The sequence below is a fragment of the Jeotgalibacillus terrae genome, from assembly GCF_016908195.1.
Lineage (GTDB): Bacteria > Bacillota > Bacilli > Bacillales > Jeotgalibacillaceae > Jeotgalibacillus > Jeotgalibacillus terrae.
Genome location: NZ_JAFBDK010000004.1, coordinates 115,343 through 173,013 on the forward strand (window position 1 = coordinate 115,343; position 57,671 = coordinate 173,013).

At 41.7% G+C, this 57,671-nt stretch carries 60 protein-coding genes (1 of these 60 cut by a window edge); 48 read left to right on the plus strand and 12 right to left on the minus strand.

Features of this window, described 5'->3' with window-relative positions:
- The 5 genes from JOD21_RS04995 to JOD21_RS05015 all read left to right on the plus strand — a co-directional run.
- On the plus strand, nucleotides 1–171 hold the final stretch of the coding sequence (locus JOD21_RS04995; protein WP_204728570.1) for a 2-isopropylmalate synthase. 1,371 nt of this gene lie to the left of the window's left edge; 171 of the gene's 1,542 nt are visible here — the last part of the coding sequence; its start codon lies off the left edge, out of view; the stop codon is at nucleotides 169–171.
- An 18-nt stretch (nucleotides 172–189) separates the two neighbouring features.
- On the plus strand, nucleotides 190–1,290 hold the full coding sequence (gene leuB / locus JOD21_RS05000; protein WP_204728571.1) for a 3-isopropylmalate dehydrogenase: 1,101 nt from the start codon (nucleotides 190–192) through the stop codon (nucleotides 1,288–1,290).
- A gap of 19 nt (nucleotides 1,291–1,309) precedes the next feature.
- A complete protein-coding gene (gene leuC, locus JOD21_RS05005; protein WP_204728572.1) occupies nucleotides 1,310–2,713 on the plus strand; it encodes a 3-isopropylmalate dehydratase large subunit in 1,404 nt (467 codons plus the stop codon).
- 12 nt (nucleotides 2,714–2,725) lie between these two features.
- Complete coding sequence (leuD, locus tag JOD21_RS05010; protein WP_204728573.1) at nucleotides 2,726–3,298, plus strand: 3-isopropylmalate dehydratase small subunit; 573 nt, start codon at nucleotides 2,726–2,728, stop codon at nucleotides 3,296–3,298.
- 69 nt (nucleotides 3,299–3,367) lie between these two features.
- Complete coding sequence (locus JOD21_RS05015; RefSeq protein ID WP_204728685.1) at nucleotides 3,368–4,321, plus strand: threonine ammonia-lyase; 954 nt, start codon at nucleotides 3,368–3,370, stop codon at nucleotides 4,319–4,321.
- 38 nt (nucleotides 4,322–4,359) lie between these two features.
- Here JOD21_RS05015 and JOD21_RS05020 read toward each other — a convergent pair whose 3' ends face one another.
- Complete coding sequence (locus JOD21_RS05020) at nucleotides 4,360–4,563, minus strand: YlaI family protein (RefSeq protein ID WP_204728574.1); 204 nt, start codon at nucleotides 4,561–4,563, stop codon at nucleotides 4,360–4,362.
- A 112-nt stretch (nucleotides 4,564–4,675) separates the two neighbouring features.
- Between JOD21_RS05020 and JOD21_RS05025 the strand changes: the two genes are divergently transcribed.
- The gene (locus JOD21_RS05025) at nucleotides 4,676–5,131 is read left to right on the plus strand and encodes a pyridoxamine 5'-phosphate oxidase family protein (protein ID WP_204728575.1); all 456 of its coding nucleotides are present in this window, start codon (nucleotides 4,676–4,678) and stop codon (nucleotides 5,129–5,131) included.
- A gap of 22 nt (nucleotides 5,132–5,153) precedes the next feature.
- On the opposite strand, the gene JOD21_RS05030 is transcribed toward JOD21_RS05025, so the two are convergent.
- The gene (locus JOD21_RS05030; RefSeq protein ID WP_204728576.1) at nucleotides 5,154–5,654 is read right to left on the minus strand and encodes a peptidyl-prolyl cis-trans isomerase; all 501 of its coding nucleotides are present in this window, start codon (nucleotides 5,652–5,654) and stop codon (nucleotides 5,154–5,156) included.
- A 181-nt stretch (nucleotides 5,655–5,835) separates the two neighbouring features.
- On the opposite strand from JOD21_RS05030, the gene JOD21_RS05035 reads away from it, so the two are divergent.
- The 3 genes from JOD21_RS05035 (at nucleotide 5,836) to pyc (ending at nucleotide 10,949) form a co-directional block, all read left to right on the plus strand.
- Nucleotides 5,836–6,117: a DUF1507 family protein gene (locus tag JOD21_RS05035; protein WP_204728686.1), complete on the plus strand. Its 282-nt coding sequence runs from the start codon at nucleotides 5,836–5,838 to the stop codon at nucleotides 6,115–6,117.
- A gap of 118 nt (nucleotides 6,118–6,235) precedes the next feature.
- Nucleotides 6,236–7,477, plus strand: coding sequence for an FtsW/RodA/SpoVE family cell cycle protein (locus tag JOD21_RS05040; protein ID WP_204728687.1), 1,242 nt, complete (start codon nucleotides 6,236–6,238; stop codon nucleotides 7,475–7,477).
- Nucleotides 7,478–7,505: 28 nt separating this feature from the next.
- Complete coding sequence (pyc, locus tag JOD21_RS05045) at nucleotides 7,506–10,949, plus strand: pyruvate carboxylase (RefSeq protein ID WP_204728577.1); 3,444 nt, start codon at nucleotides 7,506–7,508, stop codon at nucleotides 10,947–10,949.
- A gap of 27 nt (nucleotides 10,950–10,976) precedes the next feature.
- Here the strand turns inward: pyc and JOD21_RS05050 are convergent, their stop codons facing one another.
- Entirely contained in the window at nucleotides 10,977–11,900 is a 924-nt protein-coding gene (locus JOD21_RS05050; protein ID WP_275579568.1) for a COX15/CtaA family protein, read from the minus strand.
- 337 nt (nucleotides 11,901–12,237) lie between these two features.
- Here JOD21_RS05050 and cyoE point away from each other — a divergent pair, with 337 nt between their 5' ends.
- The 7 genes from cyoE to JOD21_RS05085 all read left to right on the plus strand — a co-directional run bounded on the left by cyoE (nucleotide 12,238) and on the right by JOD21_RS05085 (nucleotide 18,772).
- Nucleotides 12,238–13,152, plus strand: coding sequence for a heme o synthase (gene cyoE, locus JOD21_RS05055; protein ID WP_204728579.1), 915 nt, complete (start codon nucleotides 12,238–12,240; stop codon nucleotides 13,150–13,152).
- Between the two features lie 81 nt (nucleotides 13,153–13,233).
- Nucleotides 13,234–14,340, plus strand: coding sequence for a cytochrome c oxidase subunit II (gene coxB / locus JOD21_RS05060; protein WP_204728580.1), 1,107 nt, complete (start codon nucleotides 13,234–13,236; stop codon nucleotides 14,338–14,340).
- A 26-nt stretch (nucleotides 14,341–14,366) separates the two neighbouring features.
- Entirely contained in the window at nucleotides 14,367–16,259 is a 1,893-nt protein-coding gene (ctaD, locus tag JOD21_RS05065) for a cytochrome c oxidase subunit I (RefSeq protein ID WP_204728581.1), read from the plus strand.
- Nucleotides 16,259–16,888, plus strand: coding sequence for a cytochrome (ubi)quinol oxidase subunit III (locus tag JOD21_RS05070; RefSeq protein ID WP_204728582.1), 630 nt, complete (start codon nucleotides 16,259–16,261; stop codon nucleotides 16,886–16,888). Before ctaD ends, JOD21_RS05070 begins: the two co-directional genes overlap by 1 nt.
- Before the next feature lie 4 nt (nucleotides 16,889–16,892).
- Nucleotides 16,893–17,222, plus strand: coding sequence for a cytochrome c oxidase subunit IVB (gene ctaF / locus JOD21_RS05075; protein ID WP_204728583.1), 330 nt, complete (start codon nucleotides 16,893–16,895; stop codon nucleotides 17,220–17,222).
- A 144-nt stretch (nucleotides 17,223–17,366) separates the two neighbouring features.
- Nucleotides 17,367–18,287: a cytochrome c oxidase assembly factor CtaG gene (ctaG, locus tag JOD21_RS05080; RefSeq protein WP_204728584.1), complete on the plus strand. Its 921-nt coding sequence runs from the start codon at nucleotides 17,367–17,369 to the stop codon at nucleotides 18,285–18,287.
- 23 nt (nucleotides 18,288–18,310) lie between these two features.
- Entirely contained in the window at nucleotides 18,311–18,772 is a 462-nt protein-coding gene (locus JOD21_RS05085; RefSeq protein WP_204728585.1) for a DUF420 domain-containing protein, read from the plus strand.
- Nucleotides 18,773–18,900: 128 nt separating this feature from the next.
- Here the strand turns inward: JOD21_RS05085 and ytvI are convergent, their stop codons facing one another.
- Complete coding sequence (ytvI, locus tag JOD21_RS05090; RefSeq protein WP_204728586.1) at nucleotides 18,901–19,959, minus strand: sporulation integral membrane protein YtvI; 1,059 nt, start codon at nucleotides 19,957–19,959, stop codon at nucleotides 18,901–18,903.
- Between the two features lie 108 nt (nucleotides 19,960–20,067).
- Nucleotides 20,068–20,427 carry a YugN family protein gene (locus JOD21_RS05095; protein ID WP_204728587.1) on the minus strand — a complete coding sequence of 120 codons (360 nt, stop codon included), beginning with the start codon at nucleotides 20,425–20,427 and terminating at the stop codon, nucleotides 20,068–20,070.
- Between the two features lie 201 nt (nucleotides 20,428–20,628).
- Here JOD21_RS05095 and JOD21_RS05100 point away from each other — a divergent pair, with 201 nt between their 5' ends.
- The gene (locus JOD21_RS05100) at nucleotides 20,629–21,711 is read left to right on the plus strand and encodes a CAP domain-containing protein (protein ID WP_204728588.1); all 1,083 of its coding nucleotides are present in this window, start codon (nucleotides 20,629–20,631) and stop codon (nucleotides 21,709–21,711) included.
- A 24-nt stretch (nucleotides 21,712–21,735) separates the two neighbouring features.
- Here the strand turns inward: JOD21_RS05100 and JOD21_RS05105 are convergent, their stop codons facing one another.
- On the minus strand, nucleotides 21,736–22,209 hold the full coding sequence (locus JOD21_RS05105; RefSeq protein WP_204728589.1) for a PaaI family thioesterase: 474 nt from the start codon (nucleotides 22,207–22,209) through the stop codon (nucleotides 21,736–21,738).
- 78 nt (nucleotides 22,210–22,287) lie between these two features.
- Between JOD21_RS05105 and ylbD the strand changes: the two genes are divergently transcribed.
- Both ylbD and JOD21_RS05115 read left to right on the plus strand, forming a co-directional pair.
- Nucleotides 22,288–22,608: a spore coat protein YlbD gene (gene ylbD, locus JOD21_RS05110; protein WP_204728590.1), complete on the plus strand. Its 321-nt coding sequence runs from the start codon at nucleotides 22,288–22,290 to the stop codon at nucleotides 22,606–22,608.
- A 48-nt stretch (nucleotides 22,609–22,656) separates the two neighbouring features.
- Entirely contained in the window at nucleotides 22,657–23,103 is a 447-nt protein-coding gene (locus JOD21_RS05115; RefSeq protein ID WP_204728591.1) for a YlbF/YmcA family competence regulator, read from the plus strand.
- A 34-nt stretch (nucleotides 23,104–23,137) separates the two neighbouring features.
- Here the strand turns inward: JOD21_RS05115 and JOD21_RS05120 are convergent, their stop codons facing one another.
- Entirely contained in the window at nucleotides 23,138–24,040 is a 903-nt protein-coding gene (locus JOD21_RS05120) for a glycerophosphodiester phosphodiesterase family protein (protein ID WP_204728592.1), read from the minus strand.
- 74 nt (nucleotides 24,041–24,114) lie between these two features.
- Complete coding sequence (locus JOD21_RS05125) at nucleotides 24,115–24,429, minus strand: hypothetical protein (protein ID WP_204728593.1); 315 nt, start codon at nucleotides 24,427–24,429, stop codon at nucleotides 24,115–24,117.
- A gap of 79 nt (nucleotides 24,430–24,508) precedes the next feature.
- Here JOD21_RS05125 and JOD21_RS05130 point away from each other — a divergent pair, with 79 nt between their 5' ends.
- Nucleotides 24,509–24,784: a YlbG family protein gene (locus JOD21_RS05130; protein ID WP_204728594.1), complete on the plus strand. Its 276-nt coding sequence runs from the start codon at nucleotides 24,509–24,511 to the stop codon at nucleotides 24,782–24,784.
- Nucleotides 24,785–24,831: 47 nt separating this feature from the next.
- Here JOD21_RS05130 and JOD21_RS05135 read toward each other — a convergent pair whose 3' ends face one another.
- Nucleotides 24,832–25,218: a DUF7147 family protein gene (locus tag JOD21_RS05135; RefSeq protein WP_204728595.1), complete on the minus strand. Its 387-nt coding sequence runs from the start codon at nucleotides 25,216–25,218 to the stop codon at nucleotides 24,832–24,834.
- A 100-nt stretch (nucleotides 25,219–25,318) separates the two neighbouring features.
- Here JOD21_RS05135 and JOD21_RS05140 point away from each other — a divergent pair, with 100 nt between their 5' ends.
- The 4 genes from JOD21_RS05140 to coaD all read left to right on the plus strand — a co-directional run bounded on the left by JOD21_RS05140 (nucleotide 25,319) and on the right by coaD (nucleotide 28,266).
- Complete coding sequence (locus JOD21_RS05140) at nucleotides 25,319–25,609, plus strand: hypothetical protein (protein WP_204728596.1); 291 nt, start codon at nucleotides 25,319–25,321, stop codon at nucleotides 25,607–25,609.
- Nucleotides 25,610–25,697: 88 nt separating this feature from the next.
- Nucleotides 25,698–27,071: a hypothetical protein gene (locus tag JOD21_RS05145; RefSeq protein WP_204728597.1), complete on the plus strand. Its 1,374-nt coding sequence runs from the start codon at nucleotides 25,698–25,700 to the stop codon at nucleotides 27,069–27,071.
- Nucleotides 27,072–27,212: 141 nt separating this feature from the next.
- Complete coding sequence (gene rsmD, locus JOD21_RS05150) at nucleotides 27,213–27,791, plus strand: 16S rRNA (guanine(966)-N(2))-methyltransferase RsmD (protein WP_204728598.1); 579 nt, start codon at nucleotides 27,213–27,215, stop codon at nucleotides 27,789–27,791.
- The gene (gene coaD / locus JOD21_RS05155) at nucleotides 27,781–28,266 is read left to right on the plus strand and encodes a pantetheine-phosphate adenylyltransferase (RefSeq protein ID WP_204728599.1); all 486 of its coding nucleotides are present in this window, start codon (nucleotides 27,781–27,783) and stop codon (nucleotides 28,264–28,266) included. Before rsmD ends, coaD begins: the two co-directional genes overlap by 11 nt.
- Before the next feature lie 12 nt (nucleotides 28,267–28,278).
- Here the strand turns inward: coaD and JOD21_RS05160 are convergent, their stop codons facing one another.
- Entirely contained in the window at nucleotides 28,279–29,367 is a 1,089-nt protein-coding gene (locus JOD21_RS05160) for a hypothetical protein (protein WP_204728600.1), read from the minus strand.
- Nucleotides 29,368–29,484: 117 nt separating this feature from the next.
- On the opposite strand from JOD21_RS05160, the gene JOD21_RS05165 reads away from it, so the two are divergent.
- Entirely contained in the window at nucleotides 29,485–30,279 is a 795-nt protein-coding gene (locus JOD21_RS05165) for a patatin-like phospholipase family protein (protein ID WP_204728688.1), read from the plus strand.
- Complete coding sequence (locus JOD21_RS05170; RefSeq protein ID WP_204728601.1) at nucleotides 30,272–31,306, plus strand: SepM family pheromone-processing serine protease; 1,035 nt, start codon at nucleotides 30,272–30,274, stop codon at nucleotides 31,304–31,306. Before JOD21_RS05165 ends, JOD21_RS05170 begins: the two co-directional genes overlap by 8 nt.
- Before the next feature lie 235 nt (nucleotides 31,307–31,541).
- On the opposite strand, the gene JOD21_RS05175 is transcribed toward JOD21_RS05170, so the two are convergent.
- Nucleotides 31,542–32,744 carry a nucleotidyltransferase gene (locus JOD21_RS05175; protein ID WP_204728602.1) on the minus strand — a complete coding sequence of 401 codons (1,203 nt, stop codon included), beginning with the start codon at nucleotides 32,742–32,744 and terminating at the stop codon, nucleotides 31,542–31,544.
- Nucleotides 32,745–32,987: 243 nt separating this feature from the next.
- On the opposite strand from JOD21_RS05175, the gene JOD21_RS05180 reads away from it, so the two are divergent.
- The 4 genes from JOD21_RS05180 to JOD21_RS05195 all read left to right on the plus strand — a co-directional run bounded on the left by JOD21_RS05180 (nucleotide 32,988) and on the right by JOD21_RS05195 (nucleotide 35,570).
- Entirely contained in the window at nucleotides 32,988–33,533 is a 546-nt protein-coding gene (locus tag JOD21_RS05180) for a YceD family protein (RefSeq protein ID WP_204728603.1), read from the plus strand.
- 60 nt (nucleotides 33,534–33,593) lie between these two features.
- The gene (gene rpmF / locus JOD21_RS05185; protein ID WP_039808711.1) at nucleotides 33,594–33,767 is read left to right on the plus strand and encodes a 50S ribosomal protein L32; all 174 of its coding nucleotides are present in this window, start codon (nucleotides 33,594–33,596) and stop codon (nucleotides 33,765–33,767) included.
- A 139-nt stretch (nucleotides 33,768–33,906) separates the two neighbouring features.
- The gene (locus JOD21_RS05190; RefSeq protein ID WP_204728604.1) at nucleotides 33,907–34,659 is read left to right on the plus strand and encodes an enoyl-CoA hydratase/isomerase family protein; all 753 of its coding nucleotides are present in this window, start codon (nucleotides 33,907–33,909) and stop codon (nucleotides 34,657–34,659) included.
- Between the two features lie 326 nt (nucleotides 34,660–34,985).
- Entirely contained in the window at nucleotides 34,986–35,570 is a 585-nt protein-coding gene (locus tag JOD21_RS05195; protein WP_204728605.1) for an RsfA family transcriptional regulator, read from the plus strand.
- A 40-nt stretch (nucleotides 35,571–35,610) separates the two neighbouring features.
- Here JOD21_RS05195 and JOD21_RS05200 read toward each other — a convergent pair whose 3' ends face one another.
- Complete coding sequence (locus JOD21_RS05200) at nucleotides 35,611–36,087, minus strand: N-acetyltransferase (protein WP_041122310.1); 477 nt, start codon at nucleotides 36,085–36,087, stop codon at nucleotides 35,611–35,613.
- A gap of 160 nt (nucleotides 36,088–36,247) precedes the next feature.
- Between JOD21_RS05200 and JOD21_RS05205 the strand changes: the two genes are divergently transcribed.
- The 18 genes from JOD21_RS05205 (at nucleotide 36,248) to ftsZ (ending at nucleotide 57,593) form a co-directional block, all read left to right on the plus strand.
- A complete protein-coding gene (locus JOD21_RS05205) occupies nucleotides 36,248–37,588 on the plus strand; it encodes an acetyl-CoA carboxylase biotin carboxylase subunit (protein ID WP_204728606.1) in 1,341 nt (446 codons plus the stop codon).
- Nucleotides 37,589–37,593: 5 nt separating this feature from the next.
- Complete coding sequence (locus JOD21_RS05210) at nucleotides 37,594–37,806, plus strand: acetyl-CoA carboxylase biotin carboxyl carrier protein subunit (RefSeq protein WP_041122536.1); 213 nt, start codon at nucleotides 37,594–37,596, stop codon at nucleotides 37,804–37,806.
- A gap of 21 nt (nucleotides 37,807–37,827) precedes the next feature.
- On the plus strand, nucleotides 37,828–39,366 hold the full coding sequence (locus tag JOD21_RS05215) for an acyl-CoA carboxylase subunit beta (RefSeq protein WP_204728607.1): 1,539 nt from the start codon (nucleotides 37,828–37,830) through the stop codon (nucleotides 39,364–39,366).
- Nucleotides 39,367–39,528: 162 nt separating this feature from the next.
- On the plus strand, nucleotides 39,529–40,431 hold the full coding sequence (locus tag JOD21_RS05220) for a 2-dehydropantoate 2-reductase (RefSeq protein ID WP_204728608.1): 903 nt from the start codon (nucleotides 39,529–39,531) through the stop codon (nucleotides 40,429–40,431).
- Nucleotides 40,431–40,817, plus strand: coding sequence for a DUF3397 domain-containing protein (locus JOD21_RS05225; RefSeq protein WP_204728609.1), 387 nt, complete (start codon nucleotides 40,431–40,433; stop codon nucleotides 40,815–40,817). The genes JOD21_RS05220 and JOD21_RS05225 overlap by 1 nt, the downstream gene beginning before the upstream one ends.
- A 78-nt stretch (nucleotides 40,818–40,895) precedes the next feature.
- Entirely contained in the window at nucleotides 40,896–42,506 is a 1,611-nt protein-coding gene (gene bshC, locus JOD21_RS05230) for a bacillithiol biosynthesis cysteine-adding enzyme BshC (protein ID WP_204728610.1), read from the plus strand.
- A gap of 186 nt (nucleotides 42,507–42,692) precedes the next feature.
- Nucleotides 42,693–43,124 carry a division/cell wall cluster transcriptional repressor MraZ gene (gene mraZ, locus JOD21_RS05235; protein WP_204728611.1) on the plus strand — a complete coding sequence of 144 codons (432 nt, stop codon included), beginning with the start codon at nucleotides 42,693–42,695 and terminating at the stop codon, nucleotides 43,122–43,124.
- 27 nt (nucleotides 43,125–43,151) lie between these two features.
- The gene (gene rsmH, locus JOD21_RS05240; protein ID WP_204728612.1) at nucleotides 43,152–44,087 is read left to right on the plus strand and encodes a 16S rRNA (cytosine(1402)-N(4))-methyltransferase RsmH; all 936 of its coding nucleotides are present in this window, start codon (nucleotides 43,152–43,154) and stop codon (nucleotides 44,085–44,087) included.
- 21 nt (nucleotides 44,088–44,108) lie between these two features.
- Nucleotides 44,109–44,462, plus strand: coding sequence for a cell division protein FtsL (ftsL, locus tag JOD21_RS05245; protein ID WP_041122317.1), 354 nt, complete (start codon nucleotides 44,109–44,111; stop codon nucleotides 44,460–44,462).
- Nucleotides 44,463–44,542: 80 nt separating this feature from the next.
- The gene (locus tag JOD21_RS05250) at nucleotides 44,543–46,645 is read left to right on the plus strand and encodes a penicillin-binding protein (RefSeq protein ID WP_239581425.1); all 2,103 of its coding nucleotides are present in this window, start codon (nucleotides 44,543–44,545) and stop codon (nucleotides 46,643–46,645) included.
- A gap of 107 nt (nucleotides 46,646–46,752) precedes the next feature.
- Nucleotides 46,753–48,672, plus strand: a complete 1,920-nt coding sequence (locus tag JOD21_RS05255) for a stage V sporulation protein D (protein WP_204728614.1) — start codon at nucleotides 46,753–46,755, stop codon at nucleotides 48,670–48,672.
- 59 nt (nucleotides 48,673–48,731) lie between these two features.
- Nucleotides 48,732–50,210: a UDP-N-acetylmuramoyl-L-alanyl-D-glutamate--2,6-diaminopimelate ligase gene (locus tag JOD21_RS05260; RefSeq protein ID WP_204728615.1), complete on the plus strand. Its 1,479-nt coding sequence runs from the start codon at nucleotides 48,732–48,734 to the stop codon at nucleotides 50,208–50,210.
- A 200-nt stretch (nucleotides 50,211–50,410) separates the two neighbouring features.
- A complete protein-coding gene (gene mraY / locus JOD21_RS05265) occupies nucleotides 50,411–51,385 on the plus strand; it encodes a phospho-N-acetylmuramoyl-pentapeptide-transferase (RefSeq protein ID WP_204728616.1) in 975 nt (324 codons plus the stop codon).
- Nucleotides 51,385–52,737, plus strand: coding sequence for a UDP-N-acetylmuramoyl-L-alanine--D-glutamate ligase (murD, locus tag JOD21_RS05270; protein WP_204728617.1), 1,353 nt, complete (start codon nucleotides 51,385–51,387; stop codon nucleotides 52,735–52,737). The genes mraY and murD overlap by 1 nt, the downstream gene beginning before the upstream one ends.
- 22 nt (nucleotides 52,738–52,759) lie before the next feature.
- A complete protein-coding gene (gene ftsW, locus JOD21_RS05275) occupies nucleotides 52,760–53,833 on the plus strand; it encodes a putative lipid II flippase FtsW (RefSeq protein WP_204728618.1) in 1,074 nt (357 codons plus the stop codon).
- A 123-nt stretch (nucleotides 53,834–53,956) separates the two neighbouring features.
- Complete coding sequence (locus JOD21_RS05280) at nucleotides 53,957–54,808, plus strand: cell division protein FtsQ/DivIB (protein WP_204728619.1); 852 nt, start codon at nucleotides 53,957–53,959, stop codon at nucleotides 54,806–54,808.
- Nucleotides 54,809–55,089: 281 nt separating this feature from the next.
- Nucleotides 55,090–56,382 carry a cell division protein FtsA gene (gene ftsA, locus JOD21_RS05285; protein WP_204728620.1) on the plus strand — a complete coding sequence of 431 codons (1,293 nt, stop codon included), beginning with the start codon at nucleotides 55,090–55,092 and terminating at the stop codon, nucleotides 56,380–56,382.
- A 38-nt stretch (nucleotides 56,383–56,420) separates the two neighbouring features.
- Nucleotides 56,421–57,593, plus strand: coding sequence for a cell division protein FtsZ (gene ftsZ / locus JOD21_RS05290; RefSeq protein ID WP_204728621.1), 1,173 nt, complete (start codon nucleotides 56,421–56,423; stop codon nucleotides 57,591–57,593).
- The last annotated feature ends 78 nt before the right edge of the window (nucleotides 57,594–57,671 follow it).

Sequence of the window (57,671 nt, forward strand, 5' to 3'; positions counted from 1 at the left end):
GGGCGCGACGCACTGGGAGAAGCAGTTGTAAATATGACATATAACGGAAAGTCCACAACTGGCCGTGACGTGGCACAGGATGTGCTGGAAGCTTCAGCTAAAGCTTATCTTAACGCGATTAATCGTCAGCTTGTAAATGAACGTAAAAGATCTTACGCGAAAACTGTATAACACAGGGGAGGAATTATCATGAAAAAAACAGTAGCAGTTCTGCATGGAGACGGAGTTGGACAGGAAGTAACAGAAGCAGCAGTAAAAGTTCTCCAGTCGGTTGGACGGAGATTTGACCATACATTTGAGGTTAAAAAAGGGCTGATCGGCGGAATTGCTATTGATGAGACAGGTGATCCTCTGCCGAAAGAAACAATTGATGTCTGTGAGAAAAGTGATGCTGTCCTGCTTGGGGCAGTTGGCGGTCCTAAATGGGACCAGAATCCTTCAGAACTCCGTCCGGAGAAAGGGCTGCTGGGTATCAGAAAGCACTTTGGACTATTTGCCAACTTGAGACCGGTAAAAGCCGTTAAGGGAATGAGTGAAGCATCCCCGCTGAAAGATCATCTGTCAAAAGATGTGGATATGATGATTGTCAGAGAACTGACAGGCGGTCTTTACTTTGGGGAACCAAAGAGAAAAACACACAACGGTGCTGTTGATTCCCTGACTTATTCAAGAGAGGAAATCGAACGCATTGTTGAACAGGGATTTGAACTTGCGCGTCTGAGAAAAGGAAAAGTAACGTCAGTTGATAAAGCGAATGTACTTGAAACAAGCAAGCTTTGGAGAGAAGTGGTAGAAGAGAAGAAAGCACACTACCCTGATGTTGAAGTTGAACATTTGCTTGTGGATGCAGCTGCGATGAAGCTGATCACCCAGCCTGCATCATTTGACGTTGTTGTTACTGAAAATCTTTTCGGGGATATCCTGAGTGATGAAGCTTCCGTACTTACCGGTTCACTCGGTATGCTGCCATCAGCGAGTATCCGTTCAGACGGATTCGGTTTATATGAACCGGTACACGGTTCAGCACCGGATATTGCAGGAATGAATATTGCAAATCCGTCGGCTGCAATACTGTCAGTTGCGATGATGCTGAAGTACTCATTTGGAATGGAAACTGAAGCGTCTGCAGTTGAAACAGCTGTATACAGCGTCTTTGACGATGGTTATTGTACAACAGATGTGCAGAAGTCAGGACACCGCGTACTGACAACTTCTGCTTTTGCCGATAAAGTGATTGAAGAGCTTGAAAGAGAGCTGGTATCAGACCATATCTTGTCTGCTTATGTATAAGTGAGGAGGGAACAGTCTTATGGCGAAGACGATTATTGAAAAAGTTTGGAACGATCATATCGTATATGAAGAAGAAAATAAACCGGACCTTCTCTATATTGACCTGCACCTGATTCATGAAGTGACATCACCGCAGGCATTTGAAGGCTTAAGATTAAAAGGAAGAAAAGTCAGAAGACCTGATTTAAGCTTCGCCACAATGGATCATAACGTACCGACAAAAAATCGTGAAGTCATTAAAGATCCAGTGTCAAAGCAGCAGATGAATACACTTGCAGATAACTGTAAGGAATTCAATATACCGCTTGCGCATATGCATCACCCGGATCAGGGTATTGTCCATGTGATTGGCCCGGAACTCGGTCTGACTCAGCCTGGTAAAACCATTGTCTGTGGGGACAGCCATACTTCTACTCACGGAGCATTCGGAGCCCTTGCATTTGGCATCGGAACAAGTGAAGTGGAACATGTGCTGTCAACGCAGACACTATGGCAGTCCAAACCGAAAACGATGGAAATCAAAGTAGAAGGTGAACTTGGCTTTGGTGTTACGGCGAAAGACGTTATTCTTGCAATTATTTCAAAGTTCGGTGTAGACGCGGGTACAGGATATGTTGTTGAATATACCGGGGATGCGATCAGAAAGATGTCAATGGAAGAGCGGATGACGGTGTGTAACATGTCTATTGAAGCCGGTGCCCGTGCAGGTCTGATCAGTCCTGATGAAAAAACAGCTGAGTTTTTGAAAAACCGTGCTCATGTACCTGCAGAGCAATATGAGGAGCTGAAAGAAAAATGGCTCAGTTATGCGACAGAAGAAGGCGCAGTCTATGATAAAACGCTGACGATCCACGCAGATGAAATTGAACCATTTGTAACATGGGGCACGAACCCTTCAATGGGGTCCGGTATATCAGCTAATGTGCCAACTGCTAGTGACTACACTCAGAATTCTAAAAAGGAAGAGTTAAAACAGGCTCTTTCTTATATGGATCTTTCAGAAGGCATGCCGATTACCGACATTGAAATCCAGCATGTATTTATCGGATCCTGTACAAATTCAAGGATCGGTGACCTGAGAGCTGCAGCAAAAGTAATTGAAGGAAAGAAAGTACATGAGAATGTCACAGCAATCGTTGTACCTGGTTCATTTACAGTGAAAATGAAAGCTGAGGAAGAAGGACTTGATCAAATCTTTAAAAATGCAGGGTTTGACTGGCGTGAGTCCGGCTGCAGTATGTGCCTTGCTATGAATGATGATATCGTTCCAGCCGGAGAACGCTGCGCCTCGACTTCCAATCGGAATTTTGAAGGAAGACAGGGAGCGGGAGCCAGAACACACTTGGTCAGCCCTGCAATGGCTGCAGCAGCTGCAGTAACAGGCAGGTTCACAGATGTCCGTAAAATGAATGTTTACGCATAAGGAGGGAAATTGATGGAGCCGGTAAAAAAATTAACAAGCAGTATTGCACCACTTGATCGTATTAATGTTGATACGGATCAGATCATACCAAAGCAGTTTCTGAAAAGAATTGAACGCACCGGGTTTGGTCAGTTTCTCTTTTATGGGTGGCGGTTTAACGAAGATGGTACACCGAATCAGGATTTTATTTTAAATCACCCTGCTTATAAAAATGCTGAAATCCTTGCAGCAGGAGAAAACTTCGGCTGCGGCTCTTCAAGAGAGCATGCACCGTGGTCACTGCAGGACTATGGGTTTAAAGTGATCATTGCACCATCTTTTGCTGATATTTTCTATAATAATTGTGTAAAAAATGGTATCCTTGCCATCAGACTTGAAGAAGCTGATCAGTTAATACAGGCAGGGAAAGAAGGTAAATCTGCTGAAGTGGATCTTGAATCACAGACAGTGAACTGTGATGGCCACACATGGCATTTTGATATTGACCCGTACTGGAAGCAGATGCTTCTGAATGGCTGGGATGAAATCTCGATTACATTTCAGTATGAAGATGCTATCAGTAAATACGAAGAATCGCACGTCTAATTACAATGAGAGGATGATCAACTTGGGAATTTCTATAACACGAGCGCATTATTTGACGCAGCAGAAGAACTGAGCAGCTATGTACACAGAACGCCATGTAAACAGTCTGATACACTGAATAAGTTAACAGGACAGCAGGTATTTATGAAGCTTGAAAACCTTCAGAAAACTGGTTCATTTAAAGTCAGAGGTGCGATGAATAAAGTAGCCTCGCTGACTGAGCTGGAGTGCAAAAGAGGAATCATCGCAGCATCAGCTGGCAATCACGCACAGGGAGTAGCGCTTGCCGGACAGAAAAAAGGGGTGGATGTCACAATTTTTATGCCGGTGACAACACCTGATACAAAAGTAAATGCGACACGCGAATACGGTGCTGAAGTCGTACTGACAGGTGAATCTTTTGATGAAGCTTATGCAGCAGCATGCAAAAAGCAGGAGGAAACAGGTGCTGTATTTATTCATCCTTTCGATGATCTTAAAATCATCGAAGGTCAGGCAACTGCAGCGCTTGAAATGCTGCAGCAATGTCCGCATATAGAAAGAGTGTTTGTCCCAGCAGGCGGTGGAGGGTTACTTGCCGGCACAGCGCTTGCTGTTAAGGCGTTAAAGCCCTCTGTAAAAGTGATCGGAGTTCAATCAGCTTCAGCTCCTGCAATTGCAGCATCTTTCTTTGGACAGTCGAGCAGCGAAGTGCCTTTTCTACCTACAATTGCTGAAGGAATTAAAGTGAAATCTCCAGGGAAACTGACAACTTCAATCATCAACAAATATGTGGATGATATGGTGACAGTGACTGAAGGAGAAATTGCCAAAGCAATCCTGTTCATGCTTGAAAGAGAAAAAATGATGGTTGAAGGCGCTGGAGCAGCAGGCATTGCAGCTCTTCTCAGTAATACACTGTCTCCTTATTCAGGCCAGACTGGCGTTATTGTAAGCGGCGGAAATTTTGATGCAGCTAAACTCGGCAAATGTATTGAACTGGCCGGGGAAGTGAAAGAACCGAAGCGCAAGTTGATTATTTAATGTATAAAACCCTAAAGCCGGCCGGCTTTAGGGTTTTATTAAAATTCTTTTTCGATTTTTCTTGAACTTTTGTATTGTTTGAAATTACCTGTAGCAATCCTTTTTTTTGTTTTACTTTCAATCCGGCTGTTACACTCTTCGCAAAGATAGGTATGAATCGGACGGTTGCGGAGCTTTTTAGCCAGTGGACTGAAATCTTCAATTGATTCAATTTTATCGCATAAAAAACATTTTACTCTCATTAGTCAAGCTCCTTTTCAAAAAGGTATATGTCTAATAGTATAACATGTGTGTAAGGTGAACTGTTATGGTTAGAAAATCTGCTGTATAATAAATCAGAAAGGAAGTGATGATATGGCTAACAGAGTTGAAGATCACCTGACGCCAGGGCTATATGAAGAATTTTTACACGAGCGGTTTGTTCAGCTTGCAACTGTAGATGCAGAGTCCGGCGGTACGAATATAGCATCATTGTCATGGGTACATGCTAAAGACGAATCAACAATTATATTTGCCGTGGATCACCGATCAAGAATTATACAGAACATAGAAAAACAGCCGCTTTGTTCACTCTCTATCATTGCGGGGGGAAGTACGTATTCCATCAGTGGTAAAGCAGTGGCTGCCGGACAATCCTCAGCTGATGTGCCGATCGGACTTTCCATTATCCGTCTGGATATTTCAGAAGTCAGGGATGTCATGTTCTACGGGGCTAAAATTATTACAGACCCGGCGTTTGCAAAAACGTATGATGAGCAGGCTGCCAGAAACCTTGATCAGCAGGTCATGGAAGAATTAAAAAAGCACTGACCTGGTCAGTGCTTTTAACGTATCAGGAAATTGTGATTTTACGAACGTTTGTAATCGGATTATCTCTGTTAGAACCATCTTCAAATAAAATGTGAACAGGACCATCTTCGCGGAGCGGTTTTCCATTTTTCGAGAAAGCTAAAATTAATTCTCCGGCTTCTTCCATTGAAAATGAATGGACGCCATCAGCGGTTGAGATCATCACTTTTTCAGCGCCGGATTCAGGTTCTGCATTTTTTATAAAAGGCTTCATTTTAATGCCGAAAGTGCCGTTTAACAGCTGTTCTTTCTGCGTTTTCTTCTTTGCAGGGGAAGCAGCTTTGGGAATTTCAGCTCCTTCTTTAATTTCTCTGGAGAAGTGTTCAGCGACAGCTTTGGAATATTGTTCGATCTCGTCTACTTCCACCCGTTCTTCATCAAAATAAGTCGTAAGGTCAATTTTTCTTTCATCAAAAATCCAGACGCTTGGATCTATAGTCAGCTGGAATTTAACCCGGCCTGAAATAGGTATAATATTATTCATGATTCGTATCCCCCTTAAGATCTGTCCTTTGAGTATACATCTTAATATTAAATGTGTCACATATCGTAAAACACACTAAATCAACAAGACGCTGCTTGCAATTTTGCTGATAAAACGCTACACTTTAGGTTAAGCAGCTATGATGTATCGCATGAAAACTGAATGGATTGGGGGGATCAGTGTGACATCAGAAATGAAGATTGACCATCGTGAAAAAGCCTATGAGCTTTTACGTAAAGATGCCGAAAAAATAGCGCAGCTAATCAAAGTTCAAATGGATAACTTAACGATGCCCCAGTGTCCATTGTATGAAGAGGTATTAGATACGCAAATGTTTGGGTTATCCCGTGAAATAGAATTCGCCGTCAGGCTCGGGCTAGTGGATGAAGCAGATGGAAAGACATTAATTGACTCACTTGAAAGAGAAATGTCAACGCTCCATGATGCTTTTACCAATAAATAACTTTCAATCACTCAAACAAACTTTTCAGATTGTTTGAGTTTTTTTATATCAAAAAAAGAGGATTTTACACATTTCCTGTTGAATAAATATACAGATGGGACTGATAAGAATGTCGACCATTCTGAAAAGAATGTTCAGGTCTTACGATTATTCATTGATGGCTGTATACATACTCTTAGGAGTTTTCGGGGTTGTCATGGTTTACAGTGCAGGAATGGTGTATGCAGTAGAAATCCTTGACCAGAGCCCTGATTTTTTCTATATGAAACAGCTTAGAAATCTGATTATCGGGGTAATAGGATTTACAGTGATGGCATTAATTCCTTATAAGTTATATAAGGAGGGCATGATGCTCAAAATCATATTTGGGCTAATGTTTGTGCTGCTGATTGCCGTACATATATTTGGATCTGAAGTAAACAATGCACAAAGCTGGATCATGCTCCCGGGTTTCCAGTTGCAGCCTGCTGAATTTGCCAAGCTTGGGATGATCGTTTATCTCTCAGCAGTGTATGCAAAAAAACAGTCTTATATTGATGAATTTAACAAAGGGGTTATGCCACCGATTGTTATGCTTATTGCAGCATGTTTTCTGGTTGCTGCCGAACCTGATTTCGGAACTGCTGCCATTATATTTGCTATCGGTATGAGTGTGATCATCGCATCAGGCATGAAAGTGAAAAGTATGCTGAAGCTTGCCGGGCTTGCAGGTGGAGTAATCGCTGTAATTGCAGGCCTGCTGTTTTTAATAAGCCGGAATACATTCTCCAATATCTTTTCTGAAGAGCGCTTGGGAAGAATTGCAGCCTATCAGGATCCTTTTGCTCATATCAGTGATAACGGCTGGCAGCTTGTCGGATCTTATTATGCAATAGGAAACGGCGGGCTGTGGGGAAGCGGACTCGGTCAGAGTATCCAGAAACTTGGATTCCTTCCTGAGCCGCATACTGACTTTATCATGGCAATCATTGCTGAAGAACTTGGAATCTTCGGTGTGGGATTCGTTCTGCTCGGTCTTGCCTATATTGTCCTTAAAGGAATTAGAATTGGGCTGCGGTGCAGGAACCAATTTGGAAAAATGCTGGCCATTGGTATATCCAGCATGATCGGTATTCAGACCTTTATCAATCTTGGCGGAATGTCCGGTTTGATTCCAATCACAGGTGTACCGCTACCGTTTATCAGTTATGGCGGCTCGTCACTGATCCTACTATCATTATCTATGGGGCTGCTGATGAATGTGGCCATGTTTGTCAGATATGAGGAAAAATACTTCGCAAAAGAAAAACAGAGTGTACCGGTTAAAAATAGTAAGGCATCTTCAATGAATGAAAAGAACACAGCTAGATTATATCGCTAGAAGTTTGACATCATGAAGGAGGATCATTATGAAAAAAATTAATAAGGTACTAGTAGCTAACAGAGGAGAAATTGCAATCAGAGTATTTCGCGCCTGTACGGAGCTGAACATCCGTACAGTTGCCGTTTACTCTAAAGAGGACAGCGGCTCATTCCACCGCTTCAAAGCGGATGAAGCTTATATTGTAGGTGAGGGTAAAAAGCCGATTGATGCCTACCTGGACATTGAAGGCATTATTGAAATTGCAAAAAGAGCAAATGTAGATGCAATCCATCCTGGTTATGGATTTCTTTCAGAAAATATTCACTTTGCGAGACGCTGTGAAGAAGAAGGGATTACATTTGTCGGCCCGACTTCAGAACACCTTGATATGTTCGGTGACAAAGTAAAAGCCAGACAACAGGCAATTAATGCTGAAATTCCGGTTATTCCAGGCAGTGACGGCCCTGTTGAAAGCTTAGAGGAAGTACAGGCATTCGGCGAAAAACACGGATTCCCTTTTATTATTAAAGCTTCTCTTGGCGGAGGCGGCCGCGGAATGAGAATTGTCCGTTCGGCAAGCGATGTCAAAGAGTCTTATGATCGTGCAAAATCAGAAGCGAAAGCAGCATTTGGAAATGATGAAGTATACGTAGAGAAGTTTATTGAAAACCCTAAACATATTGAAGTTCAGATCCTTGGAGACCATGAAGGAGAAATCATTCACCTTTATGAGCGTGACTGCTCGATTCAACGCCGTCATCAGAAAGTCGTTGAAATTGCTCCTTCAGTTTCACTTCCTGATGGGCTTCGTGATGAAATCTGTGATGCAGCTGTTAAGCTTGCTAATAACGTATCTTATCTCAATGCAGGGACAGTAGAGTTTCTTGTAGCAAATAATGAGTTTTTCTTTATTGAAGTTAATCCTCGTGTTCAGGTTGAACATACGATTACTGAAATGATCACGGGTGTTGATATTGTGCAATCACAGCTTCTGATTGCAGAAGGCCACACGCTGCACAGTGCAAAAGTTAATATACCAAAGCAGGAAGACGTTCAACTGAATGGGTTTGCGATTCAGTCACGTGTTACAACCGAGGATCCATTAAACGGATTTATGCCGGATTCAGGACGTATCATGGCATATCGCTCAGGTGGCGGATTCGGTGTTCGTCTGGATGCCGGTAATGGATATCAGGGTGCAGAAATATCGGCGCATTATGATTCACTTTTAGTGAAAGTATCTACATGGGCACTAACTTTTGAACAAGCTGCAGCTAAAATGGTCAGAAATTTACAAGAATTCCGTATTCGAGGTATAAAAACAAATATTCCTTTTCTTGAAAATGTCGTGAAACATGAAAAGTTTTTAAGTGGTGAATATGATACGTCATTCATTGATCATACACCTGAGCTTTTCCTATTCCCGAAGCGTAAAGACAGAGGAACAAAGATGCTTGCGTATATCGGTAATGTAACAGTAAATGGCTTCCCTGGTGTGGATCAAGGCGAAAAACCTGATTTTGGCAAGCCGAGAATCCCGAAAGTAAACCTGCTTGAAGAACCACCGGCAGGTACAAAACAAATCCTTGATGAAAGAGGCGCTGATGGACTGAAGGAGTGGGTGAAAGAGCAGGATGAGGTACTTGTCACAGATACAACCTTCCGTGATGCTCACCAGTCATTACTGGCAACCCGTGTCAGGACAGTTGACCTGAAAAACATTGCTGATGCATCAGCACGTATGCAAAGCGACCTATTCTCATTTGAAATGTGGGGTGGCGCAACTTTCGATGTTGCCTATCGTTTCCTGAAAGAGGACCCGTGGATGAGGTTGCTGACGCTGCGTGAAAAAATTCCAAATGTCATGTTCCAGATGCTGCTGCGTGCCTCTAATGCGGTAGGATACAAAAATTATCCGGATAATGTAATTCAGGAATTTGTTAAACGCTCAGCGTACGCTGGTATTGATGTATTCAGGATCTTTGACAGCCTTAACTGGGTTGAAGGAATGGAAACTGCTATACAGGCAGTCCGCGATTCAGGGAAAGTTGCTGAAGCGGCAATATGCTATACAGGGGACATTTTAGATCCGACACGTACAAAATATGATACAGATTACTATAAATCTCTTGCGAAAGAGCTTGAAAATCAAGGTGCACATATCCTTGCAATTAAAGATATGGCTGGACTTCTTAAGCCTGAAGCTGCTTATCGACTGATATCTGAACTGAAGGATACTGTTGATCTGCCAATTCACCTTCATACACATGATACAAGCGGTAATGGTATCTTCCAATATGCCCGTGCAATTGAAGCGGGTGTGGACATTGTTGATACTGCACTCGGTGCGATGAGCGGTCTTACTTCTCAGCCTAGTGCAAGCTCGCTTGCTTATGCATTAAAGGGGAATACGAGACAGTTGAAGCTGGATGTAGACCACTCACAAACACTGTCTCATTACTGGGAAGATGTGCGTAAATACTATGCTCCTTTTGAAAGCGGGATGAACTCGCCTCATTCAGAAATTTATAAGCATGAAATGCCTGGCGGACAGTATTCAAACCTTCAGCAACAGGCAAAAGCTGTTGGTCTTGGTGCACGCTGGGAAGAAGTGAAAGAGATGTATGCACGCGTAAACCAGATGTTTGGTGATATTGTAAAAGTAACGCCGTCTTCTAAAGTTGTCGGGGATATGGCACTCTTTATGGTTCAAAATGATCTGGATGAACAATCTGTCATTGAAAAAGGAAATTCTATTGACTTCCCGGATTCTGTGATTGAACTATTCTCAGGGTATCTTGGCCAGCCACACGGCGGTTTCCCTGAAGATCTGCAGAAGGTCATTTTGAAAGGGAAAGAACCGATTACTGTAAGACCTGGTGAACTGATGGAGCCGGTTGATTTTGATAAGCTGAAAGAAGAGTTGTTCCACGAACTGGGTCGTCCGGTTACAAGCTTTGATGCGCTGGCACATGCACTCTATCCGAAGGTATTCAAAGAGTTCACTGATACCGCTGCGCAATTTGGTGACGTTTCTGTGATCGATACACCTACTTTCTTCTATGGTATGAAACTGAATGAAGAGATTGAAGTTGAGATCGAAACAGGTAAGACACTGATACTGAAACTGGTTTCTATTGGAGAAGCAAGAGCAGATGGCACAAGAGTACTTTACTTCGACCTGAATGGTCAGCAGCGTGAAATTGTGATTAAAGATGAAAGTATAAAATCCACTGTGGCAGTTAAGCAAAAGGTTGATCCATCAAATCCTGAAGAACTGGGGGCGACAATGCCTGGTACTGTCATACAGGTGGTTGTTTCGGTTGGAGATCAGGTGGAAAAAGGTGAGCACCTGATTATTACAGAAGCAATGAAAATGGAGACGACCGTACAGGCACCTTTTGACGGTACAGTAGAAGAAGTCTGCGTCGAAAGCGGAGAATCACTCTCACCTGGAGACCTGATGATCAGATTGAAAAAAGACAGTTAACATAAAAAGAAAGTTGAGCATAATCGCTCAACTTTCTTTTTTGCTGTTTATTTTACTTCTTGAGATCAGCAGAATGAAATAACTCAATAAGCCGAACAATAAAGAAATAATCAATGCGTGTGATAATGCGATCAGCAGATTCATCTTAGTAACAACGACGAATGCGCCTGTGATCACTTGACCAGTAACAAGCACGAGCGCAATGATCCACCCGTAATAGACAACTTTTTGATGCTTATAATTCTTGATCGCAATGATTGCCACATAAATAATCCAGATGAAAATAAATGCAGCTGCCATCCGATGTCCCATTTGTATCCACTGAATTGAATTCAGTGAAAGATCACCCGGAGCTGAATTGACACAAAACGGCCAGTCCGGACAAGCCAGGCTTGCTTCAGTATGACGGACAAATGCTCCTGAATAAACAACCGCAAAAATATAAATCATCAGGCCGTAAGTATGACGTCTGATCCTTTTATCAATGACAAGCTTGTAAGCATCGAATTTCTTATCAACTTCAAAGATCAGAAGCGTAAGGAGTAATACTGCTGCAAATGAAATCAATGAAATCCCAAAATGAGCAGCCAGAATGATATCAGAATGTCCCCATACAACTGCACCTGCTCCTAAAAGAGCCTGTAGCATTAAAAAGAAGAAAGCCAGTATGGCAAGGAAGTTCGTTTCCCTGATATGCCCCATTGCACGCCATGACCAGATTGATAAAGCTAAAACGAGAAATCCTGCACCGGCTGATACTACGCGGTGCGATAGCTCAATGATCGTTTCAATTTCCAGCTGGTCCGGAATGATTTGTCCGTGACAGAGCGGGAATGACTGACCGCATCCCTGACCTGAATCAGTTTTAGTAACCAATGCACCGCCAAGCAATACCATGAGCATGACAAGTGTAGTAAGGACCCCCAGTATTTTTAAACCCTTTGATTGCAACAACATTCACCTACTTATACAATTTGCACGAAACGTGCGTATTTTATCATTCTCGTAATGTCTATTATGGTACAGAATAATCGGCAGGTGTACCTTTTTTGTGTAAAAAACGAATATAAATAAACGCATAAGACAAATAATTTTCACATTGCAATACTATATAGAAATAATACATAACACAGTTAGAAGTAAAAGATGTGAAGGAATTGTTACATTTATTTAAACGCTTAATTTCAGAAGTTGTCTGAATTTCATTTTAAATATAGAAATCATGTTCGCTATCCTTTATAGTAGATGTAGTATAATGTATTAGCAAGTTTTGAGAGGAGGGGAAAGTGTGTCAAATAGTCGAGTAGTGTCGGCTGTAAAAGAGGCAGATTTTTCTGAAACAACTGCTTGGAAGGATTTCCTCGCTCTGATAAAAATCGGTATTGTCAATTCAAACTTTATTACAGCATTCACAGGGTTGTGGCTGGCGATGTATTTTACCGGTACACAATTTCTCAGTTCAATTGACACCATGTTTTTAACATTAATCGGGTCATCACTTGTAGTCGCGGGCTCATGCAGCATTAATAATTACATAGACCGTGATATCGATCCGTTAATGGAAAGAACAAAAAATCGTCCGACTGTAACTGGACGGGTTGCACCTGTAAGAGCGCTGGGCCTTGGAATCGGGTTTGTAATTTTTGGTGAAATTATGTTGTTTATGACAACCCCAATGGCCGGTTTAATAGGATTATTCGGAGTTTTCAGCTATGTTGTTCTTTATTCAATGTGGACAAAAAGAAAGTATGCCAGCAATACAATTGTCGGCAGCATTTCCGGTGCAGTTCCTCCACTGATCGGATGGGCAGCAATTGACCCGTCGCTTGGAGCGATTCCATTTGCACTGTTTTTAATTATGTTTGTGTGGCAACCGCCTCATTTCTATGCAATTGCTATGAGAAGGGTAAATGAATATCGGGCTGCCGGAGTACCTATGCTGCCGGTTGTAAAAGGGTTTGCAAGAACAAAGTTTTCAATGCTCCTTTGGGTAGTTGCTTTGTTTCCGCTGCCATTTTTATTGTCGGAACTTGGTACCGCTTTTATCGTACTTGCGACCATCCTGAATATTGGCTGGCTTGTGCTGGCGATTAAAGGATACAGAACAAAAGATGACCATAAATGGGCAACAATGATGTTTGTCTATTCATTAAATTACCTGACGATTATGTTTACAGGTATGGTCATTCTTACATTTATTTAGGGAATTCTTTCTCAAGAGAAATCCATATAGAGAGTCTCCAACAACAAGAATACTCAAATGAAAGAGGGGTTTAATGAAGCTATGAAAAATGGGCTTAAGAAATGGCGTTTTCTGCCGCTAGTGGCAGCAATGGCGTTTATTCTTTCCGGCTGTGGAGAGCCGTTTCTGTCAACGCTTCAGCCTGCGGGTGAAGTAGCACAGAAGCAATTTAACCTGATGATGCTGAGTGTAGCGATCATGGTTTTAGTAATTATCGTTGTATCAATTGTATACGTGATTGCTATAACTAAGTTCCGCCGCTCAAAATTAGGTGAAGATTTTATTCCAAAACAGGTAGAAGGAAGTCACAGACTTGAAGTAATCTGGACTGTTATTCCAATTATTCTTCTTCTTATTCTTGCAGTACCAACTGTTGCTTTAACTTTCGAACTTGGCGATCAGTCAGGAGCGGAAGCTGAAGATGAAGAAGGTAACAGAGAAGCACTTGTAGTTGACGTGCGCGCGAACCTTTACTGGTGGGAGTTCTCTTATCCGGATCAGGGAATCGTTACTGCACAGGAGTTAGTTGTACCAACTGATCAGAATGTATACTTTAATGTAATTGCTTCTGACGTAAAGCACTCTTTCTGGATCCCTGCAGTAGGGGGTAAGATTGATACGAACGTTGATAATATGAACAAGTTCTATCTCAGCTTTGATAGTGAACGCGCTGAAGAAGCGAATAATTTATTTTATGGTAAATGTGCTGAGCTTTGTGGTCCTTCTCATGCCTTAATGGACTTCAAAGTAAAGACAATGGGTGAAGAAGATTTCAATCAGTGGGTTACTGCAATGCAGGAAGCCGGTGAAGCTGAACAGCAGTTTGAAAGCGACACTGTAGCAGATGGATATGCTGTCTTTGAAGACCAGGGCTGTATTGGATGTCACGCGATCAATCCTACACAGCAGATTGGAACTTCAACGGGACCAAACCTGACTACGTTCGGTGAACGTGAACATGTGGCTGGAATTCTTGATAACAAGGATTCAGAAGAAGTTCAAGCTGAAAACATTAAAAACTGGATTCGTAATTCACCTGATCTAAAACCAGGAAATAAAATGCCGGTTTATAATCAGGATGATTTATCTGATGAAGATTTAGATGCACTGACTGAATTTTTAATGAGCTTAAAAGTTAACAATGAATAATTTGATTTCTAAGGGAGGTATACTTAGTGAGTACCGTTGCTGAAAAAAGAGGTTTCTTAGCTGTCCTTTGGGACTACCTCACAACGGTCGACCACAAGAAAATCGCTATTCTTTATCTTGTTTCCGGCGGATTTTTCTTCCTGGTTGGCGGTATTGAAGCAATGCTGATCCGTATTCAGCTTGCTGTTCCTGACAACGACTTTGTGTCAGCAGGACTTTATAACGAACTACTTACCATGCATGGAACAACCATGATTTTCCTGGCAGCCATGCCGCTATTATTTGCATTTATGAACGCAGTTGTTCCTTTACAAATCGGGGCACGTGACGTTGCTTTCCCATTTTTGAACTCACTTGGATTCTGGCTTTTCTTCTTCGGGGGAATTTTCCTGAATCTTTCATGGTTCCTTGGTGGAGCACCTGATGCAGGGTGGACTTCTTATGCATCGCTGTCAATTGCTTCTGATGGACACGGAATTGATTTTTATGTTCTCGGACTTCAGATATCCGGTGCGGGGACACTGATTGCCGGGATTAACTTCCTTGTAACGATTATTAATATGCGGGCACCAGGCATGACTTACATGCGTATGCCGCTTTTCACATGGTCAACATTTGTTGCATCAGCACTTATTTTATTTGCATTCCCTCCACTTACTGTAGGGTTGTTCCTGATGCTGTTTGAAAGAATGTTCGGCGCGAATTTCTTTAATGTAGCTATGGGAGGAAACACGATTATCTGGGAGCACTTATTCTGGATCTTCGGTCACCCGGAAGTATACATTCTGATTCTGCCGGCATTCGGTATTTTCTCAGATATTATTTCAACATTCTCTAAAAAGCGTCTGTTCGGTTATGCTGCGATGGTTTTCGCAACCGTACTGATCGGTTTCCTTGGATTCATGGTATGGGCGCACCACATGTTTACAACTGGTCTTGGACCAACTGCAAACGCGATCTTCGCTGTTGCAACAATGGCGATTGCTGTGCCGACAGGGGTTAAAATCTTTAACTGGCTTCTTACAATGTGGGGAGGAAGCATCCGTTTTACAACGCCAATGCTTTACGCTGTAGCGTTTATCCCGTCATTCGTAGCAGGTGGTGTTACAGGGGTTATGCTTGCATCTGCTCCAGCTGACTACCAGTACCACGATTCTTATTTCGTAGTAGCTCACTTCCACTATGTAATCATCGGTGGGGTAGTACTTGGACTTCTTGCCGGTACACACTTCTACTGGCCAAAAATGTTCGGTACAATGTTGAATGAAACACTTGGTAAAATTACGTTCTGGTTATTCCTGATCGGTTTCCATGGTACGTTCTTTATCCAGCATTTCCTTGGTCTGATGGGGATGCCTCGTCGTATCTGGAAGTACCTTCCTAATCAGGGATTAGATCTATTCAATATGATTAGTACAATCGGTGCATTCTTCATGGCTGTAGCTGTTATTGTACTGATAGCTAACGTAATCATTACACAGGTTAAAAATGTTCGTGTTGGAAATGACCCATGGGGAGATGGACGTACGCTTGAATGGGCGATTTCATCACCACCGCCTTACTACAACTTCAAGCAGCTTCCGTTAGTGCGTGGACTTGATCCACTTTGGATTGAGAAAATGGAAGGGCGTACTGAAATGACACCTGCTGAACCGCTTGGTGACATTCACATGCCTAATAATTCTTTCATTCCATTTGTTATGTCACTTGGTCTTTTCATTGCCGCATTCGGTGCAATGTATCAGGTTGATTGGAGAGCGTCTGATGGTGCTGAATATGTATGGTCAATTCCGGTACTAATTATCGGTATGTTAATTACAATCGGTTCTATGGCTGTACGTTCAATGAAGGATGATCATGGCTACCATATCCATAAAGAAGACCTGATGGATGATCATGATAAAGGGGGTAGGGAGTAATGGATATGAATAAAAAATACACGGCTCGCACGTGGCCTGAATCTCCTGAAAAAACTACCCTTGAAGGTAAAAATAAGTTTTTAGGTTTCTGGCTGTTCCTTGGCGGGGAAACTGTATTATTCGCATCACTATTTGCAACATATCTTGCGTTAAAGGATAAGGTTCCAAGCAATGATCATTACCTGGCAGCAGATATGTTTGAATTGCCACTTGTATTTATTATGACGATGCTTCTGTTAACATCTTCATTAACAAGTGTGTATGCAATGTATCATATGAAAAATCATAACTACCAGAAGATGCAAACGTGGTTACTGATCACAGTATTGCTTGGACTGGGATTCCTTTGCTTTGAAATTTATGAGTTCAATCATTATGTTCATGAATTTCATCACACATTCACAAGCAGTGCGTTCGGTTCAGCTTTCTATACACTCGTTGGTTTCCACGGAGCTCACGTAGTTGTAGGACTTGGCTGGTTTACACTTCTGCTTGTTCGTAACGCCAAGCGTGGATTGAATCTTTACAACGCACCGAAGTTCTTTGTTGCTTCTCTATACTGGCACTTCATTGACGTTGTCTGGGTATTTATCTTCACGGTTGTATACTTAATGGGAATGGTGGGATAAACTGATGGCACATGAATCAACTTCAGCAAACCCTAAAGTCAATTATGAATACCGCCGCAGAAAAGCACGCGATGAAATGCGTGGACAGGTAACATCTTTTGCAATGATGATCTTTATGACATTTATTGCATTTATCATTGTCATTGCTGACTTTGACAAATTTTATGCATTCCCGGTCCTGCTGGTACTTGCAGCGGCTCAGGTTGTACTTCAGCTTTATTATTTCATGCATATGAGTCATAAGGGACACGGAACTGCAGCACTGTTCCTGTATTCAGGTGCGTTAATTGCATTTGTCACAATCCTGACTTTCTTAACAATCGTCTGGTGGTAATTTAGAAGAGACCGGTTTATACCGGTCTTTTTTCTATGTCTGACATCTGTTCATGAACTTGTCATCTGACTGCATTGAAGTAAGTGTCAGGCAGGCTTATAATAAAGGAGATGAGACCGGAACAGACAGAAAGGAAGGTGCCTGATGTCAATCACAATATTCGGCTTCCAGGCGTTATGGAGCCCTTATTTCTTTATAAGCCTCACAATACTTACAATCCTGTTCTTTTTACTGGCAACTAAATGGAGACAAAAAATTCAGGATTCAAGGCCTATTACAAGAATAGAAACCGTGCTTGTACTATTATCAGTCATTATTATTTACGTTATTAAAGGTTCTCCAGTAGACTTATGGGGACACATTTTATTCTCAATGCATATGGTTCAGATGGGAATTTTTTATTTACTTATCCCACCTTTATTAATCGCAGGGGTACCAAATTATATGTGGAAAGCATTGTTGAATCTTCCAGTGATTAAGCAGGTCTTTTCATTTTTAACGAAACCCCTAATTGCATTAATTGTATTTAATGGGGCATTTTCGTTTTATCATATTCCTCTGATATTCGATACAATAAAAGTAGATATGGTTCTGCATTCAATTGTCACTGGGACAATTTTCGTTTTAGCATTCCTGATGTGGTGGCCGCTTGTGAATACGCTTGAAGGTGAATATAAGCTGAGTGGTGTTAAAAAAATCGGATATATTTTTGCTGATGGTATTTTACTGACGCCTGCATGTGCGCTGATTATATTTGCAAATGACCCGATGTACGAAACGTTTTTTAACGGTGGTGCATGGTTAGAGGCGATGGCACTATGTGTTCCGGCAGGTACGCTGCAGAGTCTGCAGGGACTTGGTATTACAGGACCTGAATTGTTTACAAACATGCCTCCTATTGAAGATCAGCAGGTAGGCGGAGTCATCATGAAAATTATTCAGGAAATTATTTATGGCGTTATATTAGCTCAGGTATTCTTTGAGTGGTATAGAAAAGAGCGATCGGAAGAAGATGCGCTGAATGCTTCACTTTACGCAGCGAGAGAGTCAAATACTTTATCATGAAGACAAGAAAGAGGACATAGACAATGACATTACCTTTATTACCAACACTGAGTACCTTCTTTATTGTTACCAGTGCTGTACTGGTGGCAATTGGCTGGGCACTTGTCAGAAAGAGAAAAATTGAAGCTCATAAAAAAACGATGTTTGCAGCAGCTGTAGCAGCTCTTACCTTCTTTATTATCTATATGAGCAGAACGATCTTTGCGGGAAATACGGCATTTGGCGGTCCGGATGAGATGAAGATTTACTATACTGTATTTCTGGTTTTTCATATTATTTTAGCAACTACCGGTGCAGTATTCGGTCTTGTCACGATCTGGCTCGGCTACAAGAATAGAATTAAGAAACACCGGAAAATTGGACCGGTTACATCAGTCATCTGGTTTGCTACAGCGATTACCGGTGTAATGGTATATCTGCTTCTATATGTACTATATGAAGGCGGAGAAACTACATCAGTTATTAAAGCGATTCTTGGAACATAAGCATAAAAAAAGCGTGCCCCGCATTCAAACGGAGGCACGCTTTTTCATCATTGATTATATTAAAGTTACATGTTATTTTAGCACAGCTGATGATTGTAGCGGAAATCAACAGCCAGCCTTAACGGAGCCTAAAATTTAAAATTCATTTTAATAATACCGGCTTCTTTTGCTGAATTGAAGATGATCAGAATCAATGGTCCAATAATAAAGCCGAGAATACCAAAAAGCTTTAAACCGATAAACATTGCAATCAAAGTAGCAAGAGGTGATAATCCAATATGTGTTCCCATCACCTTTGGTTCAACAGTACGTCTGATGATCAACAGTACAGCCGCTAAGATCGCGAGCTGAGTTCCCTGTTCAATATCACCTGTAATCAGCTGGAAAATGGCCCAGGGAGCAAGGACAACAATTGAACCGATAATTGGTATCAGGTCTATTAACCAGATAATAATTGCCATCACAAGCGCAACTTCAGGTGCAATGATATAAAGACCTATTAATGAACCTGCCAGAATCAGCAGACTGACCAGAAACTGTGCTTTCGCAAACCCCCAAATAACCTTCGATAGCCTTGCAGTCATAAAGCGGACCTTCTCAGCAGTCTGATCTTTGAGGTGTTTGTAAATATTTTTTCTAATGCCTGGAAGGTCAAGCATAATTAAAAACAAAGCGATCAGGTATACGAGAAAGCTGACAAGATAATCCGGTATGTTCGTAATCATACCTGTTACACTTTCAGCGTTAATTGAATTTGTAATACTTGTTCTGAAATCGTTCAGGAAATTATTAACTTCCTCACTGGTCTGATTCATTACCTGCGGCGGAACCTGTGCAAAGGTGATGGCCATATCTGTTTCAACAGTCTCCCACCATTTAGCCAGTTCATTTACATAATCGGGTGTATTTTCAACAAATTGAATAGCCTGGCCGATTAATTTCGTAACTGCAAAATAAGAAATTAATCCAATGGTACCCAGGAATAAAACAAAAACAGTTCCAACTGACATCTTTCTGTTCAGTTTTGTCCGTGTATTAATAAACTTAACCAGTGGCTCGAGTATAAGTGCTGTTATGACTGCCACAATTAAAGGGACAGATACTGGCAGAATGAAGTAGATCAGTATCAGTGTTATCAGTATCACGAAAGCGGTTATCATATTTTTCTTTGTAAATAGCTTGTTCAACGCCGGGCCCCTCTCAGCAAATTTAATGATTTATTAATATGCAGGGTATATGAAAATATCTTTTAATGGATAAAATAAAAGAGCCATAGCTATAATGGCTCTTTACCATCAGATCGCAACCTTAGAAAGGTCTTCATAAATGGCAATCAGAATTTTTTCACACGTTTGAACCAGGTGTTCAGGAAACTCTTCACCTTCACCATATTCAACACCGTGTGGGTAATAATGCTTTCCAAGAAGCGGTGTTAACAGCTTTACATCTGCATCACTGGCACCAATATCACCTTTTTCAGTGAAGCCGAAAATGCGCAGATAAAAAGTACCTTCTCTGATTTCAAACTTTCTGTCATATGTAACACGTTCCCAGTCCCATTGACCAGCACGGACCATTCCATGTTCATTCATAATATCTTCCAGTGGATCAAATTCAATTAATAGGGATTCTAACCCTGTATTTTCAAAACGCATTTGAAAATCTCCTCCTGTAAACCAGTTTTAAAATAAAACATCTCATGATTAATAATAGTCGAAAAAATAAGAAGTTGCAATTATGTCAGCAATTTAATGTCACTTTTTTGTGGCGAAAAGATGACAGTTAACATACGGTCTATCGCTATTATTATAAACGTTTCATATGTATAATATAAGTAGTAGAAAGGAGGGGCTCAAATGAAAGCTGTGATTAGAATAGGCGTAGTCATATTAGTCATATTCCTCATTGGCTTTTATAATGGTCCTTCTTTCCAGGAAAACGAAGAGCTTGAAAATCAACCGTTTAATGTTGACCCTGATGAACGTGCAGAAATACCTGCTTCAGACGGTTTAACACGTCCGAAATCCGGTGTTTCTGTCTATATAGGTAAGTCTGCCGACAGTTTGACAGAAACTTATGGGGAGCCTGTCAGGATTGACCCGGGAAGAAATGGGCTCAGCTGGTACATTTACAACCAGGAGAATGGATATATGCAGGCTGCAGTTAAAGAAGGAGAAGTAAAAGCTCTTTATGTCATGGGTGGTGCTTTTGATAGTACACCTTATTATACAGGACAGTCAGTACAGGACATTTACCGTTTTACAATGATTAACAGTGAAATCGTTGTAGAAGATGAAGGGCGTGTATATCAGCTTGAGCTCAGTGAACAGGACCTTCATACAAGGTTGCTGGTGCAGTTTGAAGATATTTATGCACAGCTTATGATTGACTCTGTTACCGGTACATTAATGGGTGTTTATTATCTTGATAAAGAGACCCTTCTTGATCAGCAGCCTTATGAAGGATCCATTGAGGGGGGACCGGCAGCTGACGCTGAGCAGGTCATACTTGAAGAAGTGAATAAGGCAAATGAACGTCAGATATTCGATATCGTAAATTTTGTAAGAGCTTCACAAGGCCTCCCTGAATTGATCTGGAGTGATAATGTGGCAAAAGCTGCGAGAGCATTCAGCCTTCTGAGAAATCAATTATCAGCTGAAGAAGACAGTCCGGAGCTGCCGGGTTTATCTGACAGGCTGACAGAGCTTGAGCGTGAGTATAAGTCTGCAGGTGAAAATACAGCTTCACAATATTATCTGACTCCCGCTGTAGTTCATGGCTGGCTTAATTCCGAGGGGCACAGAGAAACGATGCTCGCTGATACTTTCACTCATACAGGAGCAGGAGTCTACGGCAGTTATTTCACACAGGATTTTGTCCAGTATGAAGAAACTGAAGAAGCAAACTCAGACCAGACTACGCTGCAATCAGAGGAATAAGGACGGGACAAATTTGTCCCGTCCTTATTTCTTATCAATCATAAAAAATGATCCCGTGGCATGGGCTGCCCGCTTACCTTCAGCAGTTTCAATCCATCCCTCAATGACCATCGTTTTAGTCCCCGCATGAACAACTTTGGCATAAGCTGTAACTTCACCCTCATATATTGGTGCAGTGTAGTGCAGATTAAGTTGGTTTGTTACTGCAGCTTTTCCGGGAAGAGCTACTTTATTTGCAAGGGTGCCCATTGCTGTATCTATGGCTGTGGCCGTAATTCCACCGTGCATGATCCCGAGTGAATTATATACAATCGGTGTGACCGGCATTTTAATAGAAAGCACTTCACCATTAAATTCATGTTGCATTGCAAATAATGCACTTACGTAGGAAGAACTTTTTCCCTGACGCTTTGCTTCAAATCCTTTCAGAACCTGATCTATTATCATTTTTTCTTCTTCGTTTAATTGATCAACAGTTATTTGATTGATTGTATCCATTCTGAACATCCCCCTTTAACCATTCAACCCATTTTACCATAAAATATATGAACTAACGCTAAGAGGAGGCGGATGTAAATGAGCAGCGGGCTGAACAATTTTAAAAGTTATCTGAAAAAGCACCCTGATCTGATTTTAAAAGTGAGACGGGGGGAAACAACCTGGCAGGCATTATATGATGAGTGGCTGTTAGTTGAACAGAAAGATTCAAGGGGAATAGAGTTCGATCAGATATTGAATACTGTGAAAGAAAAAATTCAGGATATTGATCCCGGACAGATTGAAGAATATTCAAAACGGATACAATCGGGTCTGGACTTTTTTCAGGAAATGCTCAGCAAATTAAACCAGGAGAAAAACGAGCCGGATGATATTTTAATGAAACAATGGAAGCAATAAGGGTTCAATCAGTGAATTTCATGTTATGATAAAAGTGGAGGTGCGATTATGTTAGCTACGATGGAAAGAATCATGCTGCTTGATGCCTCAGATGAACTGTCTGAAGCAATCCTGCATTCAGAAACACTGGAAAATTACTATGAAAAGTACCGTACACTTAAATCATCCGGTAAGTCCATGGATAGAATATATAAATTTAATAATCTGAAGGAGCTGTATGAAGAAGTGCAGCGCTTTGGAAGGTATCACCCTGACTACAGCAGAGTAATGAAGGAAATCAGGGAGACAAAGAGAGATATGGATATGGATCCGAATGTCGCACAATTCAGGGTTGCTGAAAATGAGTTACAGCAGCTGCTTGATGAAGTCAGTGCTTTAATTGGCCATGCAGTATCTGAGAATGTCAAGATTCCAACGGGAAATCCATTCTTTGATTCACAATCCGGATGCAGCGGCGGCTGCGGTTCGGGCGGGGGATGCTCCTGCTCAGCTTAATCAAAAAAAGAACTGGCATGCGCCAGTTCTTTTTTTAATCGTTTTTAACAAGTTGAATGGCAATGTCAGGGCGGTCCGTAATGATACCGTCCGCACCAAGTCTAAGCAGGCGGTCCATTGTTTCCACATCATTTACAGTCCAGTACTCGACCTGGATGTTAAGCGCAGTCAGGAATTCAATGAACCCTTTTGAGTCCAGTGGAATAGATTTATGCTTTGTTGGAATCTGAATCGCGTCAGCGTTTGGATGATAAAGATGCCCAAAACCGCTGCGGAATAATGAAAATGCTTTACGTGCTTCATTTTCACCTGCACCGATTGCCACGCGGTCCTGTGAGTAAAGGGAGAATCGGTCAATCTGCTCATCATAAAAGCTTGTGACAAGTACTCTGTCCATTACATCAAGTTTTTCAATCAGGCGCCATAGTTTTGACGGCATCAGACTGCCTTCATAAGTATCTGGATCTTCTTTCATATCAATATTAAAGAGATGATCCGGAAACGCTTCAAGCGCTTCTTTGAGGCTGAGGATTTTTTCATCTTTTCCTCTATATGTCTGTTCGCCCTGAAGGTCTCTGAAATGGTAACCAAGATCAAATTCCTTGAGCTCGGAAAGCGTGTAGTCTGAAACTCTTCCTGAACCATTTGTCGTTCTGTCGATAAATTGATCATGGAATACAATCAGTTCTTCATCTTTGGTCATTCTGATATCAATTTCAAAACCATCAACGCCCAGTTCAGCAGCATTTTTAAAAGCAGCTAGTGAACTTTCAGGTGCCAGGGCTGCACCGCCGCGATGAGCAAAAATACGTGGTTTTTCACCTTCAAAGAATGGTTTTGTTTGTCTTTTTACAGGCTTTGATGTCATTTTTGTACCAGCCCAGATTGCTGCACCTGATGCAGCGAGTGCAAGACCGATGTTCGTTTTCTTTCCCATTTCAAATCCTCCCTTATACAAATATTTCACAATTTAATGTTAGCACGCCAGGGTGGCGGCGCACAAACATAAGCTCACCTGAACCTGATACAGTCACTGCATAAATTTCCGCAGCAGAACATTTTCTCAAGCGGAACATAAAAACGGTGGCGGTACACCCATTGTTCATGAGCAGACCTGACAAATACAGTTTCAGCATTCAGCCGTTTCCCCCGCATCGCCCTGACTGCACACTTTTTTATCATATGTTCAACTTCATTTCGATCGGTTTTAATTGTTTTCAAATACAAAAAAGGTATACCGGCGGATTTCTTCCACTCTGCCTGAATCATACCGGGTTCATCATGCAATAAGGAGATAAATTTCTCCCAAATGTCATTCACATCCATATAAGCGCTTCCTTTCATTGCCGGAGTGGCATGGGATATGCTACAATTCTGTATAAGAATAATGAGTGAGGTAATGACTATGCTGACAGAGCGTCAAGGATTGATCGTATGGCTGCACAGCTTAAAGCACGCTAAAACATTAAGGCGCTTTGGGAATGTGCATTACGTATCCAGAAAAATGAAATATGTATTATTATACTGTAATCAGAGTGAAATTGAAAAATTGACAGAGAAGCTCTCCAACTATTCCTATGTGAAAAAAGTGGATGTTTCATTAAGACCGTTTGTTAAAACAGAATATGAAAATGCAAGACCGGATAAAGCAAAAGAGTACGACTATAAAATGGGTCTTTGACAATTAAAAAAAGGCGGGCATAGGCTCCGCCTTTTTTGTATCCGGTTTTATGAGAGTGGTGCGATATATCGATTCATTCTGAGTATGCCGATTAAATGCTGGAAATAAAGCTCAGTCTCACCGAAGACGGCTGAAGGCTGTACTTCAAGATGTACAATCGGAATACCGGATTCAGAAGCTGCTGACTCAATCAGTTTTAGTCGTTCAGAAGGGTCCTCAAGATCAGGAATGCCCTCTCTGGAAATATAAATTGCCTGGAAATTACCCATTTCAGTTTTCTTCATAATCAGAGCCGGAGACACGACTTTTCTGTCATTTATTACCGTATGTAAGACAGCAAGACGTGAAGCGCGCTCCTTATTATAACGGATCAAATCCAACAGCTCATAAATGTCTGCGTATCCTTCGCCAAGTTCAATAAAACGCTGAATCATTCTGTCACCTGCTTATAAAATTTTATATACCTAATGTATCATAAGTTTTCTTTTTAAGCTTTCATGAAGGGATAAAATTCGATGATCCGGGGTGGTCGACGTGCATATTGCAGTGATTGTATTGGTAGTTGTTTTAATCATCGTGTATTTTTTGCCTGCAGGGGAACAGAAAGTGGATTTTAAAGATGAAGGATGGATTGTTGCTGCCATCGTTACAGCTTTAGCGGCTTATGGGGTTATTGAACTTGCTAAACAGGAAGAGTTAAAAGAATTAACACTTGATGAACTTAAGAATGAATTGGAGCAATTTGATGACCTGCCTGATATCGACATGATCGTTGAAAACATGGAAATAGAAGGCACATTGCATGATTTTATTGACATGGGTTAAATATACCTAACATTTTCGAATAAAAATAATAGAACTTTAAGACTACATGCCGTATAATAGTTTTATCAAATATGCGGGATGTGATGAGATGAAATGGGCATTATCTTTTTTTACACTTCTATTGATGACAGCAGCTGCAGGCCTTTTGTATTTCCAGTGGACAGGTTATGACTCCGCCGCTGCATCGGATGAAAAAGTTCTAGTATCACAAACGCTCGATGTAAATATAACACCCAGTGTCATAACGGTCTCGCAAATGATTGACGGGTTACCTGATGCTGAATTTTTAATTGACTGGCCTGAGTTTGCTGCCCCTGTACCATGTAAGGAAGAATGTGGACGGGTTTCTGAGAACATGGATAAAGTAATTGCCGGAGAAGAAACTTCAGTCACATTGACTTATACGCTGCAGACCATATTGCCTGGTACGCCTGAATTGCTTAAAAACTGGAGTGCTAAGCTCAGAGGAACTGAAGTAGAGTCAACATCTATTCATATAACAGAGTCTTATCAATCTGAAGGCACGTGGATCTCAAGCCTGCCGTTTAATGGCAATTCACAGCTGGAACTTATACGGTTTTCATCTTACAGTCATCATGGAAATGAAGGGGAGCTGATGTGGGTGCCTGGACAATTGTATCCAGGCTTAACCGGACCGGGGCAGACTGTATTCTCACCATCAGATACGTTACCTGAGTTATCTCTTTCTGACTACGCTGCAGACTTTCCTTTTACAGCAGTAGTAACAGATTATTATGCAGTTGAAGATTCAAATGACTTTATTATTATCAATAATCTGAATGATCCTGATGCTCTGACTAAGCAGATCAATGAGCACGTGATGAAAAAATCTTATGGTTTGTCAGGTGAGTCCCAATTCGTGATTGATTATGTACTGTTGCAATTATTAAGTGGGGAAACTGATTCTGAAAAAGCAAAATTTGCTGATCAGGCAGTCAGATCTGCTTTGTCAAAAAGTAAGCTGACTGAATGGGAACAATGGCTTCATAAAAAAAGAAACAGTCTGTCGGCAGCTGACCTTGATCAGAAACTGTCTGATCTAATAAAAGGAAAGACTGAATTTTTTAAATTAAATGCAGCATCAGATGCTTATATACCACTTTCAGTTATTGATTCTCGTGAGATCACATTGAACGGGGAGCTGCTTGAAAATGCATATAGAATAGATTCAGAAAATGAATCGTATTATACCCTTCTGCCACTACTGGAAAATCTGGGGTATGCTGTGCAGCATGAAGCGGGAAGTGTAACAGCCTCTGGTGACAGCAGTTATACATTCTATCCTGATGAAGCATCCTTCAGATATAACGGCTCCGGATATGATCTGATGTCTCCACCAGTCATCAGTATGAACAGCCAGCTGTATATTCAGGAAAGATGGGTTCAGAAGTTTTTATTACTTTCAGTAGAAAAAGATCAGCAAATACATTTGACGAAATAAGCCGGCCATTTGTGCCGGCTTATTTTCTGTAAAAATCAGCGTATCTCATAGCGGTCAGCAGGCAATTATGGTAGCATAGGAACGAAATGTGTGACTCTTTATCATATATTGGCAAATAGAATTCGAAATCGTGGTGATAATATGAGAATAATTTCTGGAGACAAAAGAGGCATTCACCTTCAGGCAGTACCGGGAACTAATACAAGACCAACAACTGATAAAGTGAAAGAATCTATATTTAATATGATTGGTCCTTATTTTGATGGCGGTGTCGGACTTGATCTGTTTGCCGGAAGCGGGAACCTCGGGCTTGAAGCGTTGAGCAGAGGTCTTGATCATATGATCTTTGTAGATAAAGATCGAAAAGCTTTTCAGACGATAAAAGATAATATCGGGAAGTGTTCGTATGAAAATCAATCCGAAGTCTACCGTAATGATGCGGAACGGGCATTGAAAGCGGTTGCGAAAAGAGAGATACAATTTAAACTTATCTTTCTTGATCCGCCATATAAAAATAAACAGATTGACACATATTTGACTTTTATTAACGAACAGGAAATGCTGTCGAATACAGGGATCGTCATGTGTGAGCATGACGCGAATACAACAACACCTGAAGTAAATGGTGACTTTATCAGAGTAAAATATGAAATCTACGGGACAACAGGGATTTCAATTTATCAGCTTGAAACAAGAGAGGAAGAGACGAATGAAGCGTAAAGCAGTATGTCCGGGAAGCTTTGATCCCATTACACTGGGACATTTGGATATTATTTCACGCGGGGCAAAAAACTTTGATGAGTTACATATCGTAGTGCTCAATAATTCTTCAAAAAAACCTGCATTTTCAGTAGAAGAAAGAATGGAATTAATCAGGTCTGTTACAAAAGATCTTCCAAATATAAAAGTGGACTCTTATCAGGGGCTGCTGGTGGATTATGCGAGAGAAGTCGGTGCTAATGTGATCATCAGAGGATTGCGCGCTGTATCAGACTTTGAATATGAAATGCAGATCACTTCTATGAATAGGGTGTTACATAATGATCTCGAAACCTTTTTTATCATGACTAATAATCAATATTCTTTCCTGAGCTCGAGTATAGTAAAAGAAGTCGCACGTTACGGTGGGGATATTTCTGAGCTTGTACCGGCTGAAGTTGAAGAAGCGCTGAGACAGAAGTATATGGTGAAATAATAAAAGTCCCGGCTAAAACCGGGACTTTTCTGTGCGAAACGTCAATAGAGAAGTGAGTATGCCAAATGCAATCAGAGAAAGTGTAATGAACTGTGAAGTTGTCATCCCGTATTCCAATGGAGCAATGGCTTCTTTTACTGCAGGTGAATCCAGGTTGAGCGGAAAAATGATCGTGTAAATGACAAAAAGCAGCGGTGAAATCACTGCATGAAGCAGTCTGGAATACAGGTATGACTTATAGGAAATAGGGAGATGGCTGATGAAAGATACAATCTGCATATGTATACACAAACCGCTGAATGAAGTCATTGAAAGAATAAGGATCGCAGCCATGTAAGTGGATGAAGCAGAGGCTGCTGATTCTGCACCATTTGAGAGTTCCAATAAACCAGAGATAAACAGATTGACTCTCACCTGGTGTGTACCAGTATATATTTCCTCCAAAAGCTGATTACATGATTCAATCAGAACAGAAAAAAATACAATCAGACCGCCGACTGTCAGAAGCTGTCTGACGGATGATGCGATCGATTCCCTGAATAAAGCAAGAAAATCAGCAGGCTCTCTTTCACTCAGATCTGTATGAAAAGAAGGACCTTTTATGTATTTTCCGGCTGTGATTCCTATGATGATATTTCCAGTTAGATGGCATAAAAATAAAACGCTGCCCAGGGTTGGCTGATTCATCATGCCCCCTGCGACTGCACCGATTAAAAACATTGGACTTGCCCCGTTGGTAAAACAGATCAGACGCCTGGCATCAGCTATACTGATTTTATTTTTTTCGAGAAGATCTGCAGTCATTTTTGCACCGGTTGGAAATCCTGATACAGATCCACTGAAGAATACGATTGCCCCGTAACCTGAAACGTTAAAAAGTTTTCTTGTTACAGGAGAAATATAAGATGCAAATAAATTCACCCACGGAATATAAGGGAGTAAAGCGGTAAGAACAAAAAATGGAAAAAGTGATGGAAAGATAATATCAGTAAAAAGCCGGATTCCGCGCATTGCAGCATCAATGGATGACATCGGATAGGATAGCATAAATACAAAAAATAGTAAGAACATGAATGAAATGATATGTTCTCTGAATTTCATCTGAATCGGCTCCGTTACGGTGTGATTAGTTCTTTTTATAGCGGGGCAGTGCTAAAATTAACTGTATAGTGATTGTATGATGCAAAGTGAAGGGTAGAACTGCCGGTTAGGGGTGTGATAAAGGTGAATCCGAAAATAGGATTGGCGCTTGGGTCTGGCGGATCAAGAGGTTTTGCACATCTGGGCGTATTAAAAGTGCTGGAGCGTGAAAATATTAAGATTGAGTATGTAGCCGGCAGCAGTATGGGTTCATTAGTTGGGGCTTTATATTGTGCCGGGCAGAGTATAGAGGATCTTGAGAGACTTGCTGATACATTCAGAAGCAAGTATTTTATGGATCTGACGGTACCGAAAATGGGTTTTATAGCAGGAGAGAAATTCAGACAGTTTGTTAAGCTGTTTACACACGGTAAGAAAATTGAAGAACTGAATATTCCATTATCAATTATTGCAACAGATATTGTAAATGCTGAAAAGGTTATTTTTACATCCGGACCCATAGACAGGGCCGTCAGAGCGAGTACTGCGATACCCGGGATTTTTGTGCCGGAAAAAATTGATGGTAAATTACTTGTTGATGGCGGTGTAATTGACCGTGTCCCCGCCTCTGTCGCAAAAGATATGGGTGCAGATCTTGTAATAGGAGTAGATGTATCACAAGTAAAAAAGCATGCTGAAATCAATACGATTTACGATGTCATTATTCAAAGCATTGATATTTTGCAGACGGAGATTGTTCATTTGAAAATGACAGGAGCAGATATTCTGATCTCCCCGAAAGTTGAGCAGTTCAGCAGTAAATCTTTTCAGTATGCCAAACAAATCATTCAACTTGGTGAAGAAGCTGCAGAAGCTGCTTTGCCGGATATTTTAAAGGAAATTGAACGCTGGAAGGAGCTTAGACATGAATAAAAAATCAATGGTTATACTACTGATCATCATGATCATTTCAGTGTTCCTGAGTTTTTATACGCTGCCCTACTATATTCAAAAGCCTGGAAGTGCATTCGCACTTGATGACATTGTAGAAGTAACGGATGGAACAGAGAGCGAAGGTGACTTTTCATTAATGACAGTTTCTCAGGTACAGGCAAACGTTTTTGCATATGCGTGGGCATATTTTAGTGATTACCAGGAGATTTTTAAAATAGAAGATGTCAGAAACCCTCATGAGAGTGAGGAGGAATATGATGTCAGGCAGCTGTTTCTAATGGATAATTCGGCAGCGAACGCGATAGAAGTAGCGTTCAAAGAAGCCGGAGCCGAGTTTGAATATATATATAATGGGATTTATGTTTTAAATGTTTTTCCGGGGATGCCTGCAGAAGGCGTATTAGAGGCTGGTGACCGGATTATTGAAGTCGATGATATCCAACTGGAATCTTCGGAACAATTCATTGATTATGTTTCTGAAAAAGAAGCAGGTGATTCAATTTCTTTAGTGGTTGAAAGAGATGGGGAAGAATTAGCGGACCAGCTTACACTTGCTGAATTTCCTGATAATAATAATCGGGTCGGGATGGGAATCTCGCTTGCAGATGATATCGAGTTAAATACTGATCCGGAGGTAGAAATAAATGCAGGAGATATTGGAGGACCGTCAGCAGGACTGATGTATTCACTTGAAATTTATGATCAGCTTGTTGAAGAGGATCTGACTTCAGGTAAAATGGTTGCAGGAACCGGTACAATCTCATCCGATGGGACGGTAGGGAGAATCGGGGGGATTGAACAGAAAGTGGTAGCAGCGGATAAAGACGGAATTGAAATTTTCTTTGCGCCTGATGATGAATTACCTGAAGATGTGCAAGAAAATAATCCTGAACTGAAGTCGAATTACGAAGCTGCTGTTGAAACTGCAGAAAGTATTGGAACTGATATGGAGATTGTTCCTGTAAAAGAATTCAGCGATGCATTAGAATATTTAAATTCTCTATAAATCTTGAGCCTGAGACAAAAAGATGATATTTGTTGTTTGAATTACTTTTTATTGAAATAAATCTTAGTGGAACGGAGCGTAAGGCGGTGACTCCGGGACGATTAGCGGGACAGCTGAGACCCCACAGCCGAAGGCGAGGAGGCTCAGCGACCGCCGTCCGGAAAGCTTCCGCCTGAAGCGCAGTGAAACGATTAGAGGCTGAGACAATTTTTATAATGTCCCAGCCTCTTTTCATTTATAAAATAACCGGCGGTGCTGTATAGTCTCTGCTGATCATTTTTTGTCTGTATATAGGATCTGAAAATCCCATTGCATATGTTCTGGATGCTCTGATATCAATTGCACATAACTCCTCATGTTTCCGGCTCAGCTTACTGATAACCGGTAGCGCAAAATCATTTTTGTGTATATTTAAATATTCCCTGCCCTTTCCTGTCATTCCAAGCATTCTGAGGTAGGAAGGCGAGCTGTTTTGCTGCACGTCAGTTTTCAGTGTTTTTGTTAACAGATGTGTTAAAATCCGTTGAATTCTAGTCCACGTATACCGTTTTGTTTTCACCTGGTGCATAAACTCATGAAAACTGCTGCTTGCAGCTGCAGCAATCAGTCTGTATTCAATCCCTTCTTCCATTTCATATATATCTTTCAGTGACTGGGGGGAGGACGTCAGGAGCGTATGCTGGATAAATGGCCAGTATGGTTCCCAGCTCATCAGCTGGCCCCCGTTATTTATGTATGCTTCTGTCATGAGAAAAGTTGCTTCAGGAACATGTTTTTTCACTGTGCTGAGTCCTTCCTCAAGAACTTTTTTTCTGATTGATGTTGCACTGGAAATGTAAGTCTCATGCAGTGTTTCGTCATGATACTCGGAAGCAGTTCTTTTAATAGTGTAAGGTGTCATGACAGATGAGAATAAATCAGCAGCTTTTATATATTGATATCCAAGCATATTGTTCGGTCTTGACAGATCAAGTCCTGCTTTATGTTCAAACAGCTGTCTGTAACCGCGAGCGGCTGCTGAGGGATAACTTATACCAAGCTTCATCTGTTCGCGGATCGCTTCCTGCAGAGAGTCATGCTGCTCTTTTTCAAGCTTCAGCTGATCGAGAAACGGTTCGATCCGGCCGTTTTCACTGCCGAAACAGATTGAACTGCATCCTGCAGCGTGAAGCAGTTTCACGGCACCTTCAGCAAAAATTGATGCATGCTGTACTGCAAAGTGATAAGGTAATTCAAAAACAATATCCACACCGGATCTCAGGGCCATTTCAGCACGTTCCTGTTTTGGTAAAATGGCGGGTTCTCCTCTTTGCAGGAAGTTCCCACTCATCACTGCAATGACAAGGTCACTGTCTGTTTTCTGACGTGATTGTTGTGCGTGTAATAGATGACCATTATGAAAAGGGTTATATTCGACAACAATTCCGCAGGCTTTCATATCAATCATTCCTTTCGAAAAAAATTTCTGCTTATTATTGGGAAAGTAATAACTATACCTTTATATTCTAACTGATTTGCGTTATAATAGTATGTAGTTTCGGCCGGTAAAAGCAACCGGTCTTTTATTGTGCAACTTAAACCGTAAATACTTTCAGGCCGGTACTTTCAGTTGTAAAGAAAAAATCTTGACATTCCTTTATACAGGGAATATAATCTACTTTGTGCCTTGAGGTGATGACAGATGAAATGGTCAATCATTCAGCTGCAGAAATATCGCAATGAAGACTTCAGGATCGACGAAACGGTAGACATGAATGAACTGACAGAACGCCATCGTGATATCAGACAGGTCAGCCCTGTTCATATTACAGGACGCGGTGATATCAGTTCGTCGAGAATAACGTTTCATCTTCAGATCGAAACAACACTTACACTGCCTTGTGCGAGAACACTTGTAGATGTAGCATACCCTGTTTCTCTTCAGACAGTGGAAACTTTTATTCTTAATTCATCTTATGTGGATGAAGAGTTGAATGAAGAAGTACATGAGCCGGAAGGTGAAGTCATTAATCTTCGTCCGGTCATTGAAGAAATTCTGCTGACACTTGTGCCACTTCAGGTCTTTAGTGATAAAGCCATGAAAGAAGAAGGCATGGACAGTGGAAAAGGCTGGGAAGTTTTATCTGAGGAAGAGCTTGAAGAAGCAAGAGAAGAAGAGCAGCAGGAAGAGCCTGCAGCAGACCCGAGACTTGCTGATCTTGCGAAATTTTTTGACGAAAAAAAATAACCCGTAAAAACTGGACCTCTGGTTCATTTTACAATCACTCTCTTTAAGGAGGTGGGAAACATGGCAGTACCATTTAGAAGAACATCGAAAACCGCTAAAAGAAAGCGTCGTACGCATTTCAAGTTATCTGTACCAGGTATGGTAGAGTGCTCTAACTGTGGAGAAATGAAGCTTTCTCACCGCGTGTGTAAAGCGTGCGGAACTTATAAAGGCAAAGAAGTTGTAGGAAAATAATAACTTCTGCTGAAAACCTGCAAGAGGGACCATGGCCCTTTGCAGGTTTTTTTGCGTCTGAAAGACTTAAAAACAGGATACAGATTATGAACATCCCGTGTTACAATGATGAACAGATTCAGGTAAAGGGGATTCGGACATGGGGTATATGATTCATAAAAAAAATCACGCACTGATTTTTACAATTGACAGGCCGGATAAAAGAAATGCTGTGAACAATGAGGTTATGGATGGACTCGAGAAAGCTGTAAGAGAAGCGGAACATAATAATGCTATTAAAGCGCTCATTATTACAGGTAAAGGAGATGAAGCATTCTGCTCTGGAGGGGATCTTCAGGAGTTTCATAAGCTGAAAACACAGAAAGAGTCTTATAAAATGCTCTCAAAAATGGGAGGGATTCTATACAGAGTTGCTACACTTAACAAAGTGACTGTTGCATTTATTAACGGAACTGCGATCGGGGGAGGATGTGAAATTGCGACTGCCTGTGACTACAGAATTGCCCGGCCAGGTGTGAAAATGGGATTCGTTCAGGGGAACCTTGCCATCACAACAGGATGGGGCGGTGGTACCTTATTATATGAGAGACTTCCGTCAAATCAGGCATTCCGTCTATTGACTGAAGCGAAAATTCACTCTGAAGAAACGTTAAAAGAGCTGGGATTCATTGATCAGACAGTCAGCGCATCATCTGCTGAAGACATGATTGATCTGTTTAAAGATGTATTTAAAAAAACCGGCCCTGTTTTATCAGCATACAAAAAAATGCTAAACAGAAAATGGGCTTCAGGTGATCTGCGGGACCGAATGGAAAGCGAGATTCATGAATGCTCAGTCCTTTGGGAAAAAGACGAACATCATGAAGCGGTGGAGAAGTTCTTAAACAAATAATTATGTTAAAGATAAAAATTGTTTTAGCACAGCTGCTGATTGCAGCGGAAGGGGGCGCCTCCAGCAGGAGAAGTCGGACAGGTGAGACTCCGCAAGCGCCCCGAGCTGAAGAGGTCCGATTGAATCGGAGCCACAAGACGGCTCATGCGGAAAGCGTCCCCCTGGAGCGGAAATCAACAGCCGATTTTAACAATGCTAAATATATAAAAAATAGACATAAAAAATACGTTTTTCGTATTTTTTATGTCTATTTTTTTATATTGAAGCATAAGATATCAGTAGATTCAGAAAGTAGTAAAAAGAATGAGATGACTGGGGGAATCATTGTGAAATTCAGACAGGACGGATGGACATCCAAAGAAGATCAGTTATTAAAGGAAAAAGTGCTGACACATATTGAAGAGGGCAGCACCCAGCTGAATGCGTTTGAGGAAGTTGCAATTGAACTGAACAGAACGCCTGCAGCATGCGGATTCAGGTGGAACTCCTGCCTGAGGAAAGAATGCCAGAAACAGATCTCAGATGCTAAGAGAACTAGGTACGCTAAAAGAAGAGAAGAAGAGAAAAAGAATACAGTAAAACATAATGACTGGTCAGCCGAACAGCTATTACAAAGAATGAACCAGTGGATCTCAAGACTTGAAACCCAACAGCCGGATGAGGAGCTTGAGCTGAAAATCAAAGAAACAGAAAAAGAGCGTGAACGGCTGGAAAAAGACAATGAATTCCTGAGAGAACAAATCTCCCAACTGAAGGAAGATTATCATGCACTGCTCTATTTAATTGAAAAAGCGAGAAAGCTTGGATCAGAGGATGCTGAGAGGTCTTCGAGTGTATTTAAGATGGAACCAAACGGTAATCTGTTCAGAATGGATAAAAAGGCAGTGAATGAATCATCAGATCATTATTAGATATATAAAGGCTGAGACTACTGTCTCAGCCTTTACCTCATTATTCATGAACTTGTTCTGTTACACCTTCAGGGTACCAGACCATCGGGTTTTCTCCAAGGTCCCGCTCCAGGTCATAAGTTACGCGTTCGAAGCCCATCTTCTCCCAGAATTCAGTTGAGTTAACTCTCGGGTTCGTTTTGATTGGCAGGCCAAAGCTTTTAGCGAACTCTACCATTTTAGATCCGTAGCCTTTTTTCTGATAGCCCGGCAGCACTTCTACTTTCCATAGCTCGAGATAATTCTGAGGCGGCTCGAAGTACTGGTCAAATCTTGCATCTCTTTTGTATAGGTTCATTCTCGCAACTAACTTATTGCCGAGGTAGATCCCATAGAAAGGTGATTCACTATCGTTTTCCACCATATTTGTTTCGAGTTCTTCTTTCATTGACAGCTCCTGTACGCCAACTTCCCGAAACTTATTAAACTCTTCAAGAGTTTTGTAATTGATTTTTAAATTTTCCACTTTAAATGACATTCCGGACACTCCTATCAATTTTCTAATATGATCATGTAACCGCTTTAAGCAGTTTCTGACTATATTATATCGCAACGGGTCAAAAAATTCTGCACATTTACTTAGAAAGCGTTTACAATAGAATGTGGGATGGGGAAAAATAAACAGAAGGGGGATTCATATGAGAAAAATACTGATTGCAAATCGCGGTGAAATTGCACTGAGAATTATCAAAACATGCAGACGGATGGATATTGAAACAGTTGCTGTATACTCTGATGCAGATAAGGACCTCCCATACGTCCAGGCAGCTGATACTGCTCTGCATGTAGGCCCGCCACCGGTTGCCCAGTCTTATTTACATATTGAAAGGCTGCTTGAAATTGCTGCAATAGAAAAAGTTGATGCGATTCATCCCGGTTATGGCCTGCTCTCTGAAAACGCCGACTTTGCCGAGCGTATTGAAAAAGAGGGATACATTTTTATTGGTCCGTCCTCTTCAGTCCTGAGGAAAATGGGAGATAAAATTGAAGCGAGAAAGACAGTGGCTGAAGCAGGTGTTCCTGTCGTGCCAGGGTATGAAAGTGAATCCATGACGCTTGAAGATGCCTGTAGAGAAGCAGGCAGAATTGGTTATCCGGTTATGCTGAAGGCGAGCAGCGGTGGAGGCGGTGTCGGAATGGTGCTGTGTGATAATGAGCAAGCGCTCACTCAGCATTTTGAACCGACGATCAAACGCTCCCAGACATATTTTGGTTCAGGTAAATTATTTATTGAAAAATACATCCCGAAAGCACGACACATTGAAGTACAGATCTTTGGGAATGCGGAAGGAAAAGTTTTTCATCTGTTTGAACGTAACTGTTCGATCCAGCGACGGAATCAGAAAGTGATTGAAGAATCACCATCACCATCACTCACTCAGCCGGCTAAGGATAAGCTGTATGAACTTGCAGTCCGGGCTGCTGAAGCAGTGAATTATAAAAATGCGGGTACGATTGAGTGTATTCTCGATGCAGATGAGAATCCGTACTTTCTTGAAATGAACACACGCCTGCAGGTTGAGCATCCGGTAACTGAAGAAGTGACCGGAATTGATCTTGTAGAGTGGCAGATCCTGACTGCATTTAACGAAAAGATCCCTGTTCTCAGCCAGGAAGATATTCAGCAGCAGGGCCATTCAATTGAATTTAGAATTTATGCTGAGGACCCGAAAACGTTCTATCCTTCACCCGGCACGCTTGAAAAACTGGAGTTTCCTGAAGGCGAAGGTATCAGAGTAGACGAAGGGTACAGAGAATCAAATAAAGTCACACCATATTATGATCCGATGATCGCCAAATTTATCGTGACTGCGGATTCAAGACAGTCCTGTATCAGTCAGGCAAGACAGGCAATCGATTCAATAAAAGTCGAGGGTGTTAAGACAAATATACCTGTTCATAAAGCCGTGCTTGATTCAGCTGAATTCATGGACGGGAAATACCACACACAAACATTAACGAAAATTAAAGGAGAATGATGAAAATGACACAGATTACTTCAACAATGGCAGGAACAGTTCTGCAGGTATTGGTAAATCAGGGAGATGAAATTGAAAATGGTCAGGCTGTAATGATGCTTGAATCGATGAAGATGGAGATCCCTGTGGAAGCAGAAACAGCTGGTAAAGTAAGTGAGGTTAAAGTAAACGCAGGGGATTTTGTAAATGAAGGTGACACACTGCTCGTACTTGAATAATCAGGAAAGGAGAGAGGGATTATGCAATCTGAGACAATTCAAAACAGGCTGAAAGAAGCAAGGGATACGATTAAAAAAGGCGGGAAGCCTAAGTATCATGAAAAACTCAGCGAACAGGGGAAAATGTTTGCACGTACAAGAATAGAGCATCTGGTAGATGAAGGTTCTTTTAAGGAAGATGCAATGTTTGCAAACTTTAATGCGGGAGACCTTCCTGCTGACGGTGTCATTACAGGTACAGGACTGGTTGAAGGGCGTCCTGTATGTATTATGGCAAATGATTCAACGATAAAAGCCGGATCATGGGGCGCGAGAACAGTTGAAAAAATTATCCGCATTCAGGAGACAGCTGAAAAGTTGCGTGTTCCAATGCTTTATCTGGTGGATTCAGCGGGTGCAAGAATCACTGATCAACTTGATATGTTCCCTAACCGCCGCGGGGCAGGGCGGATTTTCCACAATCAGGTGAGGCTGTCAGGGACGATCCCTCAGATCTGCCTTCTTTTTGGACCTTCAGCTGCCGGTGGTGCATATATCCCCGCATTCTGTGACATCGTGATTATGGTGGAGGGGAATGCATCCATGTATCTCGGTTCACCGAGAATGGCTGAAAAAGTCATCGGTGAAAAAGTGTCACTTGAAGAGATGGGTGGCGCAAGGATGCATTGCTCAGTAAGTGGTTGTGGTGATGTCCTTGCTAAAGATGAAGAGGAAGCGATTGAACATGCGGTCAATTACTTAAGCTATTTTCCATTAAACTTCGAAGGTGAGATTCCCGTAAAAGAAGCGCGGGCGAAGCAAAGTGATAAAGAATTATCAGGCCTGATCCTCGCAAACCAGAATGCGCCGTTTAACATGTATGAAGCCATTGATACACTGATCGATGAGGGCAGTTTCTTTGAAATTAAAAAGTTGTTTGCACCTGAACTGATCACAGGTTTTGCCAGAATGAACGGGAAACCGGTAGGGATCATTGCCAACCAGCCAAAGGCAAAGGGAGGCGTGTTATTTGTAGACTCAGCTGATAAAGGTGCAAAGTTCATCCAGCTGTGCGATGCGTTCAATATTCCGTTATTGTTCCTTGCTGATGTTCCTGGCTTTATGATCGGGACAAAGGTTGAACGGGCAGGCATCATCCGTCACGGTGCAAAGTTAATTTCTGCGATGAGTTCCGCGACTGTGCCAAAAATTTCTGTAGTTGTACGAAAAGCGTACGGTGCAGGATTATATGCAATGGCAGGTCCTGCTTTTGAACCGGATTGCTGTATTGCACTCCCGTCTGCCCAAATCGCAGTAATGGGACCTGAAGCTGCAGTCAATGCAGTGTATTCGAATAAAATTCAGGACATTGAAGATCCGAAAGAAAAAATCGCTTTTGCACAGGAAAAGCACAAAGAGTATCAGGAAGAAATCGATATATACAGACTTGCATCAGAACTTATTATTGACGATATTGTAGAACCTGATGAGCTGAGAGATGTATTGATCAGCCGCTTTGAGTACTATGCTTCAAAAACCATTCCGATGCCGCCAAAAAAACACCCGGTGTATCCGGTATAACACACTTACCGCCAGAAGCGTTTTCTGGCGGTATTCTTCTGAATTGCGATATCAGGGTCTCTTATTATTTTTATACAACTGTAATCAGCCAATCTTCAGCTGATTTTATTAAAAAAATGATGCTATTTCACCTGCATTGTCTGATAAACTAGATAAAAAGGAGTGATCATTATTCGGGTAAATATCATAGGAGCAGGGTCAATTGGACTCCTTTTTGCTCATCAATTACAAATATGCGGTCATTCTATACATATAAGCACTAGATCTGATGAACAGGCCCACACTCTAAATAAGAATGGTGTAACTGCACCACAGAGCCAGGCAGTCAAAGTAGCAGCTTCCCAAATAGATAAAACAACTTTCAATGAATCAGAAGCAGTAATCATTGCAGTTAAGCAGTATCATTTAAATGAAATCTTACCTGCTTTAAGACGGGTGCCTGATCATATTCCACTGATCTTCCTGCAAAACGGCATGTCGCATCTTACATATCTCTCTTCAATCCCACACAAACATATTTTTGTCAGTACAGTGGAGCACGGTTCAAAAAAGCTGAACAGTCATACCTATCAGCACAATGGCATCGGCTGGTGGCGTATTGCCTGTTACAGGGGTGACAGTAAACTGGTGGATCGTTTTACTGCCTGTAACAGAACTGATTTTCCAGTTGCATTTGAAGATAATTATGAAATATTGCTGACAGTTAAGTTAATTAAAAACCTCATGATCAATCCTTTGACAGCGTTATTTAATGTGAGAAATGGTGAGCTTGAAGCTAATGCCCGTTACAGAGAAATGATGAAGTTACTTTACAGCGAAATTATGTTCATTTTTCCTGAAGCGGTCACACACTGCAGGCTGGATGATATTTTTGATTTATGTATGAAAACTGCAGAAAACGAATCATCGATGCTCTCTGATATAAAAGCTGGCAGAAAAACAGAAATTGAAGCAATGACAGGCTACGCTACAAAAATCGCTGAAGAAAAAAAGGTAAAGCCCCTGATTATACCATTTCTTGAAAATGCTATTCTTGCCATTCAGGAAAGGGAGGAGAAAAATTAATGGTTGCTGCAGCAAACCTTCTCAGCATACTGCTATATGCACCTTATCTGATCTATCTGCTTGTTTTTATTATTGTTAAGAAAATATCATCAAGGCACCGTCTGGCTGTTTCTTCCGGTATCAATGCAACAAATCCATTCCTAATCGGATCAGTATACTTTCTCATTCTTTTTATATGGGAGATATCAATTTTCTGGGTTCTCTGCTTAATCGTAGCTGCTATCGGAATCCTTACTGCATTTTATATAAGAAGTAAAAAGGATGACTTCACCATCTCAAATATTATTAAAAGTACGTGGCGGCTTTCTTTTTTAGTATTCTTCCTGCTGCATATAGCACTTATTGTGACCGGAACTGTGTTATCGATCTATGAATCATTGCTTTAGCGAGCAATATTCTTTCGGCTTTCGAAAAGCGGATGGTATACTGACAGTGGACTAATGCGGATTAAAGGAGAATTTCAGATGCTCGTAAAACAATTTGACCTTCCGGCTATTCAGCCTTTCGCTTCGGCGTATATAAAAGAATCTTCAAATACAATGAAACATTTCCATTATTCATACAGTCATGATTTTAAAAAACGGCTGACTGATCTGGATCAGCGTTCTTTTATGAGAAATGAACTTGCTGCCTGTATTGAATCATTTATGGGAAATCTCCCTTCTTCCCGGGAGACTGCTTCTTCACTGGATGCTTTAAAAGGTGATGGGGTAGCAGTTGTTGGAGGACAGCAGGCCGGTCTGTTAACCGGACCGCTTTATTCAATACATAAAGTCCTATCAATTATAAAATTTGCTGAAAAACAATCTGAAGACCTTGGAAGAAAAGTGATCCCGATTTTCTGGATTGCTGGAGAAGACCACGATTTTCTTGAGATTAATCATGTTTATACTGAATCTGAAGGTAAACTGATTAAAAAGGGTTACCCTGAGCGGGTGCTGACTAAAAAGATGGCGTCAGATATTAGCTATAGTCATTCAGAGATGGAAGCATGGATTGACGAAGTGCTTTCTGAATTTGGTGAGACATCCCATACTACAGGATTGAAGAAAAAATTATACAGAGCAGCTGCAGACTGTACAAATATATCAAAAATGTTTGCCTGGCTGATTATGGATCTGTTTAAAGATACAGGTCTGCTGGTACTGGATGCGGCTGATCCGGAGCTTAGAAAACTTGAATCATCTTTTTTCAAGCAATTGATTGAACAGAACCAGGAAATTAACCGGTCAGTATTAGAGCAGCAGAAATTGTTAAAGCAGGATGGATTTTCTCCAATGATTGAGCTTGAGGAAGATGCAGCAAACCTTTTTATCAGAAGAGATGGAGAGAGACAGCTTCTATTTTATAAAGATGATGCTTTTTATGATAAAGATGGCAGGTCTTATACCTTTAAAGAAATCATCAATACAGCAGAAAATTCTCCTGAGGATCTCAGCAACAATGTGGTAACAAGACCGCTGATGCAGGAATGGCTGATCCCGACGCTTGCGTTTATTGGTGGGCCCGGAGAAATTGCTTACTGGGCTGAACTAAAAACCGGATTTGAGAAAGCCGGTTTTCACATGCCACCTGTCGTGCCGAGACTCAACTTTACGATCGTGGAACGTCATATTGAACAGTATGCAGCTGAGCTTGGAGTAGAGATTGAACACGCCATTTCAAATGGGACAGAAAATGAAAAGACAGCATATTTTGACTCAGTAAAAGATCAGTCTCTCAGATCAGTGATTCAGGAAACAGAAAAACAACTGGAAAATCAATATGAAGAGATTAAGAAACTCTCGAACAAATATGACCCGGCCTTTAATCAAATCGTAGAAAAGAACCTGAACTTTCATCTGAAGCAGCTGACGTTTCTCCAGATGAAATCTGATCAGTCCATCAGTCAAAAGCATGGTCATATCCTGAGGAGATATGACAGCGTGCAAAACGCTCTGAGACCACTAGGCGGCCCCCAGGAGCGGATCTGGAATATATATTATTATATTAATCGCTATGGAGAAACTTTCATGAGCGATCTGCTCAAAGCAGAGGCAGCATTTAATCACAAACATAATATTATTTATATCTGATGAAAAAGCTGTCCGGAATCAATGTTCCGGACAGCTTTTTTATTGGAATGAGATTGATTTGAGCTTTGTTTTTAGAAAATTCATTCATTTTTTATTCTTTAATATTACAGTTGTGTTATTATATCAGAAACGAGTGGTACAAAGTGGGGGACTGTGGTACATTTATTTTGAGAGGTGGGAAACCTGATGTTCATGGGGGAGTATCAACATTCAATCGATACAAAAGGGAGAATCATTGTCCCTGCAAAATACCGTGAACATGTCAAAGATCTTTTTGTGATCACAAGAGGTCTGGATCAGTGTTTATTTGGTTACCCTATGGATGAATGGCGCCGTCTCGAGGAGAAAGTCCGTTCACTTCCTGTAACGAAGAAGGATGCAAGAGCATTTGCCAGGTTTTTCTTTTCCGGTGCAGTTGAATGTGAGATTGACAAGCAGGGGAGAATTAATCTTCCCAAAAATTTAATTGATTACGCGAAAATTGAAAAAGAATGTATGATTATCGGGGTTTCATCAAGAATTGAAATTTGGGATAAAGCAGTTTGGACAGATTATTTGTCTGAATCCGAAGAATCATTTGCAGAAATTGCAGAAAACCTGATTGATTTTGACTTATAGAATTTAAAAAGTGTTGAGGTGGCAAGGATGTTTGATCATACGACTGTCCTTTTGAAAGAAACAGTTGATGGACTGAATATTAAAAAGGACGGTATATATGTAGACTGTACGCTTGGCGGTGCAGGACACAGTGAGTATTTATTATCCCAATTATCCAGTGAAGGTCATCTTTATTGTTTTGATCAGGATAAAACAGCCATTGAACATGCAAAACAGAAACTAGCGCCTTATAAAGGTCAAGTGACATTTATTCAATCGAATTTCAGACATTTAAAGGAAGAGCTGAATGAGCGCGGTGTTATGAAAGTAGACGGCATTTTATATGACCTGGGTGTTTCATCTCCACAGCTGGACACACCTGAAAGAGGATTCAGCTACCATCATGATGCACCGCTTGATATGAGGATGGATCAGTCTTCACCTCTGACAGCAAGAGTGGTGGTAAATGAGTGGCCTTTTGAAGATCTGGTCAGAATTTTTTTCAGATATGGGGAAGAAAAATTTTCTAAGCAGATCGCCCGGAAGATCGAAGCTGCGCGTGAACTTAAGCCGATTGAAACGACGGCAGAGCTTGTTGAATGTATTAAAGATGGAATACCTGCACCAGCAAGACGAAAAGGCGGACACCCTGCCAAAAGAGTTTTCCAGGCAATTAGAATTGCAGTGAATGACGAACTTGGTGTCATCGAGGAGTCGCTTGAACAGGCAATCGGGATGCTGAATCCGGGGGGAAGAATCAGCGTCATTACCTTCCATTCTTTAGAGGACAGAATCTGTAAAACAATGTTTAAAGAAGCTGCAAAAGGACCGGAATTACCACCTGGTCTGCCGGTGATTCCGGAAGGGTACGAACCTGAATTAAAGCTGATTACCAGAAAGCCGATCACAGCAAGTGAAGAAGAACTTGAACATAATAACCGTTCAAGATCGGCAAAACTTAGAATAGCAGAGAAAAACAGATAAAAGCGAAATGGGGGAAATAGAATGATGAACTCTGCAAGAAATCTTGAGCACAAGCAGTCTGTTCAGGTTACAAAGAAAAAAGTAGTCAAGAAAAGGACGTCCGCATTTACACTTGGTGAAAAAATGATCGCTGCAATCTTTGCTGCATTCGTGTGTATTGCGAGTCTTCAAATCATTACTGCCCAGGCTGAAATCTATAATACAAATAAAGAGATTCAGCAACTAGAATCCAACATTGTGACCCAGGAAAATGTGAATAATGACCTGACAATTCAGGTGAGTCAGATGAGTACATATGAGCGTGTCTGGGAAAAAGCAAAAGAACTCGGACTGACGCTGAATGATTCAAATGTTAAGGTTGTGCAGCAGCCATGAGGAAATTGAAAAAGAATTGGGGAGCCTACCTGCTGTTTACAGTATTTAGTGCTCTCTTTTTCATTTTAGTTGTAAGATTTATGACTTTACAGATCACAGGAGAAGCAGAAGGCAGAGATCTTGCAGCCCAGGCTCAGGCGCAGTATGCAAGAAGCCAGATTCTTGAAGCTGAAAGAGGGAAAATATTGGACCGTAACGGGGAAGTCATTGCAGAAGATACGCAGACTTATAAAATCGTAGCGGTACTGGATGAAAATCTGACCACAAATGAAGAAAACCCTCGTCATGTCATGAATCCTGAATCGACTGCAAAAACACTATCACAGTACCTGGACCTTACAGAGAGTGAAATCCTCGATATTCTTACACTTGACAGAAAACAGGTTGAATTCGGTACTGAGGGTAAAGATATCCCACTGGAAATTAAGCAGCAGATAGAAGATGAAAAATTGCCGGGTATATTCTTTCTTCAGGACCTGAAAAGATTTTATCCAAATGGTATTTTCTCATCTCATCTGATTGGATACGCCCAGCCTGAAGCAACAGACGATGGCATGGTAAAGACCATTGGTAAAATGGGGATAGAAAAAAATCTCAATGACTTTCTTGAAGGAAAAAGCGGTGAACTTTCATTTGAGACTGATGCAAGAGGTTACCTGCTTCCTGGCGGTGAAGAGGCGATTAAAAAAGCCCGGGATGGCCATGACGTATATTTAACGATTGATAAAAAAATTCAGACATTCTTAGAAGACGCAATGAGTCAGGTATCTGAAGAATATAACCCCGGCAATATGTTCGGAGTAGTTGCTGATGCCAAGACCGGTGAAATCCTTGCGATGAGCCAGCGTCCAACGTTTGACCCTGATACGCGTGTAGGTTTAAGTGATAACTGGTATAACCAGATTGTCGAGAGTACGTTTGAACCTGGTTCTACATTTAAAACCTTTTCACTGGCGGCGGCTGTAGAAGAAGGAGTGTTTAATCCAAATGCTACCTATCAATCAGGCTCATATGACGTACTGGGACAAAAAATTAGTGATCACAATAATGTAGGGTGGGGAACCATCAGTTATCTCGAAGGTGTACAGCGGTCCTCTAACACAGCATTTGCAAAACTGCTCGAATTAATGGGAGACGACGTATATAGAAACTATCTGGATGACTTCGGTTTCGGTCAAATCACAGGAATTGACCTGCCAAATGAAGCACCCGGTAAGATCCTGTATAATTATCCGCTGGAAAAAGTGACGACTATTTTCGGGCAGGGTACAACAGTGACACCCTTGCAGATGATTCAGGCGGAAACCGCGATTGCAGGTGACGGTCAAATGAAGCGTCCGTACGTTCTTTCAAAAGTGGTTAATCCTGATACTGGTGAAGCGGTATATGAAGGGGAAACGGAAATAAGCGGACAGCCGATTTCAGCTGACACCGCAGCAAAAGTAAGAGAATATCTTGCCACTACTATAACGAGTGAGGCGGGGACAGGACAGCCATTCAGTATAACTGGATATGAAGTGGCAGGAAAGTCCGGCACAGCTGAAATTCCTGATCCAAATACAGGCGGGTACATGAGAGGCAGAGATAATTATCTCTTTTCATTTATGGGAATGGCACCAGCTGATGATCCTGAACTCATCGTATATGTCGGGGTGCAGCAGCCTACGCTTCCACTTGATGAAATTGGTTCTGTTCCGGTATCAAAAGTGTTCAATCCTGTTATGCTGAATAGCCTTAAATACCGTAATATTCAACCGGCTGAAGCGCCTGTAAAAGAAAATGTATCAGTAAAAGATTATACAGGTCAAAATGTATCAGATGTGAGACAACAGCTCGATACAGCAGGTCTTGAAGTCATTGTACTGGGCAATGGGTCTGTGATTAAGAGCCAGTCAGCTGTAAACACTGACTTAATAGCCGGTGAAAAGCTGATACTGGTTACAGATGGTGAGTTAACGATACCTGACCTGACCGGTTGGTCTTACAGGGACGTAGTCAAAGCTGCAGTAGCTGCGGATCTTCAGCTGAATGCCTCAGGCGCAGGCTTTGCAGTTCAGCAGAATGTAACCGCAGATACCATCATTACTCAGGATCAGCCGCTGACAGTAAAATTTGAAACACCTGAAGAAACAAGAACAAGATTAAGCCAGCCTGAAGAAGAGAGTGAACTTCCACAGGACTGAATTATACTCGTCATGAAGCCTTTTCTGATTAATTCAGAAAAGGCTTTTTGCATACCCGATAAATCCTGACATACGATGTGAATATAGCTCAATACAGGGGGAACAGTGTGCAGTATTTTTCAGAGAGGTTAATTAAAAAAAGACTATTGGTTGTGTTTGCCTTATTCGTGCTTATTTTCTTTGTCGTGATCATTAGACTTTTTTACGTTCAGGTCATATCGCATGAAAAGTTATATGAAAAAGCAATTGAAAGCTGGACGAGGGAACTACCGTTAGAACCTGAACGCGGCTCTATCTATGACAGAAACGGCAAACCTATTGTATTAAACGAGTCCGCGCCGAGTCTCTTTATTATTCCTAAGCAGATTGAGGATCGTGAAAAGACTTCTGCTCTATTAAGCAAAGTGCTGAAGATGCCTGAGGAAAAAGCAGTAGCATTTGTAAACAGAAAAGGCTCCATTGAAAAGCTGCATCCTGAAGGGAGAAAGCTTTCATTTGAACAGGTGAGAGCACTTGAGGAAGCATCACTGCCCGGTGTATATATTGCAGATGACTATAAGCGTGCTTATCCTCATGGAAGGATGCTATCACATGTACTTGGATTTATAGGAGTTGACAACAGGGGATTATCAGGACTTGAACTGCTTTATGACGATCAGCTATACGGTATCCAGGGTGCAACGGGTCTATTCACAGATGCGAAAGGAAAAGAGATGGGAAAGTCAGGTTCATTCAACAAGGACCCTGAACACGGGATGGACCTGCACTTAACAATCGATCTGAATGTGCAGAATGTACTTGAACGTGAATTGACGAATGCACAGGAAAAGTATGATGCGGATCAGATTTTAGCACTTGCAATGAATCCGAAAACAGGTGAAATTCTCGGAATGGCTTCAAGGCCGGATTTTGACCCGTCTAATTATCAGCAGTTCTCTCCGGACATTTATAACAGGGTATTGCCGATCTGGAGAACGTATGAACCGGGATCAACTTTTAAAATTATCACACTTGCAGCTGCGCTTGAAGAAGGGCTTGTGGACCTTGAGAACGAGCAGTTCTATGACAGTGGTCATGTGGAGGTAGGAGGGGTAAAGCTTCACTGCTGGCAAAGAGAAGGACACGGAAACCAGACGTTTCTTGAAGTTGTTCAGAATTCTTGTAACCCCGGATTTATAGAATTAGGGAACAGACTTGGTAAAGACAGGCTGCTGTCTTATATTCATGATTTTGGATTTGGACAGAAAACTGGTATCGATCTGACTGGTGAAGCGAGCGGGATATTGTTCAAACCGGAAAATATGGGACCTGTTGAACAGGCGACAACTGCTTTTGGACAGGGGGTTTCGGTAACTCCAATCCAGCAGGCGGCAGCTGTTTCGGCTGTGATAAACGGCGGTCATCTCCCGGTTCCCACGATTACAAAGAAATGGACCGATTCCACTTCGGGGGAAACGGTTCACGAAGTAGAGACGAAATCAAAAAGAAAAGTTATATCTGAAGATGTATCTGCTGAAATGAGAGAAGCACTCGAATCCGTAGTGGCACAAGGTACCGGAAGAGGAGCTTTTGTTGACGGGTATCGTGTGGGCGGGAAAACAGGTACTGCACAAAAGGTCGAAAATGGCCGCTATATGAAAGATAGTTACATTGTTTCATTCATTGGCTTTGCTCCAAGTGATGACCCCGAATTGCTGGTCTATCTTGCAGTTGACCATCCTAAAGATACTGTTCAATTCGGAGGTGTAGTCGCTGCACCGATCGTAGGTACAATCATTGAAGAGTCCTTAAATGCCATGGGTGTTAAAAGACGAACAAAACAAATTGAAAAAGAAGTCAGGTGGTTAGACCCGCCTGAAATCAAAGTCCCTGATGTAACAGGCATGACAAAAAGTGAACTGCTTGAAATGCACCTTCCGATTGACCTCGATATAAAAGGCGATGGCAAAAAAGTAATCAGACAATCACCTGAACCGGGAGCCGTACTGGAAGAAGGAAATACGCTTCGAATCTTCACAGGTCAATAGCATTCTTTTGACCTATGAGGTAATATAGCAGTATAAGATTTGTTCGAGGAGTTGAATATATGAGACTTTCAGAGCTGACAGGCTGCCTCCCATTTTATACGATAAAAGGCCCTGAATCAGACCCTGAGATAATGAAGCTGTGTCATCATCATCAGGAAGTTGAAAACGGATCCCTTTTTGCAGCAATAAAAGGTGAACAATCTGACGGCAGACTATATATAGAAAAAGCGATTGAAAATGGTGCAGCTGCTATTATATCTGATACTGAATATGATTTGCCGGTGCCTCAGATTATTGTTAAACAGCCTAGGCATTCACTTGCATATCTTGCTAACCATTTTTACGATTATCCGAGTTTCGATCTGAATGTGATTGGTGTGACCGGTACGAATGGAAAAACGACTGTTACTCATATGATTCACAGTGTACTTGAATCTGCCGGTATAAAAACCGGTATTATCGGCACGCTGTACATGAAGCAGGGAAACCAGGTTAGAAAAGCCGTTAACACCACTCCTGACGGTTTACTACTGCAACAGACCCTTGCGGATTACAGAGAAGCAGGGGTTAAGGCTGCAGTTCTTGAAGCTTCATCCCATGGTCTTTCACAGGGCAGAATGTTCGGGTGCGATGTGGATATTGCAGTTTTTACGAATATTACGCAGGACCACCTCGACTACCATGAAACAATGGAGAATTATAAATGGGCAAAAACCCTGCTTTTCTCCCAGCTCGGTCACTCACACGTAAAGTCATCACCAAAGTTTGCTGTTCTAAACAACGATGATCCGTTTTCAAAAGAGATAGAATCAGTTACATCTGCTCATATTTTAACGTACGGACTAAGCAGTGATGCTGATATTTATGCAGAAAATATAGCCATTCAAAAAGAATCGGCTTCTTTTGTATTAAGAACACCGTCAGGACATATTGAAGTTATCATCAAATTAGCGGGCATTTTCAATATATATAATGCATTGGCAGCAGCAGCAGTCGGTTTTGTAAACAGAATCCCTCTGCAGGATATTGCCTCAGGTCTCGAAAATATCTCCGGGGTACCCGGACGTTTCGAAATTGTCAGACATGAGCACCCATTTACAGTGATTGTGGATTACGCCCATACGCCTGACAGCTTAAAAAATATTCTGCAGGCAGCAAACAGAATGAACCCGAACAATTTGATTACATTAATCGGCTGCGGCGGTGACAGAGATCGTGCCAAGCGTCCGGTTATGGCGAAAATTGCGTGTCAGTATGCGGATCATGCAATTTTTACTTCTGACAATCCGAGAAGTGAAGATCCGAAAAAAATTCTGCGGGATATGGAAAAGGGGGTGCCCGGTGACAGCTACACAGTTATCGAAGACCGCAAAGCGGCAATCAGCCAGGCGATCAGTCAGGCAACCCCGGGAGATATCGTCATAATTGCAGGCAAAGGTCATGAAAAATATCAGATCATTCAAAATGAAAAAATCCCTTTTGACGACAAATCAGTCGCTGAAGATATACTGAGGGGACTACAGGTGAAGGGTGTTTAAGAATTGCCCCTTTGTGAAAAAGCTGAGACATATTAACTTGTCTCAGCTTTTTATTGTTCACAAGTAAAACAATTGTCCTGAAATTAAAAATGTAATAAACTTTCCCGCTCTAAACACGGTAGTTATGGTAAAATGAGAGATTGTCAGCATACAACATAAACAGTACAATAAACTGGAACGATTTGTTAGGAGGAAGCAAGATGTCATTATGGGCTGTACTATGGGCAGCAATAGTTGGATTTGGAATTTCCGCAGCGGCAGCTCCGGTATTTATTCCATACTTAAGAAGATTAAAATTTGGACAAAGTATCAGGGAAGAAGGACCTGAATCCCATCAGAAAAAGTCCGGCACGCCAACAATGGGCGGTTTAATTATTTTGAGCGCACTGACAGTCGCAACCGTTGCAGTCAGCGCGATCTTCAGTGTATTATCTGTTACAACTTTTCTATTACTAATGGTCACGATTACCTTTGGGATCCTTGGATTCCTGGATGATTTTATTAAAGTAGCCAAAAAGAGAAATCTTGGCTTAACTTCAAAACAAAAGCTTCTCGGACAAATTGTGATTGCTATTATATTTTATATTGTTTTCAGCGCTAATGATTTTTCGTCAATCATTGCAATTCCATTTACGTCAATTGAATTAAATCTTGGTATTTTATATGTCGCATTCGTCATTTTCTGGTTAGTCGGATTTTCGAATGCTGTTAACCTGACTGATGGACTTGATGGTCTCGTATCAGGTACTGCAGTGATTGCATTTGGTGCATTTGCACTGATTGCCTGGCAGCAGGAACAACTCGCACTGGCAATTTTCTGTATGGCTGCCGTGGGAGCACTGCTTGGGTTCTTATTATTCAACGCCCATCCGGCAAAAGTGTTTATGGGTGATACAGGTTCACTTGCGCTCGGTGGCGCAATCGGGACCGTATCCCTGCTTGCAAAACAGGAAATATTGCTACTATTGATTGGTATTGTTTTTGTATTGGAGACTTTATCAGTCATGATACAGGTTACTTCATTTAAAACAACTGGAAAACGGGTTTTTAAGATGAGTCCGCTTCATCATCACTTTGAACTCACTGGCTGGTCAGAATGGAAAGTCGTTACTGTCTTCTGGACAGTTGGTCTTGCAGCAGGTGTGATGGGCGTTCTGATAGGAGTGTATGGCTGATGATTAATTATAAAGGGTATCAAAATAAAAAAATCCTGGTAGTCGGACTCGCAAAAAGCGGAGTCGCTGCATCGCTTCTTCTTCACAAATTGGGTGCATTTGTTACAGTTAATGACTGGAAGCCTCTTTCTGAGAATAAGGATGCACAGCAGCTGCTTGATCAGGGAATTAAAGTGATTTGCGGCAGTCATCCGGTTGAACTCCTCGACGAAGGCTTTGAAATGATCGTGAAAAATCCTGGTATTCCTTATACAAATCCACTGATTAAAGGCGCTATAGCAAAAGGTCTGCCTGTGATTACTGAAGTGGAACTTGCTTATCAGATCAGTGAAGCAGATATCATCGGTATTACCGGAACGAATGGTAAAACGACTACTACGACACTGATTCATGAGATGATTACAAAAGATCAGAAAAAGTCATATGTTGCAGGGAACATAGGAACAGTTGCCAGTGAGGTAGCCCAGATTGCACATCCTGGTGAAGCAATGGTCGTTGAATTATCCTCATTTCAACTGATGGGAATCAGACAGTTCGCCCCCGCGATTTCGATTATTACGAACATTTATGATGCGCATCTTGACTATCACGCTTCAAAACAGGAATACGTGGAAGCAAAGGCTGCTATCACTAAAAATCAGACAGAAAACCACTATTTAATTGTTAATGCTGATCAGGAAGAACTCATGAATGCTATTCAGCATACGAGAGCTAAAAAGATACTATTTTCAACGAAGAGATTATTAACAGAAGGTATCTCAACTGACAGTGAACAGATTTTCATGAATGGTGAAGCGGTCGTAAGGCTTGAAGAAATCGTGCTTCCGGGCAGACATAATCTTGAAAATATAATGGCTGCGATCGGTGCAGCAAAGTTATATGGCGTCTCAAATGAAAGCATCAGAGCAGTACTCGGAGAATTTGCGGGGGTAAAACACCGTACCCAATTTGTAAGAGAGTGGAACCGGATTAAGTTTTATAACGATTCCAAGGCAACAAATATCCTGGCCACACAAAGCGCGCTCGATGCATTCAAAGGTCCAACGGTATTATTATGCGGCGGTCTTGACCGTGGAAACAGCTTTGATGAACTGTCGGCGTCGATGTCGCATGTCAAAACGGCAATTGTATTTGGTGAAACGGCAGATAAGATGGCTGAAGCTGCAAGAGCAGGCGGTGTAGAGAACATCATCAGCGTGAAAGATGTAAAAGACGCTGTCCATGCTGCAGCAGAAAGTGCAGAAAGTGGAGATGTCGTACTTCTATCACCAGCATGCGCAAGCTGGGATCAATACCCGACTTTTGAAGTGCGGGGAGACATATTTATTGATGAAGTGAATAAGCTGAAGTAAATACGCTGAAGGGACGAGTGTCATGGATCGTCTGCTGTTTACTTTAGTGATGTGCTGTTCAGTTTTTGGTGTTTTATTAATTGATAGTGCAAGCAGTGTATGGGCATTCGACCGTTTTGGGGATGCCCATTTTTTTTCTTTCAGACAGGCATTATATCTGGCTGCAGGTGTCATAGCGATGGTAACAATCTCAAAAGTGCATTATCAGGTATGGCGTAAACATGCGTCTGTTATTTACCTGATTTCGATTATTTTACTGGTTCTTGTGTTGATTCCGGGTATCGGTCTTGAGCGAAACGGTTCCCAGAGCTGGATCGGGGCAGGTCCAATATCAATTCAGCCTGCAGAGCTCGCGAAAGCAGGTGTTTTAATGATGACGGCGGCTTTAATCTCTACATCGCGTAAAAAACTTACGCTAAAGCAGACAGCTTTTCTGATTATAGTTATTTTATTGCCTTTTGGAATCGTCATGCTGCAGCCGGACCTTGGAACCGGGACTGTCCTTGCAGGAAGCGGTCTGTCACTGTTATTTTTAGCAGGGGTCAGTATCCGTTTCTTTGTTTTCCTTTTTGGGGCAGGTGCGGCAGGGTTTGCAGGGCTGGTTATTGCAGCTCCATATAGAATGCAAAGAATCAATTCATTTATTGATCCATGGCAGGATCCACTTGGAGCGGGATTTCAGATGATACAATCACTTTACGCAGTAGGGCCGGGCGGGCTGTTCGGTACAGGATTTTCAGACAGCAGGCAGAAACATTTTTATCTGCCTGAACCTCAAAATGATTTTATTTTTGCCATTGCTGCAGAAGAGCTTGGCTTAGCGGGAAGTATCATCATTATTCTGTTGTTCGCAGCAGTAATCTGGAGAGGTATTCTGATTGCAGTATCAGCACCTGATACATTCAGTAAAATGCTGGCGGGGGGCATTGTGATTTCACTTGGATTACAAACCGCTATCAACATCTCAGTTGTGATTGGTTTAATACCTGTTACAGGTATCACACTCCCGTTTTTCAGTTACGGCGGATCATCACTGATGGTTGTTCTCTGTATGATTGGAATTTTGTTAAATATCAGCCGTTATACAGGAAAGTAGGTATTTTACATTTTCATGACGATAAGCATGTTTCTGTATGTTATCAGCTTTCAATAGTGTAGTATAAAGGTAGATTCAAAAAGAGTCGTTTGCGGCTCGTATCGCATGACTGGAGTGAAATGAATGAAACGCAAGCCGGTTGTCTCACTTGAAGACAGAGTACCGCAGTTAAGACAGCGCCGGCGGAAAAGAGCGAACAGGCGCTTAGTCGGTGTTGTTCTGCTATTTGTCTTCCTGATCATTATCGTACTGTATTTCCAGTCTTCCTACAGTAAAGTTCAGGATATTCAGGTGAATGGAAATAGCGGGATATCTGATGATGCTGCTGTGGATCTAGCAGGAATATCACCAGGAGACGCTTATTGGACTTTAAATCTGGATGATGCTGAAAAAAAACTGACTGATCATAAAATAATCAGAAACGCAGAAGTTAAAAGGGATTTTCCATTAGGTGTAGAAGTAACAATTGAAGAATTTGAAAAAGTTGCTTTAAGCAGAGAAGGCCAGCAATATCGTACTGTATACGAAAATGGTTATATCAGTGACCCCAAACCAGTGCAGGATATTGATTTTAGTGCACCTGTTCTGAATGGTTTCAGGCAGGGGGCTGTTTTAAATGATCTTGCATCCGCTCTGTCAGACCTTCCGGGAAACGTATTGAATTCCATTTCTGAAGTGCACCATACTCCGTCTGAAGTTGATTCAGGTAGAATTACGCTCTATATGAATGATGGTTTTGAAGTGACTGCGGTAATCCATACGCTTGCTGAAAAGATGACACATTATCCATCTATCGTAAGTCAGCTCGACCCTGACGTAAAAGGTGTGATTGACCTGGAGGTAGGATCTTATTTCCGTGCTTATGAAGGTGCAGAAGAGGTGCCGGATGTGTCAGCAGAAGACACTGCCGGAGACGATATTGATGACACATTGGATAATCGTGCAGGAGTAATAGAAGGAGACTCAGAAGAGTAAGAAAATTAAAGTATGAATTTGTCAGTAATATCGGTCATTTATTACTTTTCTGAGTATCTCAATTGGTGTAGACTATACCTATTGAGGTTTCTGCCATGAAACTGCAAGAATGCTAACTTTTTAAAGTTACGTTTATAAATATGAAATCCTGAAAAATTTAAAAACAAGGCAATGTTAAAGACAAATGTTGTTTTAGCCCAGCTGGTGATTGCAGCGGAAATCAACAGCCAACTTTAACAAAGCTAAAAACAAAGTTAAAAGGTTTAAAGGAGGTGCCACACGTGAGCAGCAACGAGTACTATGTCAGTCTGGACATAGGATCATCTTCTGTAAAAGTAGTCATTGCAGAATTGGTCCAGGATTCAGTTAATATTATTGGAGTCGGAAATGTTGAGTCTGAAGGAATTAGAAAAGGTTCAATTGTTGATATTGATGAAACCGTACAGTCAATCCAGAAAGCAGTAGATCAGGCTGAGCGGATGACAGGTCTTTCAATACATAATGTAATTGTAGGTATACCGGCAAATCATGTCGCCCTGCAGCCATGCCATGGAGTAGTGGCAGTTTCTACAGATGACAAAGAAATCCGTGATGAGGATATTGCACGCGTATTAGACGCGGCACAGGTCATGCCAATGTCTCCTGACAGGGAGTTAATTAATATTGTGCCCCGTCAGTTTATTGTTGACGGACTGGATGAAATTAAGGATCCACGAGGTATGATCGGCGTGAGACTGGAGCTTGAAGGTACAGTTGTAACTGGCTCTAAAACGATGCTGCACAATATTTTACGCTGTGTTGAAAAAGCGGGGCTTGAGGTTGCTGATATCTTCCTTCAACCGCTTGCAGCTGGCACGATTGCCCTGTCAAAAGACGAACAGGATCTGGGTACAGCAATCATTGATATAGGCGGCGGATCCACAAGTATCGCAGTATTTGAACATGGACATCTGATTGCAGCTTCAACTGTACCTGCAGGCGGTGAACATATTACGAAGGATTTGTCGATCGGTCTCAGAACTACAACTGATGATGCTGAGAAAATCAAACGTAAACATGGACATGCCTTTTACGATTATGCTTCAGAAGATGAAGTGTTCAGTGTACCTATTATTGGAAGTGACCAGCACCAGCAATTTAATCAGCTTGAAATTTCTGATATCATTGAAGTCAGAATGGAAGAAATGTTTGAATTGGTGCTGAATGAACTGAAAAGGCTAAATATCCATGATTTACCTGGTGGATTTGTCCTGACTGGTGGTTCTGCAGCGATGCCTGGCGTACTTGAGCTTGGACAGGCAGTTCTTCAAAACCAGGTGAGGGTTGCAGTGCCGGATTATATCGGGGTCAGAGAGCCGCAGTATACGACGGCAGTCGGCTTGATTAAATACGCATATAAACATGCCAAGCTGCAGGGACAGGCTGACAAACAGCCTTCTGCATCTGAATTTAATCAAAATGACTATGCACCTAAAAAACAAAAGTCCCAGGAAACAGCACCTAAGCAGCAAAAGCCAAAGCAGAAAAATGAAGAGGGCAGATTTAAAAAACTATTTGGATACTTTTTTGAATAGAAGTTCCGGGAAGTAATTTTGAATTAGGAGGATTTGCGATGTTAGATTTCGATACGAATGTTGATTCCCTGGCAACGATCAAAGTCATCGGTGTAGGCGGCGGCGGAAACAATGCTGTTAACCGCATGATTGAGCACGGCGTTCAGGGAGTAGAGTTTATAGCAGTTAACACTGATGCACAGGCACTTAATCTTTCCAAAGCAGAAATCAAAATGCAAATCGGCGGCAAGCTGACGCGCGGTCTTGGAGCAGGTGCTAATCCTGAAGTAGGGAAAAAAGCAGCAGAAGAAAGCCGTGAACAGATTGAAGAGGCAATTAAAGGCGCAGATATGGTATTCGTTACTGCCGGAATGGGCGGCGGTACCGGTACTGGTGCAGCACCTGTTATCGCACAAATTGCCAGAGAACTGGGCAGCCTGACAGTCGGTGTCGTAACCCGTCCATTTACATTTGAAGGACGCAAGCGTGCCACACAGGCAGCAGGCGGTATCAGTTCGATGAAAGAAGCAGTGGATACACTGATCGTCATTCCTAATGACAGACTTCTTGAAATCGTTGACAAGAGCACGCCGATGCTTGAAGCATTCCGTGAGGCAGATAACGTACTGCGTCAGGGTGTTCAGGGTATTTCTGATCTGATTGCAGTACCGGGTCTGATCAACCTTGACTTTGCAGACGTTAAGACAATCATGTCAAATAAAGGATCTGCATTGATGGGTATTGGTATTGCATCAGGAGAAAACCGTGCATCTGAAGCTGCTAAAAAAGCGATCTCAAGTCCGCTTCTTGAAACAGCAATTGATGGTGCGCAGGGCGTACTGATGAATATTACAGGTGGTACAAACCTGAGTCTTTATGAAGTACAGGAAGCAGCAGATATTGTAGCAAGCGCATCTGACCAGGAAGTAAATATGATTTTCGGATCAGTCATTGATGAGGATCTGAAGGATGAAATTCTGGTTACAGTGATTGCAACAGGATTCAGCGAAACGCATAATCAGGCAAAACCTGCCCGTCCTCAGATGGGTGGCCAGGTGAGACAGCAGCCTCAGCCTCCAAAACGTGAGAGAGAACCTGTCCGTGATCGTGAGCAGCATCATCAGCGTGAGGAAGCTCCTCAGGCTGAACAGCAGCCGCGTAATCAGCAGCCTGTTGAAGATACTTTAGATATTCCAACATTCCTGCGTAACCGTAACAGACGCAGAGGATAACTTGAAGTCCGGCTTACTTAAGCCGGGCTTTTTTTGTGGGCTGATGACGTAATTTATACCACGAAATATTGAACTCTT

Bases quoted from the DNA above. Each gene is read 5' to 3' on its own strand.
- leuB (WP_204728571.1), top strand. From the start codon at position 190: ATGAAAAAAACAGTAGCAGTTCTGCATGGAGACGGAGTTGGACAGGAA.
- leuC (WP_204728572.1), top strand. From the start codon at position 1,310: ATGGCGAAGACGATTATTGAAAAAGTTTGGAACGATCATATCGTATAT.
- leuD (WP_204728573.1), top strand. From the start codon at position 2,726: ATGGAGCCGGTAAAAAAATTAACAAGCAGTATTGCACCACTTGATCGT.
- JOD21_RS05020 (WP_204728574.1), bottom strand. From the start codon at position 4,563: ATGAGAGTAAAATGTTTTTTATGCGATAAAATTGAATCAATTGAAGAT.
- JOD21_RS05025 (WP_204728575.1), top strand. From the start codon at position 4,676: ATGGCTAACAGAGTTGAAGATCACCTGACGCCAGGGCTATATGAAGAA.
- JOD21_RS05030 (WP_204728576.1), bottom strand. From the start codon at position 5,654: ATGAATAATATTATACCTATTTCAGGCCGGGTTAAATTCCAGCTGACT.
- pyc (WP_204728577.1), top strand. From the start codon at position 7,506: ATGAAAAAAATTAATAAGGTACTAGTAGCTAACAGAGGAGAAATTGCA.
- coxB (WP_204728580.1), top strand. From the start codon at position 13,234: ATGAAAAATGGGCTTAAGAAATGGCGTTTTCTGCCGCTAGTGGCAGCA.
- JOD21_RS05070 (WP_204728582.1), top strand. From the start codon at position 16,259: ATGGATATGAATAAAAAATACACGGCTCGCACGTGGCCTGAATCTCCT.
- ctaF (WP_204728583.1), top strand. From the start codon at position 16,893: ATGGCACATGAATCAACTTCAGCAAACCCTAAAGTCAATTATGAATAC.
- ctaG (WP_204728584.1), top strand. From the start codon at position 17,367: ATGTCAATCACAATATTCGGCTTCCAGGCGTTATGGAGCCCTTATTTC.
- JOD21_RS05085 (WP_204728585.1), top strand. From the start codon at position 18,311: ATGACATTACCTTTATTACCAACACTGAGTACCTTCTTTATTGTTACC.
- JOD21_RS05095 (WP_204728587.1), bottom strand. From the start codon at position 20,427: ATGCGTTTTGAAAATACAGGGTTAGAATCCCTATTAATTGAATTTGAT.
- JOD21_RS05100 (WP_204728588.1), top strand. From the start codon at position 20,629: ATGAAAGCTGTGATTAGAATAGGCGTAGTCATATTAGTCATATTCCTC.
- JOD21_RS05105 (WP_204728589.1), bottom strand. From the start codon at position 22,209: ATGGATACAATCAATCAAATAACTGTTGATCAATTAAACGAAGAAGAA.
- ylbD (WP_204728590.1), top strand. From the start codon at position 22,288: ATGAGCAGCGGGCTGAACAATTTTAAAAGTTATCTGAAAAAGCACCCT.
- JOD21_RS05115 (WP_204728591.1), top strand. From the start codon at position 22,657: ATGTTAGCTACGATGGAAAGAATCATGCTGCTTGATGCCTCAGATGAA.
- JOD21_RS05120 (WP_204728592.1), bottom strand. From the start codon at position 24,040: ATGGGAAAGAAAACGAACATCGGTCTTGCACTCGCTGCATCAGGTGCA.
- JOD21_RS05125 (WP_204728593.1), bottom strand. From the start codon at position 24,429: ATGGATGTGAATGACATTTGGGAGAAATTTATCTCCTTATTGCATGAT.
- JOD21_RS05130 (WP_204728594.1), top strand. From the start codon at position 24,509: ATGCTGACAGAGCGTCAAGGATTGATCGTATGGCTGCACAGCTTAAAG.
- JOD21_RS05135 (WP_204728595.1), bottom strand. From the start codon at position 25,218: ATGATTCAGCGTTTTATTGAACTTGGCGAAGGATACGCAGACATTTAT.
- JOD21_RS05145 (WP_204728597.1), top strand. From the start codon at position 25,698: ATGAAATGGGCATTATCTTTTTTTACACTTCTATTGATGACAGCAGCT.
- rsmD (WP_204728598.1), top strand. From the start codon at position 27,213: ATGAGAATAATTTCTGGAGACAAAAGAGGCATTCACCTTCAGGCAGTA.
- coaD (WP_204728599.1), top strand. From the start codon at position 27,781: ATGAAGCGTAAAGCAGTATGTCCGGGAAGCTTTGATCCCATTACACTG.
- JOD21_RS05160 (WP_204728600.1), bottom strand. From the start codon at position 29,367: ATGAAATTCAGAGAACATATCATTTCATTCATGTTCTTACTATTTTTT.
- JOD21_RS05170 (WP_204728601.1), top strand. From the start codon at position 30,272: ATGAATAAAAAATCAATGGTTATACTACTGATCATCATGATCATTTCA.
- JOD21_RS05175 (WP_204728602.1), bottom strand. From the start codon at position 32,744: ATGAAAGCCTGCGGAATTGTTGTCGAATATAACCCTTTTCATAATGGT.
- JOD21_RS05180 (WP_204728603.1), top strand. From the start codon at position 32,988: ATGAAATGGTCAATCATTCAGCTGCAGAAATATCGCAATGAAGACTTC.
- rpmF (WP_039808711.1), top strand. From the start codon at position 33,594: ATGGCAGTACCATTTAGAAGAACATCGAAAACCGCTAAAAGAAAGCGT.
- JOD21_RS05190 (WP_204728604.1), top strand. From the start codon at position 33,907: ATGGGGTATATGATTCATAAAAAAAATCACGCACTGATTTTTACAATT.
- JOD21_RS05200 (WP_041122310.1), bottom strand. From the start codon at position 36,087: ATGTCATTTAAAGTGGAAAATTTAAAAATCAATTACAAAACTCTTGAA.
- JOD21_RS05205 (WP_204728606.1), top strand. From the start codon at position 36,248: ATGAGAAAAATACTGATTGCAAATCGCGGTGAAATTGCACTGAGAATT.
- JOD21_RS05210 (WP_041122536.1), top strand. From the start codon at position 37,594: ATGACACAGATTACTTCAACAATGGCAGGAACAGTTCTGCAGGTATTG.
- JOD21_RS05215 (WP_204728607.1), top strand. From the start codon at position 37,828: ATGCAATCTGAGACAATTCAAAACAGGCTGAAAGAAGCAAGGGATACG.
- JOD21_RS05225 (WP_204728609.1), top strand. From the start codon at position 40,431: ATGGTTGCTGCAGCAAACCTTCTCAGCATACTGCTATATGCACCTTAT.
- bshC (WP_204728610.1), top strand. From the start codon at position 40,896: ATGCTCGTAAAACAATTTGACCTTCCGGCTATTCAGCCTTTCGCTTCG.
- mraZ (WP_204728611.1), top strand. From the start codon at position 42,693: ATGTTCATGGGGGAGTATCAACATTCAATCGATACAAAAGGGAGAATC.
- rsmH (WP_204728612.1), top strand. From the start codon at position 43,152: ATGTTTGATCATACGACTGTCCTTTTGAAAGAAACAGTTGATGGACTG.
- ftsL (WP_041122317.1), top strand. From the start codon at position 44,109: ATGATGAACTCTGCAAGAAATCTTGAGCACAAGCAGTCTGTTCAGGTT.
- JOD21_RS05250 (WP_239581425.1), top strand. From the start codon at position 44,543: ATGACTTTACAGATCACAGGAGAAGCAGAAGGCAGAGATCTTGCAGCC.
- JOD21_RS05260 (WP_204728615.1), top strand. From the start codon at position 48,732: ATGAGACTTTCAGAGCTGACAGGCTGCCTCCCATTTTATACGATAAAA.
- mraY (WP_204728616.1), top strand. From the start codon at position 50,411: ATGTCATTATGGGCTGTACTATGGGCAGCAATAGTTGGATTTGGAATT.
- murD (WP_204728617.1), top strand. From the start codon at position 51,385: ATGATTAATTATAAAGGGTATCAAAATAAAAAAATCCTGGTAGTCGGA.
- ftsW (WP_204728618.1), top strand. From the start codon at position 52,760: ATGGATCGTCTGCTGTTTACTTTAGTGATGTGCTGTTCAGTTTTTGGT.
- JOD21_RS05280 (WP_204728619.1), top strand. From the start codon at position 53,957: ATGAAACGCAAGCCGGTTGTCTCACTTGAAGACAGAGTACCGCAGTTA.
- ftsZ (WP_204728621.1), top strand. From the start codon at position 56,421: ATGTTAGATTTCGATACGAATGTTGATTCCCTGGCAACGATCAAAGTC.